Raw genomic sequence first — 50,693 nt, 5'->3', positions numbered from 1 at the left:
TCTACCTCTACTAACTTATATGTTCCTATGGATAAACCTGAAACGGTTGCTTTTCCATCCTTGTCTGTCGTTACTTTCGTTACTACTTTTCCTTGCTCATCTTGCACTTCGAAGACTACGCCTTCTAATGCTTTTTGACTGTCTTTATCCACTTTTGTAACTTCTACATTACCCTTGTCTAACATTTCATTTTCGACTGTTAAAGCAAGAGATTTTGTCATGCCTTTTTCAATTTGGAAAGTAATCGGATCTACTAATTGCTTATATCCTTTTGGTGCTTTCACTTCTACTAACTTATATGTTCCAACTGATAAATTAGTAACTTTTGCTTGTCCTTTTTTATCTGTCGTTATTTTAGCGACTACTTGTCCTGCTTCATCTTGAATATCAAATACTGCATCAGCTAAAGCATCTTTATTTTCTTTGTCTACTTTTGTAATTTCTACATTTCCTGTATCCACTAATTCATTTTCGACTGTTAGCTTTAACGCTGTTACTCTACCCTTTTCAATTTCGAATAAAATTGGTTTTTCAAGTGGTTTGTATCCTGCTGGTGTTCCTACCTCCACCAACTCATACTTCCCAATAGATAAATCTGAAACATTTGCTTTTCCTTCTTTATCCGTTGTTACTTTTGCAACTACTTTACCTTTTAAATCACGTACTTCAAATACAACATTTTCTAATGGTGCTTTACTATCTTTATCTATTTTTGTTATCTCTACATTCCCTGTATCCACCATTTCATTTTCTACTTTTAATGATAGAACTTCGGTCATGCCTTTTTTGATTTCAAATGATACTGGTTTTTCTAGCTTTTTATAACCTGGTAAACTTTCTACCTCTACTAATTCATACTTTCCTACTGATAAATCTGAAACATTTGCTTTTCCTTCTTTATCTGTCGTTACTTTTTTAACTTCGTTACCTTTCTCATCTTGGACAACGAACGTTACTCCCACCAACGGTGCTTTATTATCTTTATCTATCTTTGTTATCTCTATATTTCCCGTATCTACCATTTCATTTTCTATTTTTAATGATAAGACCTCGGTCATGCCTTTTGTAATTTCAAACGATACCGGCTCTATTAATTTCTTATAACCTGGTAAACTTTCTTTTTCTACTAATTTATACTTTCCTACTGATAAATCATCAATTGTTGCTTTTCCATCTTTATCTGTTGTTACTTCTTTTACTACTTTATCTTTTTCATCTCGTACTTCGAAGACTACGCCTTTTAATGCTTTCTGGCTGTCTTTATCTACTTTTGTGATTTCTACTGAACCTTTATCTAACTGTTCATTCTCTACTTTTAATAATAGGACTTTCGTCATACCTTTTGTAATTTCAAATGACACTGGCTCTGTTAGTTTCTTATAACCTGGTAAGCTTTTCGTCTCTACTAATTTGTACTTTCCTACTGAAAGATCTGAAACGTTTGCTTTTCCTTCTTTATCTGTTGTTACCTCTTTGACTACTTTATCTTTTTCATCTCGTACTTCGAAAACTACGCCTTTTAATGCTTTCTGGCTATCTTTATCTACTTTTGTAATTTCTACTGAACCGTTTTCTAACTGTTCATTCTCTACTTTTAATGATAGGACTTTCGTCATACCTTTTGTAATTTCAAACGATACTGGCTCTGTTAGTTTCTTGTAACCTGGTAAGCTTTTCGTCTCTACTAATTTGTACTTTCCTACTGAAAGATCTGAAACGTTTGCCTTTCCTTCTTTATCCGTCGTTACTTTTCTTACTACTTCACCTTTCTCATCTTGGACTTCAAATTCGACACCCGCTAATACTGAACCGTTTTCTTTGTCCACCTTTGTAATTTCTACATTACCTTTGTCTGTCATTGCATTTTCTACTGTTATCGGGAATATACCGTCCCCTGTTACATTTACTTCGAATTCTGTTTCTTTTAATTGGTATCCTTCAGGCGCTTTCGTTTCTTTTAAAATATATTTTCCTGGCGCTAACGGTTTAGAAATTGCCTTACCATCTTTATCTGTAATAATATGCTCAACTACTACACCGTCTTTTACTATATCAAACTCTGCATTTGCTAATGGTTTTTCACCATTTTCTGAATCAATTTTCTTTAATTCAATTTGACCCTTTTGCAAAGTATTTTTAATTTCAATTGCTTTTGTTTCTCCAGCTTGAAGTGTAACCTCTACCGGACTTGTTAATTTTTGATATCCCTCAGGTGCTACTTTTTCATAAACTTTATACGTCCCAGGAGCTAAAGTTTGAGGTACTGAAAAGCCGTTTTCGTCCGTTATCAGTTTTGCAACAACTTCATTTGCACTATTTCGAACTTCAAATTCGGCACCTTTTAACCCTTTGTTCGGATTCTCAGCATCTATTTTATGAATCGATACTGTACCTTCTTTTGGAGCTTCAGGCGGTGTAACATTTACTTCTTTCGATGTTAATGTTTTATCATCAAAATGTAATTCTGCCTTATTAGGAACCTTCTTATCTACGTAAGAAGATAAGTCTGCATTAGCTTTAATTTTCGCCTTAATACTAAGGTTAATTATCTGGTCTTCATATGACTTATAGTCAAAACTCTCACCGAACGTAAATGTTACTTCACTTTTTTGTTTATCTATCTTTAGTGTTCCTTTAGAAGTAATATCTTGGCCATTTTGATCATACACTTTTGCCTCTAATACTTCTAATACATCTTCTAAATCATCACTAATTACCATAGATGTGTATTTAGGAGGATCGTTTGGTATATGTGTACCAACTTGATATTGAATAGGTTGATCCATTTGCGCTAACTGCTGATTCTCTACAAGCTTACCACTCTCATCAACTATATTCTTTTCAATACTAGGTGGATGATCGTCGCCTGAACCAGTTCCTCCCCCACCACTTACGAATACTTCTCCTACTTTTTCTTCAGTTTTAATATTTTTGCCTTCTAATTTCACTGTATTTTTATGAGGCTTTGCAGCGGGATTGGTAATCTTTGTTTTATATCTTAAAATATAACCTTTTGAGCTGTCTGGAAATTCAATTGTAAATCCAGTTTTCGTTGCATTAATTTTAATTTTAGATAAATCTGCTGGCTTAATATTTGTTGGTGCATAGCCATCTTCAAATACAGCCTCTTCTAATACTAAGCTATTTGTAATTAATTCATGCCCAGGTCCTAATGTGTCTGTTAATTTAAGATCTTGCATTTCTGTTCCAGTTGCATTTACATATACCATCCAGTCTGCAATTGAAGGATCTTCCTGATTATAAGAACCCCATTTCAATAGATTATCTGTATTGGGCTGTGGCTTCGGTCTCTCTGTCGTATTATTTACACTTACTTCTTTATTAACGATTTGACCATCAACGTTAAATTCTAATGGAATTTCTTTGACACCATCATATGCTTCTAGCCCAAAGTAGAATTCTACGAATAAAGAACCTTTAACGTTATTCTTTCCTTCTACGTAATCACCCATAGTACATGTCAATAGACCCTTTTTCATCTCACATGTACCAACTGTTTTTCCTTCAGCATCTTTTAAAGGAAAACTCATATTCATAAGATCTTTTCTGAATTCTTTTGGCATATCAATTGTGAATTGATCTCCACTTTTTATTTTTTCTTTAGCTGACCACTTCACTTCTACTTTCATGCCATCTGAGGCTTGATATGGTTCAGACGTTGTACCATCAGTACGGGAAATATTAATCTCGTCCACTGGATTTTTTATCACAGCGGCTTGAATAACTGGAGCCCACACATTTAGCACTGAAAATAATACTAGAAAAACTAATGAAACCATCGAAATATGCCTTTTAGTACTTTTCATTTGCATAATTCCCTCCTATTTTTTATATTTATATAACAAAAAAAGACCGTCCGGTTGCATCAAAAATGTGCAACCAGACGATCTTAGTAACCAATATGTATTACCGTAGACTCTAAGCTTTGCGGCCTATCCTTTCGAATAGTGTGCTAAAAATATTTTTTATTCTTTTTTTGTTTCATTTTCCTCTTAAACCAAATATTACTATACCGTCTGGACGGTTATAATTCAATACTCTATAAAATTGTTCTATTTTTCTAATAAAAAAAATAATTCACCAGTGCATTAAATAAGCAATGGTGAATTATTTTACATTATATAGTTAATATATTCTATTTATACGAACTACAAATAAGAGCTTGAATCACTTTTTCTCTTAATTCGGGGCTTAGTCTTCCAACCCCTAAATATTCCGAATACCATAATCCATCTGCCGCTAATCTAATAATTGTGGCACAAACTGAATCTATCTCATCATTTTCTATTTTATTTTGCAGTTGCTGAAATGATTGTTGTAACGGTTCAAGTAATTCAGGCTTTAGCATTAATGCTGCCATCATACTACTACCCAGCTCTTCTACTCTTCCCTCATTACTTAATCTTTCCTCTACAAAAGAACGTACCCACCTTCCTTTCTTCTCTAAGTCCTCCGCTACTTTATTGTGAATAGCGTCTTGATACTCCTCCGTCCCTTTGAGTATCATACCCTCTATTAAAGCTTCTTTAGTTGAATAGTGATACAGCAATCCACCTTTACTTATCCCCGCCTCTTTTGCTACCGCTTCTAAAGTTAACTTAGCAACCCCTTTACATTGCACAATTTGAGAAGCGGCTGCTAAAATTTTCTGCCTTGTTATACTTATACTCATTCCTTTTTAAAACCCCCATTTCTACTAAATTTATATAAATACGTATCTTATTTTTAATATCGCTGAGTAATAATAAATATTTTCTTTATACAACAAAGGCTTCATTACCTTTGAATTGTTCGTTGCTTCTTCTATTAAAAATTTCCATATCATTCAATATGATAACATCAAACACTCACAATTGACTATACATCTATACATTTATATTCGTTGAAAATATATCCATAAACATGAAATGCATACAAATTGATTATCCTTATATATTTAATCTATAATTCAAAGAGGTTTATATGTTCATAAAAATAAAGTGAACTTTTATAAGGATGATTCCATTGAAAAAATTTTCTATTAGTTATTTAATATGCTTACTGGTTTTTTCTGTCATTGTGAACGTTTTACAGTATACACTAGTTCCAAATTATGCTGACTCCTGGGGACCGATTTGGGTATCTATTATTATGTTTTCAATTTTTGGAAGCATTCCTGTTCTTATCGGTTGTTTATTAGGTGAATTTTGTTATAGAAAAATAAAAGGAAGTCACGAATTAAAAATTGGAATCCCTTTATTTATATTGTTGGGTATTTCTTACAATCATTTACTCTTTATGTGGTTTAACAAAAGAGATTTTCTATCCTTTTATTTAGAAGCTTTTCTGGATACTGGCCTTCCTATTACTATATCATCTTTAATCTTTTATCTTATAAGACGACGTTAATTCTTTCATCATTGCATAAAAAAATGTTATTACTCCTGATAAATTGAGTAATAACATTTTACTTACTAAATTTGCTTCCAACTAGCGTCCTTCACATCTTCACTATTTGGCTTTCTAACTGATTGCACAAAACATTCCTCGCAAGCACCCAATGTAATGAAATTTTTCTGTGCTTGTCTTAACGAGACCTCATTCGCCCCGCCTTCAAAGTCAGGATCGTTAAACTGAACCTCATCATCTTCCCAATAACATATATTACAAATTTCATATGTACCTGGTGGTTCTTCTTCTATTGTTCTATACCCGCAGCACGGACAAGTGTATTTCATTCTGTCACTCCATTATTAACTTGTTTTTTCCGATATATTCCGGCCCACAAAGAATGTAACAGCGCAAATCATAGTTATTCCCATGAAAAAAATATTAGAATCTTCATATGTAGTTGGAATCCCAACTGTTACTGAAACAATACTACAAGCTAAAAGTAAATATAATAATAAAGATATAATATAGCTTAGTTTAAATCGTAAAATGATACCTCTAAACAATAATTCCCCAAGTAGACAGCCACCTAAAATGATAGGTACTCCGAAATATAATGTAAGGACTCCCATTTGCGCAGTAGATTGAATTATCTTTCCAATTATGTTTGGCGAAGTCATCTCATCATTTTTTCCTATCCTATCATATAAATCAAGTGCCGTTACTGAAATAAAGAAACTTAATATAGAAAATGAATACGGAATTAAAAACTTGCTCACTCTCATTCACCTCGCTTTTTTGTTTCACATATATTATTCATTATTTTCACATGAAAAAATAGCCCTCTATCCTAAAACATAGAGGGCAGAATTTTTATATAAAAACCGATACCTTATCCTGAAGTGCTCCCCATAAACAGAACATCTAAACTATCTGTGCCCTATATTCTTTAGGGGATAGGTGGTTATTAGAAAGTAGTGTCTTCTTTTTTATAATATTCTTTTGAAATCTCTTCATAAAATGCAGCTGATGTCGTGTAGAAATAAGGTACTAACCATAAGAAACCGATTCCTAAAGTAAGAATACTTAAAATGAACCAACCTAAGAAACTTAAGCATAGTAAAAAGTAATCCATTTTATGTCCATTCATCATACGACGGCTTTCAGTAATCGCTTGATTCGCTGTATATTCTGGATGATCATTCAAAATAAAATATGTCATAGAATAAGAAAATGATTTAATAATACCTGGAATAATAAGAAGTAATGTCCATAGAACCAAGTACACATTCATTAGTAAATATGTTGAAAACGATTTCATAAACTTACTTCCATCGTTAAACCATCTAAATATATGACCAATACGAGCATTAGTCCCGCGAATTACATTTAAAACAAAATAAGAAGCACCTACTGTTAACGGCCCGATAATAAACATTGCAATAATAGTTACTGTAAGTGACTCATTTGCTTCTTCCCAACCCCAAAATATCGAGAAAATACCTGTAGTTAAAATTTCAACAGCTCCAATAAGGATTCCGACTAATAAGGTTGCCCCTACCGCTAATCCCCATTTTCCTTTTAATGCATCAAGTGCTTCTCTTTTTAACTGACTTATCATATATAGCCTCCTAATACTTTTTCTATATTAGTATACCATTTATATCAAAAATTCCACAGATTTTCCTGAAATAGAAGCATACTACCTTTTTTTGATATGTATTGATATATGTGCGCTGTAGCTTTACTAATATATGAATTAAGTCACTCATTTTCCTATAATAAAAAAAGCCTGCCTTTCATAATAGGCAAGCTTTTTCAAGTTAATTCTCACTCATTCTCTTCTTATACCAATCCTGCATTCTCTCCGCATCTTCTACTCTCGTATGCTCTAATTTATAATTCGATGATGCGTTAGAGAATTTGTACGTACATAGATTTGCACGGCGCTGGAAATAGGATTGTGTCTTTTCCATTGATTGGACGTGCCTTCTTCTAACAAGCCCTGTATATTTGCCGACGCTGCGATATACAAGCGTAATTTGCTCTCCGTTTACACTGTAACCATTTGTTTTAAATGTTGCGTATCCAAGTGTAAAGATGAGAATCGCGAGCGGAATTAATGCCCACATGATGAAGTGCTTTTCAAAGTATATACTTATTCCAATAAGCGGGATTGCTAGCATTGCGAAAAAGATGAAACTATCAATGAGATAGCGGCGTAATGCTGCTTTTGGTAGTGAAATAATGTTTGTATTCAGTTCATATGGTAGTTGTAAATGTGCGAGTAACTGTTGTACGCGATCTTTTCGAATGATAGGATGCAGTGTAACTTTTTCTTTCTCGTCACCCAGTCCTTTACTTTGAATCACTTCTACTTGTACAGCACAATAACCGAATGGCTGACGTAAAATACTTTCTTTTATCGTAATACCTTGAATGCGGTGCAATTTTAGGACGAGTTCTTTTTTCTCAAGTAATCCTTGCGAAATGCGGACTTCATCATTTCTTCGATTCACTGTGAAATCTCCATGTTTTAGCGCATAACCGATTGTCGATATAATCCATGAAAGGACAATCAAAATAGCTATCATGAAAATCCAGCCATATATATCATGTTCCATTACATACGACTTGACGCCATTCTCTATCCATTTCGGGATGTACTCATCTACTTGGTGATACACGAAAAAGATTAATGAGAATAATAGTCCAAACTGACCAGATGTAACAGACGCTAGCAAAATTTCTTTCCAAGTTAATTTATATTCAGTCGCTTGTTTTTCTTCTGTTACGATTTCTTTTTCTACTACTTCTTCTGATGTTTCTTCTGCTTTCACTTCTGGAGTTGGATCATTTAGCATTGCAATAAGCTCTGTTGCTTCTTCTACTGTAATACCAGCTAAGCTTACTTCTGCATCGTCGCCTCCCCCTGCTGTTTCGATTTGAATCTTTTTTAAGCCAAGCATTTGATATAGCACGTTAGAACTTGTATTAATCGTTTGAACACGCTCTTTATTTAAGTAGCTCTCCTTCTTCACAAAGAGCCCTTGTTTTACGTGTAATACGTTATTTTCGACCCAATATGTTGTGTAATACCATTTTTCAAATGCTGAAAAAACGGTGAGTAAACCGAATGCAGCGGGGATTAAATACCAAAACGGGAATTTTCCATTTAAACTAAACATGAAAATAATGAGTGGTATAAAATCTGTTATTTTTAATTCTAATAACATCGTGATCGGATGCTGCCTCTTATACATCCTCATCACTCACTTTCGCTAATTGTGCGATTTTCGTTTTCAACATTTCTGCTTCATACATCGTTAAGCCTGGGATGCTGTGAGAAGTTGCCGCTGTTGAAATGTGTAATTCTGCTAATCCATATTTTCTCATAATTGGACCTTGTTCAATCGTCACGTGCTGTACACGAATCATCGGTACTAATACGCGCTTTACGACGAAAAGACCGTGCTGAATTTCAAGTTCTTCTTCATTTAATTGATAACTGTAATAACGTTGACGTAGTTTCGGGAATAAAAAGTACGAAAATGGTGCGAACACAACTGTTAGCCCAATCATTACATACAAAATCCACGCCCACCAATCAAACTTTATCATGAGGAAAAGGTAAGCTAAAATGACGAGAATACCGATTCCTTCTTCAATTACAGCACGAACTTTCCACACCTTGACCATGTCAGGGTTAATTTCATTTTTCAATGGATCCATGTAACCACTCCAAATCTAGTAATCTAATATACGAATACTCTCAATCTATATTTTACATAACTTTACATAAAATTGAAATTCAATCTTCTTTCTTCTCAGGAATAAAATATCCGAACCAAAGTAGCCAAATGAAGCCAATTAACTTCATCCAACTTCCATCTGCTTGAAAAGCTTCAATCATACCTGGAATTTTATAAATCCCAATAAATCCGAGAAAACCGAGCCACCAGTTTTTTTGCATTTTCACTTTTATTCCTCCTTCAAGACGTTTTTCACATTTCGAATCCAAATTTCTTTATACTTTAACTGGAACCCCATTAACATGTAATTACTCATATTATCGATTACGAGCGCTAACGTATGAGCATTTTCTTCCGTTGCCTGTTGTGACACAACGTCAAGTTCTACACCTTTCTTCAATAAATCGTGGAAACCATTTAAGAAATCTTCTTGTATTTCAAATAAGCGTTTCTGATACTTTTCATTTCGCGATGCAGTTACGATAAATTCATTTATAACGCGTAATATTCCTTCTTGCCCTTCATACTCAGAGAGCATATGTAAACCATCAGCAATTAACTTTTCTGCAAAGTTTTCTTTCTTATATTGTTCTTTATCGAAATAACTCACGAAATGATACCCAGAGAAAATTTCTTCAAATAAAAAATCGACTAACGCTTCTTTAGAAGAAAAATGATAATAAATAGCCGGTTTTGAAATACCTACCTCTTTCGCAATCATGGAAAGGCTCATCTTCTCAATGCCGTGCTCTGCCATGAGTTTAAATGATGCCTCTACAATGTTTTGCGATGTTTGTAAATTCTTTGTCATACTGTACCTCACTTATTTTTACTTACCGGTCGGTAAATAAATTGTAAAATAAAAAATCATCGTTTGCAAGTTTGATTCAAAACTGTATATTACTTTTCAATCTACATTATGGATCTAGGATCATATTCCTTAATAATGACTACAATAACCTTTAATCCAGTTAAACTACAAAAAGCACCTTTGTGAGTGCTTCTTGTAATTTAATATTTAGGCCCCATGTAATCATAACTTTGATCTAACGCTTTTAATAAATCAATCGCACCCTTTAACTCTCTTTTATCAGACTCTAATTCTTCCATCCTTCTTTCGATATCTTTTTTAAAAGATTCTAAATCGCTAATAGCCTTCTTCCCCACTCCAAGTTGCGACCAGCTTGATAAGAGTAAATTATGTACATTACTTACAACTCTTTTATTATGATTTAAGTCTTGAATCATATGGTCAAATTGTTGTAAAGCTTGGTTCAATGCTTCTTCATTTAAGTAAATTCTCGGCATCCTAATCTTCTCCCTTAATATTGTTGATCCGTCTTCTTATAATCATCGGCTTTCTTCTCAATAAAATCTGAAATTTCCGTTGCTGTTCGTATGTACCAAAAACTTAAATGCTCTACATGTGCACGTATATTATTTACTTTAGCTTCTACTCGTCTACTTTCAGCCGTTTCTAATAGTGTCATCATATTAGAAATTAACCTCGGTACTCTATCTTGAAATTCTTGTGCGTTTCGCTTCATATCTCTTACGGCTTGTTCTAAATTCTCTACCACTACACGAATTTCTCCCCCGCCTAATAACGCGCCTGGTGAATCATAAACTCTTTCATTCGTGTCTACATTTAACAAGTATTTATTGGATAAAGACCCATTCTCTCCAAACCGGAAGTTCTGATCTGTTTGATAATGATAACCAGGGCCACTTATCGAATTCAAAAATCGAGTAACATCCATCCCAAGCTTTTGCTGTAATGATAGCTTTGACATTTCTTCTTTCGAAATTGGTGGGGTTACCGCATAAGTAGAGCCTATATGACTTTCATATGCACCAAATGGTCCATAGCCAATTGAATCATTTCCGTGAACAACACTTACAATTCTATTATTAAACTCACCATTATTTGCTCTTTCTTGTAAATCAGGCGGTAACAAATGTTTTGCACTCGGCGCATTCCATGACATACATCTTACATTATCATTAGATGCCGCTGCATATTCCGCTAAAGCTCCCCCTAACGAATGACCCGTCGTATATATCTCCACATCATCCCTGTCCTTGTATGTATCCGTTACTTGTTTCATGACCCTTTCAGCTTGTTCGAATTGATTATGTGTTTCCCAGCGCTGATTCTCTTCATTCCAATATTTCTTTGAACCTTCATTCTCAGTCCCTGCTACAGGAGGTGCTGCTGGTTCATGAACACCTTCTCGTAATACAAAATGATTAGTATCCGTTTTTAAATCCTTCATACCTTCCCCTGGCTTCATCGGAATGCCTAAAGAGTTTTTCTCTATAATTTTGTCCCCTTCTGTTCCTCGGAAAGCTACCATAACTTGCTTTTTCCCATCGACATCTCGTTCAAAGGCTACTGCATCCATTCCGGTTTGTTTGTCGTGGAACGTCTCGCTTACTTCCCATTTTTGTAAAGGATTACCTTTGTTGTCGGTGACCTCAATACTGTTTCCTAACTTCTCATCACCACGATAAGCAAACCTTGACATTTGATAATAACTAGAATCTAAAACTTTATCATTTTCATTCAAAACATTTCCCCTCCCAGATAATTTAATATATTCTAAATATAGAATAACATTAATGGAGGGATTTTGATTGAAAAAATATGGTATAAGATTATTCATTATCCTTACACTTATACTTTTAGGGGGATGCAGTATGAATAATAAAACAAATGAAGAAAAAGAAATAGTAGCAAAGGCAGAAGAGATAACCATTAAATATTTTAAAGAAAGAGAGGAGCTAGATGTAGTAATTACAGGACATGAGTTCTCCCCCAATGATTTTCAAACTGTTTTTATAGATGGACATGTTAAAGGAGATGAAAGCAAAACGTTTGGAGTAGGTGTAGAATATGGGGGTGGAGAGTATAATATAAGTTCTAGATCATACTCTAAAAATCTAAAATTAAAAGAATAATTATTAGACACTCACTAGAGTGTCTTTTTTACGTAAAATATTTTAGCATATAAATTTTTTTATTAACAAAATGATTTGTATCTGTTTTTAAATCCCTCATACCTTCCCTAGCTTCATCGGAACGCCTAAAGAGTTTTTCTTTATAATTTTATCCCCTTCTGTTCCTCGGAAAGCTACCATAACTTGCTTTTCCCCATTCACATCTAATAAAAAGACTACTGCGCCCATTCCGGTTTATCGTGGAATGTTTCTCCTACTTTTCATGTCTGTAAAACTTTTTTTGATCTATATAATCCTTTATCTCATAATTTTCACCTAAATTATTCCTACAAGCTCCCTTTGCCAAATCATAATAAGTTTGATCTAAAACTGCACTTTCTTTCATTCTTTTACCCCTATAATAAATAGTTTATTATTAGAAGAGGGTGATTTTTTTTAAAAAAAAGGGATTTTTGTTAATAGTAATTATAATAATACTTTTTATTGGAGGGTTGATGTATATGAACAAACAAAAAAATGATGAAGAAATAGCATTAAAAGAAAAAGCAACAAAGATCGCAATCCAACATTTTAAAGAGGATAAAAAACTAGATGTTACAGTGACAAAAGTCGAATTCGGCCCTGCAGATTTTGGAGTAATTTTTGTATCGGGTCATGTAACCAATAATCCAAATCGTAAAATAGCTGCAGATATAAATTATAAAGATAAATATAAGGTTGAAAGTATTAGTTATGATGAGTGAAATTAATATAAAAATACAATATATTTTTGTTGGGAATTTATATTAATTCTAATTATTTCATATGTATATAAAGGATGAGATCAATATTCAATAAGCTCAACTTCTAACGTTAAAAATTTAGAAGCAATGTATCAAACTTTTGGGCACCTAACAATAAGGTGTCTATTTTTATTTTCAAAAGGAGCCCCTCAAATAATTCTTAAAAACCTAGATTGATTTGAACCTATTAAAACATTTTAAAGTTTCTCTTCTGCAACATTTGATATATCCCTAATTTAGGAACCAATGATTGGAGGAGAATTATGTTGCATAAAAGATTGTTTTTTTATTTAGTTTTCATTTTCATTATTACTACCTTAGGAGGCTGTAATAATGAAAATAATACCGAGGAAGAAATCATTAATAAAGCAACAGAAGAAACCATTCAATATTTCAAAAAGACAGAGGGCTTAGATGTATCAATTACTGATCATGAATTTGGACCAAAAGACTTTCAAACTATCTCTATATCAGGCTATGTGACTAATGATAAAACTAAAGAATTTACTGCTTCAGTTGGATACGCAAATAATTATCATATCGGCGCTATTTCAACCACCAAAAATTTAGAGCTTAAAAACTAATAACCTTTTTACTTTAGAGTCCCGTTTCTTTATACCCAGCCACACCATATTCTGTGGATATACAATTTAGTTAAGAGGAATATAACGCAAAATTCATGGAGTGATTATTCGTGAAAAAATATGCTATAAGATTATTCTTTACTTTCACACTTATCCTTTTAGGAGGATGTACGATAGATCAAAAAAATACTGAACAACAAATAGTTGAAAAGGCACAAGAAAGGACAATCCAATACTTCAAAGAAAAACAAGACTTAGATGTAGTAATCACTGATTATAGATTTGCTCCAAGTGATTTACAAGGTATCTTTATCTCCGGCTATATAAAAAATGATGCAAGCAAAACATTTAATATTACAATAGAATACGGTGGAGATGAATATACAATAGGTTCTATCTCTACAAGTGAAAATTTACATTTAAAATAATAAAGAAAAGGCACTCTTTTAAAGACCCCTTTCTTTATCCCCCACCACACAATGTTCTGTGGATATAAAATTTAGTGAAGAGAAATATAACGCAACATTTATGGAGTGATTATTCATGAAAAAATACGGTATAAGATTATTCTTTATTTTTACACTTATCCTTTTAGGAGGATGCACTATAGATCAAAAAAATGAGGAACAACAAATCGTTAATAGAGCAGAAGAAACAACCATTCAATATTTTAAAGAAAAACATAATTTAGATGTAGTAATTACAGGGCATAGCTTTCCTCCAAATGATTTTCAAACTGTATTTATAGATGGTTATGTTAAAGATGATAAAAGTAAAGAATTCTCAGTAGATGTAGAATTTGGTGATGGGGAATATAGGGTCGGTTCTATATCTCGTTCTGAAAACTTTAAATTAAATTATTAATAATAAATCTAAAAAAATTTAATAATATTTAAGATTAATATAATATATAGAGTTTGGTTACCAAGTCTATTGAAGACACCTTAAGGTGTCTTTTTTGCGTAAAATACTTTAGCATATGAATTTCTTTCTTAACAAAATAATTTGTATCTGTTTTTAAATCCTTCATACCTTCCCTGGCTTCATCGAAATGCCTAAAGAGTTTTTCTCTATAATTTTATCCCCTTCTGTTCCTCGGAAATCTACCATAACTTGCTTTTACCCATTTATATCTCGTTCAAAGACCGCTGCGTCCATTCCGATTTATCGTGGAATGTTCCTCCTTTTTCCTATACTTGTAAACTTCGACCATCTTTATTGGTAATAACAACTTCTTCAATATATTTATCAGATTCCTACGTAGTGTCTGCTAATTGATAAAAAGTAGAATCTAAAACTTCATTTTTATTACTCAAAACATTTTTCTCCTACAACATTTGATATATTCTTATAATTAAGATAACATTTACGGAGGATAAATATGGATATTACTATTAAAAAATTTAGCTTTTGTTTATTATTTATATTTATTTTAAGTACTTTAGGGGGATGTACGATGGATCAAAAAAACAAAGAAGAACAAGTAGTAAAAGAAGCAAAAGCGACAACCATTACATACTTTAAGGAAAAGCAAGATTTGGACGTAGTAATTACTGGACATGAGTTTGGTCCTAAAGACTTACAATCCATTTATATTTCTGGTCATGTCAAAGATGATAGAGACAAAACATTTAATATAACTATTCAATATAGCCGAGATAAATACACGATAGGTTCAATTTCTAAAAGTAAAAGTTTAAAATTAAAATACTAACACTCCCAATGATTTTCAAACAGTTTTTATAAATGGACATGTTAAAGATGACAAAAGTAAAACTTTTTCTGCGGATGTAGAATATGGTGGCGGAGAATATCATATAAGCTCCATGTCTCATTCAAAAAATTTAGAGCTTAAAAACTAAGTACCCGGGTAATTTAGAATGCTTTTCTTTATAACCCTACCCCACAATGTTCAGTGAATATAAAATTTAGTGAAAAGGAATATAACGCACTATTAATGGAGTGATTATTCGTGAAAAAATATAGTATAAGATTATTCATTATTCTTACACTTATGCTTTTAGGAGGATGCAGTATGAATAATAAAACAAATGAAGAAAAAGAAATAGTAACAAAGGCAGAAGAGGTAACTATTAAATATTTTAAAGAAACAGAGGGCTTAGATGTAACAATCACTGATCATAAATTTGGACAAAAAGATTTTCAAACTATCCTTATCTCAGGTTATGTAACAAATGACAAAAGTAAAAAGTTTACCGCTTCAGTCCAATACGCTAATGATTATCATATTGGTTCTATTTCAGCGTCTAATAATTTGAATTTTAAACACTAAATTTAATAGTTTCACGTCAACATAATTATTTAAGTTTTTTCTTTAATTCAAGAATGTTCTTTATAAGAAATAAAAAGCACCGGTTATCAGAAAAAGTGAGTGCTTTTTTCACTAAAAACATTCCTTCTATCACGATATTTTATATAATCAAGATGCCATCATTGGAGGATAAATATGGATATTAAAATAATAAAATAAGGAACAACAAATCGTTAATAAGGCTAAAGAAGAAACTCTTAAATACTTCAAGGAGGAGGAAAACGTAGATGTAACTATTACTAAACATAAATTCACTCCAAATGATCTTCAAACAATTTTTATATCTGGTTATGTAACGGATGACAAAAACAAAGAATTTAGTGTTGCAGTTGAATACGCTAATAACTATCATATCAGTACCATTTCAACCACCAAAAATTTCGAACTAAAATACGATTAGTTCACGATTTGTTTTATATTATTTCTTTATAAAAAATAATATAAAGAAATTTCAGGAGATACATATGGATCAATCAAAAAAGAAAAGGATTATAATTTTAATCATTGTAACAGTTATAATTTTTGCCATAGGCTGTACTGCATCCTTTATTCACGATAGAAATATAACAAAAGAAAGAGCTGCTGAAGCTGCTATACAACATATAAAAACAAAAGAAAATATAGATGTTATAGTAACTAAAGTCGATATTAAATCCGCTTTTCAAGGGGGGGTTATTGAGGTTAGAGGATATGCGGAAAATGATAAAAAAAGAAAGTTTTATGTCACAGTAAGCAAAAAACAAAATTATTCTATCATGGGTTGGAATTTAGATGATTCTCAATAAGAAACAAAATATTTTCATATTATTATCCGTAATAATTATGATGTTAATCATAGGTTATATAGCAAAGTTTATTCATGACCAAAATGCTGCAAAAGAAAAGGCTGCTGAAGTTGCAATAGAAACTATGAAAAAAGAAAAAAATAGATTTTGTGGTAACCGATGTAAAAATTCAACAATTAGAACTTGCGGGCTTTATTAGAGTTAGAGGGTATGATAAAAACAATAACCAAAAAAAACTTTACGTTGTAATAAATAAATCCCAAAATTATGAAGTTGCATATTGGGGCGACGAATAAAGTAAAATTTTTATCAGTGGGGGTTTTGTTCGTCCCCACCTAACTTCTGTGCTCCAGACGAATTTGGGGCGAGATAAGATTATAATGAACGCCTAAATAAACCCATACCACCAAAAACACTCATAGATTGTATCTATAAGTGTTTTTTGCATCCCTTAAGTACAGTCGAGAAACATACAAACTATTAAAAAACGTAAGGACACCTAGTACATCAAATGTGTCCGCATCATAAAGCAAACTCCGAAAAGCAATAACAATTTATTTTGATGCAACTATTTATAAAATTATGTAATGATACAGAACTAGGTATTTCAATAGCTTCCCAAGTTTCTTTATGATTCCAAACTTATTCTTGATAAACGAACAAGAAATTCACCACTAACCGTATTACTTATATTTCCCTCTCCTTAAAAATAATTTATAGTATTAATTACAAGATAATTCCAGGAGGGATTGTATGAGGGAATTAAAAAAGAAAAACATCATAATTTTAATCATGATCACAATTATAACTTTAACTATAGGATGTACACTAAAAATTATGCATGATAGAAATATAGAAAAAGAAAAAGCTGCTACAGCTGCCATAGAACATATGAAGAAAAAAGAAAATATTGATGTTATAGTGACTAAAGTTGATATTAAACCTGCCGCTAGTGGTGGTATGATTCGAGTTTCTGGTCATGTAAAAGACCAGAAAAACAGAAATTTCTTTGTTTCAATTATTAAACGTTAAAATTATTCAGTTGTTGGATGGGAATTAGATCATCTAGAGTCATAATTACCTTATTACATGTCAACTACCTCCACTACTAATTTCAGCCTAAAACACTGAAAAGACAATCTGAATTATACCTTCTTCTTTTGATGCATTAATCATTAAAACAAAAAAGCATCCTAAATCACACATTTAGGATGCTTTCTTTTTAATTCCTATTCAGCAATCGCATACGATAACAATTCATCGTTACTTCCCCAAGTCTTTGCAGTAATTGATAGTTCGCATACGCGCCGACCGGGGCACCGATTATTGGTACGAGCTGAAGCATTTTTGCTAAATCGATATAGTCTCGGTACTCTGTTTGGAACTTTTCCCAGTCCATATGGTTTTCTTCTTCTGTATCCCACGTTTCGATGGCTTTCCATATTTCTTTTCGGTGGTCGTCACTTGAAAAGGCAAGTTGGAAAACGTGAAGGATAAAAAGGCGCTCTTCTTTGTCGCTCGTATCAAATCCGTACAATGTTGCTGCATCGAATAAAAATTTAATTTTAATGCCGAGTAAAAGCGGAAAGTCAGCAAGGCCAAGGAGAATACCGCCTGCTCCCGTCCCCGCTCCTTCTGCCGCTGCTATTTTTTTGTACTCATCCATTTTTTTACGTACTTCGTCGTCTCTTCTTTGCAATGACCAGTTCGTCTCTTTTAATTTCGGCTTTATAAAGTTTGATCCGGCACTAATCGTTTGCACCATCATCCGAATCGTTTCTGTTAATACTTTTTGCACTTTCGCCGGAATAAGCTGTTGTACTTTCGTCTGCACTTTCTTAGAGAACCGTGTCATCATAGAAGAATCTTTCATGAATGTAGCTTTCCACTGCTCCAATTCTTTTATAACCTTCTCTTCGTATGTAATCATAGGTTCATTCCCTTCAATTTAAACGCTCAATACGTTTCGCCCCGTATTGATAAACGAAACCGATACTAAATACTATGCTTACGACTAATAAAATGCCCGTCATCATGAAATCTTTCGTCGCAAGGGCGAATATAACTGTAAATATCACGCTACCGATAATAAGGATTGCATTTAATAAAGTAAGAAAATCTTTCTTCTTCTCTTCTCCCCCGACCGGATACAAATCAAGCCAAATCTTCATGCGGTGATGCTTCCATAAAGTTAAGAGCTGATAACCGATTAAGTATAGGAAGATAAGGCTTACGATAAATCGTCCATATAAAAACGGAATGAAGTAAAGAATAACTCCTCCAAGAGCGAGCAGGCGCACATACAAGCCGAAATAGTTACCAGATCGTAAAAACGTTCTCGTATATAAGTATAAATAGGTACGTTTTTCACCAATCATCGAAAGAATGAAATCGAGCCATTTTCTCCGTGCTACTCTTTCTTTTAATGCCGGTACATCAACGAACATATTCGCTATGCGATACAGCAGCATCATCTTCTTACCTTCTTCAGAAATTAAATACTCCCAGTTTAGCGGCTTTCCCTTCACCATTTGATGCAGTACTACAAGGTATAACATCATGAGAAGGACGATTCCGCCAATAAACATAACGGAAGTACGCTCTACAAGGCAGTACACAAATAAGCCGTTTAAAATAAAACGAATGAACCAATCTGCTCTTTGTATATTTTGATCTGTTAAAAATGACTTTTCCCACGCTACAAATAAGTTCCACGCTTTTACAATGACAAACGCGAGTACAATCCATATGTAAGCCGCTCCTGTTTGTTTCATTTGCTGGAAGTATAACGGGGCAAGCGCTGCCGCTACGATTGCGATTATGTATAACTGAATCATAAACGTAAAGAGAAATGCCTTTGTGAAGTAAGGTTTTAACTTTTCTTCAACTGGCAGCAAGTAAACGAGATCTGCTTCTTTTAATAACGTTTGAATAGATCCGGCCGTTAATACGAGACCAAGCAACACTGCCATAACGAGCGCCGCCGGAAATGAAGGTGTTAACGTTTGTAACCATTGCTGGTAATAGTACGCTCCTGCGCCGATAATGAATACGAAAATAAATTTTAAATGATCGTTAAATACGTATTTACTATATGTACGAACTTCTTTTAGAAAGTGACGAAATCGTTCTTTCCATAATGCTGTGCTATTCATAATCTTCTTCCTTTGTTAATGCAATATAAATATCATCTAACGTTGCACCCGGCATATTAAACTGTGATTGTAGTTCAGCTAATGTTCCCTTCGCTCTTACTTCACCTTGATGCAGAATAATGAACGAATCACAATAACGCTCTGCTGTCGCTAAAATATGTGTACTCATTAAAATGCCCGCGCCGCTCTTTTTCATTTGATCCATCATTTGAAGGAGTGATTGAATCGCTAACGGATCAAGCCCAACGAAAGGTTCGTCCACAATGTAAAGAGATGGCTCCACTAAAAACGCACTCATAATCATTACCTTTTGTTTCATCCCTTTTGAGAAATGAGACGGAAACCATTTTAAACGATTTTTCATACGAAATTCTTGTAATAGTTGTCCTACACGTTCTTCATATTGTTTTTCATCGACACCGTACGCCATCGCTGTTAGCTTCAAATGTTCTTCTAGCGTTAGCTCATCATATAATACTGGTGTTTCTGGGATGAACGAAAAACTAGAACGGTACGCTGTCATATCGTCACGAATTGTTTTCCCATTAATTGTGACAGTTCCTTTTTTCGGTTCCATTAAACCGATAATATGTTTAATCGTCGTACTTTTACCCGCTCCATTTAAACCGATTAAGCCGACAAGTTCGCCTTTATTAACAGAGAACGAAACATCTTTTAGTACAGGTCGTTTCGTATATCCTCCTGTAACATTTTCTACACGCAATAACTCGCTCATACGACACCACTTTCTTCATTAGTATTCATTCTATATTCATCTTACCAAAAATGGCGCTGTACTACATAGTATCGATGTCTTAAAAAAATTTTAAATTTGTTAGCATATATTTTTACGAAAGCGGACATCATAATTAGTGAAGAAGGAACACATTGAAAAAGCGACCACCAATTGATGAGTACAACAACATAGTTAAGTCATCATGAAATGGGGTGTCCATGTTGGACAAAGAAATTTACACATAACCAGATCATTTGTTTCATTTTCGAAACGGGGTGTCTCCGAAAGAGCATATACTGTTTTAAAAAATAAACAATTTCCTTTTATAAAGATTGCAATTCATTTCACTTGAAAATGGGGTGTCTACGGCAGAAACTTTAGCCGATTTACCGTGCATTTCTTAAATAAATGAGGTGTCTGCGAAACGTAAATTACGATAATGCTTTTTCAATCCCTCTTCAGAAAACAGGAAGCTGAGTCAGCTTCCTGTTTTTCGTGTTTGTTCTCTTATATAATTATGGTAAAATACGGCTAAGGCTACTTGAAAGGATGAGATCAATGAATCATACAGCAGATAATTGTATTTTTTGTAAAATTATTGACGGGCAAATCCCTTGCTCAAAAGTATACGAAGATGAACATGTGCTTGCATTTTTAGATATTAGTCAAGTAACAAAAGGACATACCCTTGTTATTCCAAAAGTTCACAAACAAGACATTTTTGCATTAACGCCAGAAATCGCATCACACATTTTTTCTGTCGTTCCGAAAATCGCAAATGCGATTAAAGCAGAGTTTAACCCAGTTGGCTTTAACCTACTTAACAATAACGGTGAAAAAGCTGGACAAACTGTGTTCCACTTCCACCTTCATTTAATTCCACGCTACGGTGAAAACGATGGTTTCGGTGCTGTTTGGAAATCACATCAAAATGAATACACAATGGAAAATTTACAGAACATCGCAAGTACAATTGCAAATAGTGTGAAATAGTGACACTATAATAAGAAGTAATACATAACAAGCCACTTTCCTAACGTGATTAAATATTGCAAGGCTTGTTTCTTCACTCAAGATGCCAGGGAACGTGCACCGCACAATTTTCTTTCCCTTATCTTAAAGATATGCATATTTTTTCACATCATGAATACGAACAAAAAATAAGGAGGTTTCCTTTTATGTCAAAAGCTAAATCCTTTATTACAGGTGTCATTTGCGGCGGAGCAGTTGCTGGACTAGCCGTTCTTTTCTCTACTCCTTCTTCTGGCAAAGCTATGCGCGGTAAGTTAAAAGAAAAAGGAAATGATATTAAAAAGACTTTAGCTGATATTACAGCTGATACAAAATTATTAAAACGTCAAATCGTTGAAACTGCTTCAGAAGGTAAAGAAGTGTTTCAAGAATTAAAAGACGATATGCACGATACGATTTCTAACTGGAAGCAAGACATTTCTCAAAACAAACGCCATATTGAGAAAGAGATTTTGGACATTCAAAAATCAATTGAGAAACTACAAGAAGCTGTTCCGGAAAAGGCGTAAACAAATTCCTGCTTAGTTTTTTGCATATAACAAATATTTTTTATATAAATCGACCTTAACACGGCATATCACACAGATATGCCGTGTTTTTATGCATTTACAATATATGTTATCACTTAACATGTAAGGACAACACATGTATTCACGACTCATAAAACGCTTCCATAGTTATGCATGATTTGTATAGAATGTCATTTTTCCGAAAAATTTTCACAATTCTCACAAAAAGACTTTATTAATTTTTACTTTACTGGCATAATAGATAGTAATGAAAAAGAATGTTAAAGTGGGTGAGTAAATGAAAAGTGGAGAAAAAGATTACTCGGTAAAAGAAGCGATGATTTTCAGCCAACGCATTGCTCAATTATCGAAAGCGTTATGGAAATGTGTAGAGAAAGATTGGCAACAGTGGATTAAGCCTTACGATTTAAACATTAATGAGCATCATATTTTGTCAATCGCTTATCATTTAAAAGGGGCTTCTATTTCTGAGATTGCTAAGTTTGGAGTTATGCACGTATCAACGGCGTTTAACTTCTCGAAAAAGCTGGAAGAACGCGGCTATCTTGTATTCTCAAAAAAAGAAGATGATAAACGAAATACGTACATTGAGATTACAGACAAAGGGGAAGAATTACTACTTCGCTTAATGGAGGAGTATGATCCTGAAAATAACTCTGTATTTAATGGGGCTCTTGCACTTCGTAATTTCTATGGTAAGTTCCCAGAAAATATCGAACTTATCGCTATCTTGCGCAACATTTACGGACAAGACTTCATCGATATTTTTGAGAAATCATTAGAGAATATTGAGGAGAATTTTACGGAATCCGATCAGAAGTTAGTTAAGAAGTAATCTATTTATTGTTTCGCAATCATGCTTAAGAATTCATTCATAAGCGGCTTAAATAAACCTTGTTTTGCTAGCGCTTCCGCAGTTTCGTGTACTTCGAGCTGATGTGGAAGCGCTTTTTCAAATTGATCTAACAGCGCATCGAACAAAAGAAGCCCTTCTGCTTTCTCCACTACATATTGCTCGTTCAATATTTCACAAAGATTTAGTATACGTTCAATATCTTTTTTACGAGCTTTTTTCTTTATGATCAAAGAATAAAATGGACACTTTTCTTCATCAATCATTTTAAATAGTAGGTCTACGTAGTATTCAGCTTGTTCTAATCTTCTAACAACGTCCATTTTCTCCCTCTCTTTCTAACACAAAGTCTTCTATTTCTGAATTTTATAACACGAACAAAATATCGTATGATACAATATATAAAGTATATGTATTTTACCAAAAGGAGGTCTCGCCTCATGACACTTATAACAGTTGTTTTTGTCGCATTCGCACTTCTTGTTATATTTTACACGAATTTCATGACACATACACTGTGTGAACGAAAACAAATAGCTGCGAGCCGCCAACCCGGTGTCTTTCGGGTTATTAATGTATGTATAACAATTTTATTAATTTCTAGTTATATAGAAATTATATTTCATGGAAAGTGAGGAAGGAAGCCCCTTCCTCACTTTTTTCCTCTATAAGCAAATTATACCTACTATAACCAATAAAATAAACAGTACAAGTAATAAAATAAGTTGAGAATTCATCCCCATCCCCTCCTCTTTTCTGTATATGCGGCATGCGCCCAATATGGAACACCTTCAAAATCTGACACGCACTGGTTAAATTTTCTTTATCAATATGAAATCGAGTCGAAATATGATATATTAAATTTTGTACATATTGCTTATACTATGAAATAAATGACACGCATCTTAACTTTATCCTCAGCCTCGGTAAGCCCTGTTAAGCGCGCTTTACCAATATACAAAGCAAAAGTATCAGTGAGACTTAATCGGGCTCTTATGAACTAAAATTCATTGGTGTAGGATAAATTAAAAATACATAATAGTAGGAGTGTTTATCGAATGAAGAAAGCTATGCTTGCCTTAGCCGCAACAAGTGTAATCGCATTATCAGCATGTGGAACAGGATCATCATCAGACAAAATCGTTACATCTAAAGCTGGTGACATTACAAAAGACGAGTTCTACAATCAAATGAAGACACAAGCTGGTAAACAAGTACTAAACAACATGGTTATGGAAAAAGTACTTATTAAAAACTACAAAGTTGAAGACAAAGAAGTAGACAAAAAGTTCGATGAAATGAAAAAACAATACGGTGATCAATTCGATACACTATTAAAACAACAAGGTATTAAAGAAGAAACTTTAAAAACTGGTGTGCGTGCTCAATTAGCTCAAGAAAAAGCTATCGAGAAAACAATCACTGATAAAGAATTAAAAGATAACTACAAGCCTGAAGTTAAAGCAAGCCACATTCTTGTAAAAGATGAAGCGACTGCGAAAAAGGTTAAAGAGGAACTTGGACAAGGTAAATCTTTCGAAGAGTTAGCGAAACAATACTCTGAAGATACTGGTTCAAAAGAAAAAGGTGGCGACTTAGGATTCTTCGAACATGGTAAAATGGTTAAAGAATTCGAAGATGCTGCTTATAAACTGAAAAAAGATGAAGTAAGCGAACCTGTAAAAACACAATTCGGTTACCACATCATTAAAGTTACAGACATTAAAGAGCCAGAAAAATCATTCGAGCAATCAAAAGCTGACCTGAAAAAAGAGTTAGTTGCGAAGAAAGCACAAGACGCTGAATTCATGAACGATCTTATGATGAAAGAAATCAAAAAAGCTGACGTAAAAGTTGAAGATAAAGATTTAAAAGATCTTTTCAAAGAGCAAAAAGCTGACGCTAAGAAAGACGAAAAGAAATAATGAAAAGCTCGGGATTAGCCCGAGCTTTTTTATGTATCCTCTTCATTAACGAAAGTTGATTTTGTCATTCATTTAACTAAAACCATCTTTTATGCATTTCACTTAAAAACGTTTCTTTTATTTTAAATCCAGAACTTTCTCCGATAATAGAATCAATCCCGCAATGCGGACAAACTGCTGTGTTATCATCATCCCACCACTCTGTAATTTTTTCTGGATGGAAAATTTCTAAACAATAGAAACAACCACATATAACATCCTTTTCTAAGTGCTTTCTATTACAAGAACAAAAACGATGTGCTTCCTCAAAATATTTTTCCATCAGTATCCCCCTATTCCCGATTTTCTCCTTTGGTTTACTTACATTCTTCTCAATAAAATTACAATTCTCCCTTAAAGAAAAACACAAAAAAACCTCGATTCACGCCACACGGAACCAAGGTTTATCTTATTATCATTGATTAAATTAAGAAACTATGTTAAATTAGTACAGAAACACGTTTTCAAAAATACACAGAACGTATTTATCCGTATCTTAATTGTACACCAAAACACATCTTCAGTCAACCTCTATTTTTCACTTTTAAAGGAGTGCTTACGTATGAACAAAAAACTTGATTTAGAGCAAAAACGATTGGATACCGTAATAGAAACGATTACGGAGCAAATTGATAAACTGGAAAACGAAACTGGCAGACGTCGGGCAGAAGTAATCAATATTCGTAAACACTTTTGGGATGACGTGAAAGTGAATACTGATACTTTCGATGATTATCTTGAAACAGTTATCAACTTGAGACAACAAGCTCAGTCACTAGCTGTCACACAAATTACCCATAAGCACACCTTTAATCGACTTGCCGCATTAAGACGTATGCATAAAGCACCTTATTTCGGACGAATTGATTTTAAAGAAGAAGGAGAATCTGCTGCGGAGAAAATTTATATCGGCGTAGCTACACTTACTGATGCAAGCGGAGAAAACTTTCTTATATATGACTGGCGCGCACCTATTTCGAGTGTGTACTACGATTATCCACCAGGACCGGCTGAATACAGTACACCAGGAGGCGTAATCCACGGTAATGTGGAGAAAAAATTACAATACATTATTCAAAATGGCGAGATTGATTCTATGTTCGATACGAGCCTTACAATTGGTGATGAAATCTTGCAACAAGCGCTTGGAAAAGGTACGAATAAACATATGCAAAGCATCGTCGCTACGATTCAGCGCGAGCAAAATGAAATTATTCGTCACGATGAAGGCCGACTCCTTATCGTGCAAGGAGCTGCTGGTAGCGGTAAAACGTCAGCTGCCCTGCAACGAATCGCTTACTTACTATATAAATATCGCGAATGGTTAAAAGCTGATCAAATTATTCTCTTCTCCCCTAACTCTATGTTCAACAGCTACGTATCTAACGTACTACCTGAACTCGGTGAAGAAAATATGCAGCAAGTGACATTCCAAGAATATTTAAACCATAGACTCAGTAAGTCATTTGATGTTGAAGACCCTTATGAACAATTAGAATATATGTTAACTGAAACGAATAGCCCTACCTATAAAACGAGAAATGCGAGCATTCGATTTAAAGCATCTACTCAATTTTTCGAGATGATTAGAGCGTACAGACAATCTCTTGAATCTTCAGGCATGCTATTTAGAGGAATGAAATTTAGAGGAAAGTTAATTGCTTCTGCTAAAGAAATTACAGAGCAGTTTTACAATACTGACTCCTCCCTCCGCTTCCATAATCGAATTGAAAAGTTAACGGATTGGCTAAATAAACAAATAGATGCAATTGAAAAAACAGAACTGAAAAAGCCTTGGGTAGAAGAGGAAATTGAATTACTTAGTAAAGATGAATACCAAAAGGCTTATAAATATTTACAGAAAAAAGGCGAGTTTGACGACAACTCCTTTAATGATTTTGAGAAAGAAACGAAAGTACTTGGACGTATGATTGTCCGTAAAAAATTGAAGCCGCTTCGTAAAGGTGTTCAAACATTGCGCTTCATCAACTTCACAGGCATATATAAACAACTCTTCACAGATGCATCATGGGTTGCTGGGGAAAAACCGAAAGAGTGGGACGATATTTGCTCCTTAACAGTAAACATGCTTGATGAAGGAAAGCTATATTACGAGGATGCGACTCCATTTTTACTGTTAAAAGAATTAATTGAAGGCTTCCAAACGAATAGATCGATTAAACATGTACTCGTAGACGAAGCACAAGATTATTCACCGTTTCAATTTGAGTTTTTAAAACGTCTCTTCCCTGCTGCAAGAATGACTGTACTCGGAGACTTTAACCAAGCGATATTTGCCCATGCGAGTGAAGCAGTGAATTTCAACACACTTACTAGCTTATACGGACCAGATGAAACGAACGGCATCAACTTAACTCGTAGCTATCGCTCAACAAAACCGATTATTGAATTTACACGTGCTCTCGTACCGGAAGGAGAGAACATTCACGCCTTTGAACGTGACGGTGAGAAACCTACAGTGACGAAAGTATTGAATGACAGCGAACTGCACGAGCATATTACTGCCAAAGTTGCTGAACTACAAAAAGAGCAGCACAATACGATCGCAATTATATGTAAATCTGCAGCTGAAAGCGCCGCTGCCTACGAAGCACTTCGTCATATCGACAATATTAAACTTGTGAAAAGTAACTCAGCCGAGTATGAGCAAGGCATTGTCGTGATCCCTGCTTACTTAGCGAAAGGTATCGAATTTGATGCTGTTATTATTTACAATACTTCTAAAGATGTATACAGCGACGAGAGCGTTCGTAGATTGTTCTACACTGCTTGCACGCGCGCAATGCATGAACTGCAACTTTATAGCGTTGGCGAGGTTAGTCCTTTTATACTTGGGGCTAATTCGGAGAGTTTTGAGCTTATAACGAAAACACCTTGATGATTCAAGGTGTTTCTTTTTTTATGCAGGATTTACACCTTAAAAATAGAATATATCAGTTTAGAAAAAGCTAAGGAGTGACAAGATGAACCATTATTTTATTGCTATTTATGACGGCGTGTTTCCTACCGAAAAATTACATACCATTTTACAATCTAATCCTACTTTTACTGACCTAAACATCCGCCCTCTCTCAATCTCATCACCAAGACCTATCACATTATTAGTTGGCGCAGAACACGATGCACTCACAACTGGTCTTACAGATACATACCATTTATTAACGAAAGAGTTACAAAAACTAGAAGAACAAGAAAAGTACTATTACGTATACGATTATAAAATTAGAAAGACTATCGAGAACCCTAGCGAAAAATGTCTTCCACTAGCCACAATCCATATAAGTATTACGCAATTCCATAAAATGATTCAAAAAGTAAAAGACTTAAAACGCCCTGTATTTGCAGGTTATCACATCATTTCTCATGACGCAGACATACTTACACTTGATGTACTTCTATCTTCACCTTTATTAGATCCTAACACTTCCGAAAAAAATGCGGAAGAATACTCCTATTTACAACAACTAGCTGAATCAATCTCTCGTTCTGAATTATGTATTTCTATTAAAGAGAGTGCACTTATTTAAACACGAAAAGAGGGTTATTTATCATAACCCTCTTCTACTATCTATTTACATTTGTACTTGATCATAATAATGAATACTTTTATAGACAACTTATATAAATATTAAGGTGTTTTTCTCATTCTAAATGAAATATCCTTACGCCGATATAAACTCAGCACGATCCCCATTATAAGCGCATGAAATACAGTCGGCGTTAATCCGTAACTAATAAAAGGTAAGGATATAGCAGCAATCGGCAATAATCCTAGTATCATTCCAACATTATAAATGAACTGGAATACAAAAAGAGTCACTCCACCAACAAGCAGCAATTTACCATACCGATCATTTATTTTATAAGAGATGACTATTAATCTTACTACAAAAAGCGAAAGAACGAAGACAAGAATGAGCGCAAGCCAATACCCATAATAGTAAGTCAAACTTGCAAATACAAAATCAGTATCCGGAGCAGGGATGAATTTTATATCTCCATATGTACCAAACCAACCTGCTGACGACACCGCCTCTTTTAAACGTATATACATAAACCCTGCGCCACGTGCATCACGCTCTGGATTTATATATGCTAAAAAGGTAGGCCAGTAGTAATTTTTCACTGAATGTAAGGAAAAGGACATCCTAATAACAAATAAGCAAATGGGCACAGCTGTAATAATCACTGCCGTTTTCTTTCCTAATTTACTCCACCAAAGCATAACGAAGACCATCGTGATATAAATAAACATCGTTGAAAAAGCGGCTCCAATTAAGAATAAATACAGAGAAAATAAATATAGGGCGACAAGATACCTAACTTTCAACCTACTATTATTGAAAAAAGAAGCCCAAGCTAGAAAAAAGAACGGCACTGCCATTAAACGACTAATTGCAACGGGACCAATTTTTATTAACGGTTCTCCAGCCACCAAAACGTTCGGAAAATAATTTAATATTAACAAGATAAGTGCCCCAATTGTATAAAACAGCCACCCGAATCTTTCTAACTTCCGATAATCAGTCAGCATCATAACTACAACTGTTGCAATACCGAGAATAACAGATATCACTTTATTCATTAGTAAATCATTCATATATCCAAAAGCTATAACCGGTAAAAACCCTAACCCCATAGCAGTCACTAATAAAATAAGTAAAAACCAATCCACCTTTGGCTTATGCAGTTTGTTAAGTTCTCGCCCTAATTTACTCGGACTTCCCATTTGTTCCACAGCTTTATTTTCAGCAACTTCCTCACTTAATCCTTTTTCTATCCATGTGTTCTTTGCCTGTTTTAAGTGAAACTCTAGTTCAGTTGCTACAAAATCTTTCGCTTCTTTTGATTTAATATGATTCGTAACCTCGCTTACAAAACGCTCCCCTTTTTTATTCAATTTCTCCTCACTCCTGTACTAAGCCTTTTAATATAAATTGTACCTTCGTAACATTTTTTTCTGCCTTTCGCAGCATCTTTCTTCCTTTATCATTTAATTGATAATATTTTGCTCCTGCATGATCCCAGCTAGATTGAATAAAACGATTCTGTTCTAGACGATGTAATACGGTATATAAAAAACCTTCATTTCCTTCGAATTTTCGAATCCCTCTCCCTCGTAACAGCTGTGACAATTCGTATCCTGTTTTTTCATTACTGAGGAGTTGTAAAATGGCTAAAGAGATGTCCTCTTCCTTTTCGTGTGATGCATTGATTTTTTCGCGCACCCGCTTTCGGTGTTGATCAGAAAAACTCAAATGTTTAAACGTTGTATTCTCCATTGATTTTCGCAGGCCTTTTAATCGATCTTCCATTTGATTATTCCTCCAATCCTTTCTTCAAAAGCTCCTTCGCTTTTTTCAGTCTCGTTTTTATCGTGTTTTCTTTCACGTCTATTACAATAGCAATCTCTTTAATTGATAATTCTTCATAATAAAATAGATAAATAACTTCTCGATATTTTATCGGTAAATTCATTACTGCAGAAGCGAGCTCACGGTCCTCCGCATTTTGAATGACAATTTGTTCGACACTATCATTTTGAACCCCAATATAAGCAGATTCATCCTCTGCCACGATCACCTTTTTGTTATACCAACTCTTTATATAGTCCTTACATTGATTAATCGCAATTCTCCATAACCACGTTTTCACATTCGACTTCCCTTTGTATGTATGAAGAGATTTATAACATTTCACAAATATATCTTGCGTTACATCCTCAGCAACCTCTTTATTATTTACATATGAATACACAAGTTGTAAGACTTCTTGTCCATACTTGTTCATGATTTCATCGATAAGGAGTTCCTTATCTTCTATTTCAAACGCTTCTACCGTTAATTCATCCACATCATTTCCTCCTTCCCATATATTAGACGACGTACTGTATGGAAAAGTTTTATAAATTTATAAAAAAAATCCGTTTGGCAATAATGTTTTTTATAAATCACTTCCTCAGCAACTTACATATAATAAACCGAATAGTCGTTACAATACATTCACATAAAGAGCGCCTCTCTCCCAAGGCGCTTTTTAAGTTTGCAATAAGGATTTTGTGTTAGTTTTCTATCGTCAAGATTCCCCTCATCGCTAAATGAAAAAGAGAACCCATTCAATCGAGTCCTCTTCCCTCCTAACACTCACTTAAAGAATCTAATATTTCATGGTCATACAAAGATGGCTTGATAATATCAAAACCAATAAATTCTTCATACTTCTTATCTGCAAAATAAAATACAACGTTTTGAAATAACACTTTTTGCAAATGAATATCCTGAGAAATTCTAAATGAGTATATGTATTTATTATCATTTGAAGCTTTCTTTTTATATATTTTACTTCTATTTGTTAATCCTTTTAATTTACGAGCATTTTCTCCAAAAAACTCAATCCCCACTATACGATCAAATTGATCTATATCTACATTCAGTTTTGGATTTTCTTCCAACTCTTCAGTCGATTCAATCTCAATTTCTGAAGTGAATGGAATTACATACAGATATGCCATCTGGATTTCAGGGTCATAAGTAATTAATTTTTTCATGCTGCACCTCATATCCGTATTCATTTGTCTTGTTCCCTATTTTAAAACATAATACAATTGAAATGTAACTTAATAAGCTATAACTAGTAGGTGTGATAATCATCTCTTCCATTTTGAAAAAAGGGGGGAGGTGATAGAATGATCGCGATGTTTGTAATTAAATTAGTGTATGGTATCCTAACCGGAGCTGGCGTTGTCATCGGTAGAAGATACGTCGGTCCGTGGCTAATTTCTGTATACAAAAAAGCGAGAACCACCCTGCTTCGTGGAAAAGGTAAGGGCGGTTCTCGGCTAAAACGTTAATGTAATTGTCTTATAACCGCATCTACTACCACCACAATAGTAAGTTAGGTTACACAAGGCAGAAGTTTCTCAGGCTTCTGTCTTCTTTATTTTATGCAAAATTCATACTATATACTCTATCATCATTGTAACACATTTTATTTATTTTTAGTCAAGGTCAACAAATGATGATTATTATCCAATTTCGTTATCTTAAGATATATTCCCTCCTTATCTAAGGGCAGATTGTATCGTAAGACAAAAAAACAAAAGAGTTCAGACTACCTTCTGACGGCAATTCATCTCCACCTGAATTGTTGGGTTTCACCCGTAACACAAATCAGATGGAGCCTTCTTGCCGAAAAGGATAAAAAACACCTGAAGAGGTTCTCTTCAGGTGTTTCTCTATTTTACGCTAATGCAGCTGCTTGTTCTTGTTGATCTACAGGAATGACAGCGTCTGTTAATGCTTTTTCTAATTCAGCTGTGTATTTCATTTGCTCTTCTTTGCTCCAGCCTAGTTTCGCAGCCATGTAGTTGATTACTGCTTCTTTCCACTCGTATACCCAGTGGATGTTGAAGAACACAGCGCCTCTGCGGCGTACGAAGAAGTCAACTGGTTTTGCTGTCATTTCGTAATCCATTGCGTATACAAGTGGGATTAGAACGTCTAGCGGCATGTTGTATTCTTTCGCTTCGTCTTTATGTTTTTTCGCTAAGTCGAACAGTACGTCAACGTTAGAGCCATAGAATTTCGCAAATTCTTCTGCTTGTGCTTTCGTTAAACCAGATTTCGTACCCTCATCTGCTTTTTTCGCAACGAATGCTGGGAATCCGTGTGAACCACTTACATGTCCACCAGAGATTGGCATATGTTTCGTATCGCTCTTCGGATATGCACTATGACCTTCTTTTTGTAGTAGGTTCGTTACGTAGTCTACTACCATTTCAGCCATTTTACGGTATCCTGTTAATTTACCACCTGCGATTGTAATTAAACCAGATTCAGAAGTCCAAATTTCATCTTTACGAGAAATTTCAGATGCATTCTTACCTTCTTCATAAATTAACGGACGTACACCAGCCCAGCTTGACTCCACATCTTTTTCTGTAATTTTCACACTTGGGAACATGTAGTTAATCGCGTTAATGATATATGTGCGATCTTCTGTTGTCATGTGCGGTACAGCTGCGTCTTTATCATAGAACGTATCTGTTGTACCTACGTATGTTTTTCCGCCGCGAGGAATCGCGAACACCATACGTTTATCTGGTGTATCGAAGTAAATAGCTTGCCCTAGTGGGAAACGTTTTTGGTCAATTACTAAATGCACACCTTTTGATAACTGAAGTACTTTTCCTTTTTTTGAGTTATCTTTTTCACGAAGTGTATCTACCCAAGGACCAGCTGCGTTTACAATTTTCTTACCATACACTTCATACACTTCGCCATCTAGTAAATCGATTACACGTACACCGCATACTTTTCCATCTTTATATAAGAAACCGTCTACTTTTGCGTAGTTAACAGCTTTCGCACCGTGTTCAATTGCTTCTTTCATTACTTCAATTGTAAGACGCGCATCGTCTGTACGATATTCTACGTAGTAACCGCCGCCTTTTAATCCTTCTTTTTTTACAAGAGGCTCTTTGTTTAATGTTTCTTCACGGTTAAACATTTTTCTGCGCTCGCTTCGTTTTACGCCTGCTAAGAAGTCATATACACGAAGACCAATTGATGTACTGAATGATCCGAACGTACCGCCTGTATGGAACGGAAGTAACATCCACTCTGGTGTTGTTACATGGGGACCGTTCTCATATACGATCGCACGCTCTTTCCCCACCTCTGCTACCATTTTCACTTCAAGTTGTTTTAAATAACGTAGACCACCGTGTACAAGCTTCGTTGAACGACTTGATGTACCTGCTGCAAAGTCCTGCATTTCAAACACAATTGTTGATAACCCGCGTGTTGCTCCATCTAATGCAATACCAGAACCAGTAATACCTCCACCAATTACGATCACATCTAACTCTTGTTTATTTACTCCGTTTAATACGTCTTTACGTTGTTTACTTGAAAATTTCATGGTAATTCCTCCCTTTGATAACGAAAAAAGAGACCACGAACTCCGCTATAGATTTCGCCTCTATAGCGTGTTGTGGTCTCTCCAAATCTCCTACCGAATTATTAACTTGTCACCATTATAACACTGTTTATGATTATTTGAAAGCTTTTGTTGCTTCAATCGCTTTTTTCCATCCAGCATATAGCTCTTCGCTTGTTTTCGCTTCCATCGTTGGTTCAAAGCGTTTGTCCATATGCCACTGTTCTTTAATTTCATCTTGGTTTTTCCAATATCCAACCGCAAGACCAGCTAAGTATGCTGCACCTAAAGCTGTCGTTTCATTGATTACTGGACGCTCTACAGGAACATCTAAAATATCACTTTGGAACTTCATTAAGAAGTTATTTTTAACTGCTCCGCCATCAACGCGTAATGTTTTCAGTTCAATGCCTGAATCTGCTTCCATTGCACATAATACATCTTTCGTTTGGTACGCTAAAGATTCTAGTGTTGCACGAATGAAATGCTCTTTCGTCGTACCGCGCGTTACACCAAACATAGCGCCGCGTACTTCACTATCCCAGTACGGTGTACCTAATCCTACGAATGCTGGTACCACGTATACACCGTCAGTTGATTCAACGCGAGAAGCATATACTTCACTCTCACTTGCATCTTTAAACATGCGCATTCCGTCACGTAACCACTGAATTGCAGAACCTGCTACGAAAATACTTCCTTCTAATGCATAGTTTACTTTACCATCTATACCCCATGCAATTGTTGTTAATAGGCCATGCTCAGAAGCTACTGCTTTTTCTCCTGTGTTCATTAACATGAAGCAACCAGTTCCGTAAGTGTTCTTCGCCATACCTTCACCGAAACAAGCTTGTCCAAATAATGCTGCTTGCTGGTCACCAGCTACACCTGCAATCGGTATATTTTGACCGAAGAAGTGATAATCAATTGTTTCTCCATATATTTCAGATGATGGACGTACTTCTGGAAGCATGCTCTTTGGCACTGTTAACATGTCTAGAAGCTCATCATCCCACTGTAAGTCGTGAATGTTAAACATTAATGTACGTGATGCATTTGAGTAATCCGTTACGTGCGCTTTGCCGCCGGACAATTTCCATACAAGCCACGTATCAATTGTTCCGAATAATAGATCGCCGTTTTCTGCTTTTTCTCTTGCACCTTCAACATTATCTAAAATCCATTTTACTTTCGTACCAGAGAAGTATGCGTCAATTAAAAGACCTGTTTTTTCGCGAACCATTTCGCTATAACCTTTTTCTTTTAGCTCATCACAAATTTCAACTGTTTGACGAGATTGCCATACGATTGCGTTGTAAATTGGTTTTCCAGTCGTTTTATCCCATACAACCGCTGTTTCACGTTGGTTCGTAATACCGATACCAGCGATTTGTTCTGGTTTTACATCTGCTTCACTTAAGCAAGTTGCGATAACTGCTAAAATAGATCCCCAAATTTCTTGTGCGTTATGCTCTACCCAGCCTGGCTTTGGAAAATGTTGTGTAAACTCTTTTTGAGCTGAATGAACAATTTCACCTTTTTTATTGAAAAGAATTGCGCGTGAGCTAGTTGTTCCTTGGTCTAAAGAAAGAATATATTTTTTCATAATGGTTTCCCCCTATGCTACTTTTCTACTATTTGTAGTGCTTTCACTTTTTTTACTTGTCATATAAGAGATTGCTAGTACAATCACAGTTGCAATAATCACATAAATAAGTGCTGCATTTTGTTTTCCTTCAAATACAACTTGATGGAATAATCCTGCAAGTGATCCACCTAGAATTGGACCAACTACTGGAATCCATGCATACTTCCAGTTCGACCCGCCTTTTCCTGCAATCGGAAGGAAGAAGTGTGCGATACGCGGACCTAAATCACGAGCCGGGTTAATCGCGTATCCTGTCGTTCCACCTAATGATAAACCAATACTTACAATTAAGAAACCTACGATAAATGGATTTAAACCATCTGCAAATTTATTTGCTCCAATTGCTAATATACCAAATACTAAAACGAATGTTCCAATCATTTCACTTAAAAGGTTTGCAAATGTGTTCGGAATTGCTGGACCTGTTGCAAATACGCCTAACTTTGTTCCTGGATCTTCTGTTTCTTTCCAGTGTGGTAAGTAATGTAAATATACGATAACTGCCCCGATAATTGCCCCAATCATTTGTGCTGCGATATAACCTGGTACGTCACTCCATGGGAACGCTCCCTTAAATGCTAGTCCTATCGTTAAAGCCGGATTCAAATGTGCCCCACTAATTGATCCAACTGCATACGCTGCCATAGCAACTGCTAAGCCCCAGCCCATTGTAATAACAATCCATCCAGAATCTTTCGCAAACGATTTCTTTAAACTTACACCAGCACAAACGCCGCCACCAAGTACGATTAACAACGCTGTCCCTATTAATTCCCCTAAAAATGCTGACATAAAATCCCTCCACAATCAATTTAAATGCGTTCAAATGTGATAGAGGTAAAATGAATGGCCATTCGTTTTTTCAAAAGAAAAAGATCCACAGCTTACATGCTTCTATATAAAAATATATAGAAACAATAAAATGTGGATCTCTTCTTTTCTCCGTCACGTTTATTAACTTGTCTATAATGTTAACCTTTCATGAAAGCGGTGTCAACAGAATTTTTTCACATTTTCGTCACTTTTTTTGGTAATGTTTCCATAGTTCTTTTTTTGATGTCGTAATTGCTGTCGCACCAGCACTTAAAGCTCTTTCAACATCTTGCACAGTACGAATGAAACCACCCGCTAAAATCGGGACACCAGTACGCTCTTTCACTTCAGCAATCACATCCGTTAGCGCACCAGGAAGCACCTCTATATAATCCGGCTTCGTCTTTTCTAGCAAATTACAGCTCTTTTCCATCGCGCTAGAATCAATTAAAAAGATGCGTTGAATTGAGACGACACCCTTTTGCTTCGCCTTCATAATCACGCTCGCCTTTGTCGACAGTAACCCGTACGGTTTATATTCTTGGCATAAAAACTCCGTCGCATGCCCATCACTTTGTAATCCATGGATCAAATCAACATGTAAAAACACCTTTTTACTATGCTGCTTCGCAAGTGACACAACACTCTTCAATTGACCAACATGAATATCTAAAATAACAATATACTCATATGAACTATGTAATAGCTTTTCCAAATCTTTAATTTGCCTCACTGCCGGCAAAATCTTCTGTTCATGAAATTCCATTCTAAATGTCCCCTTCTTTATGTCATCCTATCCTTTATAGTACACAATTTGAGTAGAAAGAACAGCTAGTGCGGAGAAATTATTTCCTCTATCTATATATTTTCTTCAACTTATCAGAAGCCGTGCCACTTATAACCATTAATATGAGGGGTAAAAAATTCATTACATACGGTGCATCTGCTACAAGTGTAATGCTCGCTCCGGCAAACTTATTTAGCGTCCATACAACGATTTTTGTAAGAAATAAAAATACGCCCATCATAAATAAACTATCGAAAAACACCTTCCATTTTGGATATGCTAATTGTTTGCTATCGTTAATTACTTTTTGCGTCAACTCTTCATCACTCCTTAGCAACTCATCAATCGTAATACCGAACAGATCACTTAAATGAATAATAATTTCAATGCTCGGATAGTTCTTTCCCGTCTCCCATTTCGAAATAGATTGTCTACTTACATGAATTTTTTCAGCCAAATCATGTTGCGACCAATTTCGTTTTTCTCGTTCTCGTTTCAAGCGTTCACTAAAAATCATACTGTGTTTATCACCTCTCTACGTCTAGTATGGGCAAATAACTGATGAAGAGTAAAGCGAGTTGTCGTTGCGTAGGTGGTGCAACTTTTGCGTTACATAGTAAAATGGCGCTATTTCATACTTTATATCACGCTGGTTTTATATACTTTTCTTCTATAATAATTTCCCGAACAATAATACAACTAATGAACACTAGTAAATACAGGAGGAGACATAAAAAATACGCTATTCCTTCTTATCATTCTCCAAAAAGAAAATCGTTTTGTTGATTTCTCAACTTATACTAATATGGATAGCGCCAGGGAAATTAATGAAGAAATACAATTAGAACGAACAAAAAAACCCTGTAAAATTTATTACAGAGTTTTTTGCCAACTATTTATTGTTTTGCATAACGAATACGAACGTTATCATCCATATGATAAATTTGTAATGTGTTTCCATCATAGTTTTGTAATTTATACATCATACTATCATTTGTTAACTTTACTTCTTGACCGTCTTTAACTGCTTTTGTTACTTTTAAGGACAACTGGAATGACGGAACATCTACCGCATATGTTCCTGTTGAGTAGTTATCTTTATTCGGATAAGAACCATTCGCATAGGACTCAAATGTTTTATCACCTTTTAGTACTAACGTAGTTTTTATGCCACTACCGTAATCAATACCCCAGTTACCAATAATCTCAGTCCCATCTTTGATGTTCTTCTCCATGTTTCCATAATTAATTCCTAACTCTTCACTTGTACCAACTGTACCTACAAATACCCCCGTTTTAGCTTGGCTTTTGTCTGTTTGAGCCTGAATACCAGTAGTTGGGTTTGTCGGTGTAGAAGTACTTGTTGTACTAGTAGATTTTTCTGTGGCTGTATCACCTTTTATTTCGGATCTTAACTTATCGAATGTAGGTTTCCAAATACGTTTTGCTTCCTCTAATTTTGTATTTGCTTTATTTAAGATTTCCGTATCGGTCTCTAAGCTGAAGCCTTTATCGTTGAATAACTTCTCTATTTCACCGAATGTCTCTCTTAGTTTACCTGTCGCTCTTTCAATCTCTTTTTGGTCTTCTTTATGTTTTTGCGGTGCGTAAATCTTCTCTATCTTATCAAATACTTTATAGATGTCTTTAATACTATCTAATACCTCAGCTTTTGATTTACTTCCATTTCTCAAATCTCTTACAGAAGCGTCATAGTAATCAAATCGTCTTAACATATCCTGTTCAATATCTAATAAATATTGTGCATAATCTTCATCTAAAACTCCAACCTTTTGAACATCTTTACTTTCTTCTTTCGAATTAGTTGATTTTTCTTTCGTTTCAGCAGCCTTAGATTTACTCGTTTCTTCTGTCTTTTCTTCTTTATTTGCCGAATCTTTTACTGTAACACAACCACTTAATAATATGGCAACTGGAACTGCAGCAGCTATTAGTTTTTTCACTTTTATACCTCATACCCCTTTAAGTAATTTATTCTTAGTTAGTTTTGCTACCGATACTCTTCGCTGCTTCTTCAAACAGTTTTGAACCTTCTTGTGCTTTACTTAATGATTGATGCATTTTACTCTCGTCTTCTTGGTCTAATGCATCAAAGAGAAGTTGAAAACAACCCGCATACAGTTCCATCGATTGCTTTATCTTCGCTTGTTCTCCCTGTAATTCAGGAGGCGCTTGTAGATTCTTCAGTTTCGTTGCAGTTGCCTTTGCTCCACCTAAACTCAGTTGTACTTCACTTTTCTTTTGCTTGTATGATTTTACGTCTGAATCTGCTATTCCTTCAATTAATTTCATTGTATCTTCAATTTGAGTGGCACTGTTTATAATATCTGCCTTGTATCTTTCAACATCTGAACCAGTTACCTTACCAGTTGAAGAATTAGAAGAAGTAGAATTATTTGAAGAAGAACTTTGTTGACTACTTGATGAACTACTGTTTGTATCTTCACCTTTCGCTACAGATAAGCTATCCTCTTTCTTTCTATCAGTTGACTTACTCTCTTTCTCTACCTTTTGCGTTTCTTCTTTCTTTGGTTCAGCTTTCTTACCATCAGTTTCAATTGTAATACAACCACTCAATAACATAACTGGTAACACTAAACTTACTAATTTCTTTGCTTTCATGATTACTCATACCCCTTTATTTGTAAAATTCAGTGCAAACAAGTTAATATACTTAACTAATAAATTCCCCCCGAACAATTTATTAGAATCTAATATCAATAGATTTCCTGTATATTCATAATCTTTCCATATATATCATTTTACAGAGAATTACATATTTGGTCAAAGGGATTTATGAAGTCTTCACAGGGAAATTTACTAAACGAAAAGAAATTTTATTCACAAAGAAAAGAAGCTAACAATAAATTGTTAACTTCTCAGCTGAAAGTAAAATAGTATCTTTCTTTATCTTCTAATATCTAGGTTGTGATTGAATATTTGTAAGGTGAACATCATACATATCAATGATTTCAAGAAATCTATCAGCTTCACGGAAAACATGGTCTGCTAATAATGGATGAATGATACTCTTTATTTTACATTGCTCAATTAAATCACGTGCTGTTTTCTTAAAATCCCGAAGAGATGCAACCGACACACGATTTTGATCTAAAAATTGATCTAAAAGTGGGACTGTTTGAGATTGTGGTTTCATAGATTCTAAGTCAATTGCTTGATACATCAATTCATCAAAATCATTGCTAAAATTCCTCGCTGTGTCTACAAGCTTTCTTTCCGATGGATCAAGAAGATGACCAATAAATTTAGCATGGTCTGCCATAATCCTTAAAAAGAAAACATTTTCTTTAATAATAGCATCAGGAAGAGCATCTAATTTACCTTCATTTAATTGTATTAAACGTTTTCTAAAATAATCAGCTTCCCTACTTGTATGATCAACTAACAATGGAAAGTTATTTTGTCCTGGCAATTTACATGTGAGAATTAATCCTAAAATTTTTCGTTTAAATCCCCAAATATTAGTTGCGGCTTGTTGTACTTCTGCATTAAATCTTTTTATTTGCTCAGGATCTGTTTCATTTGTATAGGAATGCGCTATTTGTTCGATATGTTCAAACAATCGATAAAATTGATTAGCCTCTTCGATTAGTTGCGTATCTTCACATCTAAACCCTAAGCGAAGAAAAAAAGAATGCTCCTTCATGATTCTAGACCAAAAACGAATTTCATTTAATGAACGCTCAACAAACATTACAGATGTAACACCTGTATCAGGATGTAATGATGTTTCATCCCTATGCATTGTTAATCCCCCCCAGTAAATACTGCACTAGTTCCATTCTTATGAGTAAAAAAATATATAAATACCATCAATAAAAGTTCATGATGAATATTGTATACAGGTAAATTCAACTTGTATAAGCTTAGCTTGATGAACATATACTGCTCCTCCAGCAAAAAAAGGCTACCAGCTAGATGTAAAGTTCTACTAGTTGGTAGCCTTTCAAAATTTCTATTAAAGCAATACCGAATCCTTATCAGTATCCTGATTCCGTTTCTCTCGCTCTTCTTCTAAACGCTTCATATACACTTCGCCTTCTTTTTCGATAAACTCATTATCCATCTCTTGCTCTTTTTTTGAAGTATATAAAACCATGTAGCCACTTAATACGATCCCGACGATTACAAGATACACCCACCATGGTAAAGTTTCCACGCAACTTCATTCCTTTCCTTAGACAAGCCTTATTAGTTTCACTGTATGAGGAAAGAAGTGGATTTATGCTTAAAATTTATTGCGGATTCTTCGCGAAGAACGCTTGTACATATTCCATAAATTCTATTGGTTCCTGGCGAAACGGTGCATGGTATCCTTTTTCAATGATATGGAACGTACTATTCGCAAATAGCTCATGATACAGTTCACCATTTTTCCAAGAAACGCTCTTATCGTGTCGTCCCCATATAATTAAAGTCGGCACCTTAATTTTATCGGCCTCCATCGCGATGCGGCGCTCTCTCATTTTCGTCAGTTGATCATAATGCTCTTTATCATCGCGACTATTTTTCACTGCATTTTTATTATAATCTGTAATCTCTGTTACAGTTTGTAAGTCCGTTGATAGCGGCGGCACTTCATAGCTTTCTTTTTGCTGGAAAGACTCGATCCCTGTAGAATCCGCTAAAACGAGATGCGTTACTGCATCCGGATATAAATACGCTAAATTTAGAGACATCTCTCCGCCCATCGAATGACCAAGTACTGCGAATTGATCGTATCCGAGTTTCTTCATTAACTTATAATATAAATTCACTTGCGCAGGAAACGAATACTGAAAATCAACCGGCTTCGAAGAACGTCCAAATCCTAAAATATCAACCGCGATAATCGTGTGATCTCGTGCAAGTTCCGGATAAATATCACTAAACCCATCTGAAGAACCACCAAACCCGTGAAGCATAAGTAAAGGCGGCTTGCCCTCACCAATTTGCTTAAAGTAAATCGTCTGTCCATCAATTTGCGCCATACTCTCTTTCGTATTCAGCTTCATCATAACAGTATTTTTCACTTCTCCAACCTTTGCAATCGGCTTATCAACGAAGTTACATACGATTAACAAAACGAGCACAATACCGCTAATAAAATAAAATTTAAACCGTTTCAAAATTCCCGTCTCCTTTCTCTTGTTGCTATTTAAAGTTTTTACATTATTTGGTTGTTTTATGATTATTTTTAATTGTAACTACGTTAGTTACAATTATACTAAAAAAATATTACTTACTTCTATTAATGATGGTCGTTTTGTAACTATTATAGTTACACATTTAAAGTAAGTCAATTCTTTTCTCTACATACCCTAATGATAAAGAAAGGGACTTCATGTTGAAGTCCCTTTCTTTATCATTATAGTTGGCTTACTCCGCCGCCATCGCCTTTATTGAAGTTAGCTGGTGCTCCTCCCGTGTCTCCTATATTAAAACTAGCATAGTCTGGTTTTGCTGGCGCTCCACCAGTATCCCCCTTATTAAAGCTAACATAGTCTGGTCTTGCTGGTGCTCCTCCTGTGTCTCCCTTATTAAGAGCAACAGCATTAAAATTGTGGGAACCTAAAACTGAAAAAGTAAATGCAAATCCAATTACTGTTAACACAATTTTTCTCATTATTTTAACGCCCCTTTTGCCACCTGTTTTTTCCTTGATTCGTTACTCATACGATAGTATTTACTAGCCTTTTCATGATTGTTTACATTATAAAATTTATCTGCTAAGCGTTCTGTATATTCCTGAATACAGTCAAACAACTCTTCTCTTTCAAAGTAAGAAGCTCCCGCTATAACAGCCTCCTCTAATGCATCAACATTTGTATTCATTTCACTTAAAACCATAAATCGGTATTGATATTCTTGATTCTTCAACTGGTTACAAATATGTAATCCTTTACTTATTATGACACTCGCTTTTTCAAATTCATTTATTTTTAAATATTCATCAGCTTCCAAGTAAAGTGCTCTAAAATGATTAGGAGCTTTCTTTGTTACTTCGGATAAATGCCGAATTGCTAATTCTGATAAATTCTGATTTGCATATAGCAATCCTAAGTTATTTCTAACCATTAAAATATATTTTTCATGATCAATTTGCTGAAAAATATTTAGGGAGTGATTAAATATCTCCTCTGCTAACTCAAATTGATTTAAATCAACATAGCATAACCCTAAAATATTCTCACATAAAGCAAAATTAATCTCATATCCTTGTTGCTTCGTAAAATCTTCTTTTGCTTTTTTCAAATAATCAATCGCATTGATTTGTTGATAGGAATGATAATAGAAATTCCCCATCCGATAATGAAACTCCGCATGTTCTATCGGATCTGCAATATATTTCAATAACTTCTCCGCTTGTTCATACTGTTCTTTCGCTTCGTTATAATTTGAAATTAATGTGCAATGAAATCCTTTGAAAAAGTGATAATAATAAGCTAAAAATCCTTCTGTTGGAATTTCGAAAGATTCCACTTTATCAAAGCTATCTTCTCTAACTGAAATCCAATCAACTAATGCATCATATCTAAAATTTAATAATGTATGATAAAGCAATACATCTTGATCCACGTCCAAACCACTAATCTTACTATCAATCTCTTCCTTCATCTCCGTAGCTTTCTCTATATTTTGCTGCAACATTACACGATACCAATCATCTAAAGAATGTTTCATTTGCTCCCTTGTTACTACATCTGCTCCCATACACTCGCATCCCCTTTTCTCCAAAATTGCAAAATTAGGATTTTTATACAATTATCAAAATTGTATATTACCACTCCTTTTCTATGCATTGAAAAATAATTATCAGAAAATTTAATATTTTAATTAATTATACCAAAGTTTCCCTTTTTAATAACTTGAGAAACAATTGTCAGAAAACTTACTGGGATAAATAAAAAAGCAAGCAGTTCCAGCACTCCGCTAAAACTACTTGCTCTCCTACTTACTATCTCTATTTTTACTCTTTAATAAATTCCTTCGTACTTCTCACTGTATCAATTGGACGAACTAATTTTTCAATTTCTTCACGTTTTGGCTCTAGAAATGGAGGTAAAGATAATTTTTCGCCAAGTGTTTCGTATGGCTCATCTCCCATAAATCCTGGGCCATCTGTTGCAAATTCAAATAAAATTTGTGGTGCAACTCTTGCGTATAATGACTCGAAGAAGTGACGATTTACATAGCCAGATGACGGAAGTCCAACGCTACCGATTCTCTCAATCCACTCTTCTAATACAGCACGATCTTCTACGCGGAATGCAGCATGGTGCACTGTACCAAAACCTTGTTGTGCTTCAGGAAGAACCGTATTATGTTCTACAATGACAGAAGCACCGTTTCCACCTTCGTTTACTTCAAATAAATAGAATTCTCCTTCTTGAGCAATCTCTTTAAATAATAGAACTTTTTCTAACACTTCTTTAAAGAAACTAAAGTTTGAAATGCGGATAAATACAGGGCCTAAGCCAGTAATTGCATATTCTAATGGAACTGGACCGTTTTGCCATGGTGTACCTGATTCTATCCCGTTATCTAATTCATCTGAGATTAATTGATAGTGTTGATCATCAAAATCAACGAAAGAAAGAGTTTTCTTACCAAATTGCTCTTTAATGCCTGTATGTTCTACTTCAAGACGGTCAAAACGTTTCACCCAATACGCTAGTGCTGCATCAGTTGGAACGCGGAATGAAGTTTTTGAAATTTCATTTGTACCGTGTACTCCTTTTGGAACACCTGGGAAGTCAAAGAATGTCATATCTGTTCCTGCACTACCTTTATCATCTGCAAAGAATAAATGGTACGTTTGAATATCATCTTGGTTTACTGTTTTTTTAACTAAACGCATTCCTAAAACGTGAGTGAAAAATTCATAGTTCTTTTCTGCACTACTTGTAATTGCTGTAACGTGGTGAATTCCTTTTAATTGGTTCATTTTATATTCCTCCAATGGTTTTTAAATTTATCCCGCATTAACGGGCAGTAAGATCCTCACCTCAAAATTCAGAGAAAACAAAGAAGTTCGGTTGGGATCAACTGCCCGTAAAAGCCCGATTGGTTCAACTAATAATCATTGGAGATAAAGCCCCCAATGATTAAAGTTTCACTTTATATTTTCTCTTCTATTACTTCTCTTCAATAGGTGCTAATTTCGCTTCAATTTCTGCTCGCTGATCTTCTAAGAACGGCGGTAAATCAAGTTTTTCTCCTAAATGCTCTACATCGCCATCAACTGTAAATCCTGGTCCATCTGTCGCAATTTCAAATAGGATTCCGTTTGATTCACGGAAGTATAAGCTTTTAAAGTAGAAACGGTCGATAATGCCTGAAGAATGGAAACCTTTTTGTATTACCTGTTCTTCCCAATAAGCAAGCTCTGCATCGTTCTTTACACGAATTGCTAAATGATGAATGCTACCGCGGCCTGGCTTTTCAGTAGGACCATCTAAATATTTCACAACGATTTCTCCGAAGGCTTCTCCTTTAATAGACTGGAAAATCGCTTCTTCGTCGCTTCGGCTAACTTCTGTATAACCAAATATATCTGTTAATGTATTCGCCAGTTTATCAAGTCTACGCACTGTCATTTCTACAGAACCCATTCCTTGAATTTGATGTTCGGCAGGAACTTCTGATTTCTCCCAAGTTTCCCAGTGCTCCACTTTTTCTCCGTTTGAAACGAGTAGCACGAGGCGAAGACCTTCAGCATCCTCAAATTGTAAAGCAGGACGATTTGCATATGTTGTCATTTCACTATGTTTCACATCAAATTTCTCAAATCGTTCTTTCCAGTAATGTAAGCTTTCCTCTGACGGAACGAGTAATCCGATTCGCGTAATTGCATTCGTACCACGGTACGTTTTTCCTACTAAAGGCATTTCAAAAAACGATAGTTCTGTACCTGGACTTCCTGTTTTATCTCCGTAAAATAAGTGATACATGGACGGATCATCTTGGTTTACCGTCATTTTCACACGGCGTAAACCAAGCACGTTTTTATAAAAATGGTTATTCTCACTCGCGTTTTTTGTAACCATTGAAATGTGATGATGCCCTTTAATTTCATACATTGATAATTCCTCCGTTTCATTTTACTAGTCAAGTGATATCTAAAAAATAATATGCTTCTTAGCTTTTCAATTTATTCTCATTATGTTTTTGTAAATTCATCTTAGTTTTTACTAAATAAGTTACTTCGTTTTTTTAATCGAAAGCAAGTGAGTGTATGTTTTTCATATGACTCAATCGCTTTCGTTACTATCACTTTACAACTCAAGTGATTAAAAAGCAAGTTATTTATCTCAAATTCGAGATATTTTTTTATTGGATAACATTTTGAACTGGAGAATGATAAAGTGAAGGCTAATAATCAGTGGGGGTTTTACTGTCCATTAACGCGGGATAAAGTATTCATACGAAGAGTAGACAACTTCTCCCCTTTAAAAAGGTTTATTACATGGTGAAAAGGAATATTATCCATAAAAGAAAGGGGTTAATTTATGAATAAAAATATATCATTACTGACCTTATCATTATTCCTATATCTATCCGCTTGTTCCACTGAGACAAACACTGGTAGTACATCTACTACTGAACAACCAAAAGTAAAAACTGCCTCAATACAACAAGAGGAAAATCATAAACCTATTTTCTTTCAAGGAAAGGAAATAAAGAAAATTGAGCTTATATCCGCTAAGGTAAAAAATAAAAAAGCAGTTATAAATCTAGAGTTTGATCAAATTATTAAATCCATGGAACATACAGGAATAGATAAGGATCGAGAAAGAGTTATTCCTCTTTTGCTAGATGATGAGGCCAAAGCAAATATTGATTATCAAATGAATGTAAATTACCAAGATGGTTCCAATGAAACATATTTAATTTGGCTAGAGGATAAAAAAGTTGTAATTGCTCGTCAAGATCATGAAGAACAAAAAAATCTAGAACATTACATAATAAGGGATACAGATGCTCAACAAATATTACGTTTATTTAAGAACAATGTAGAATAACAATAAGCTGCCCATATGGACAGCTTATTGTATTTTTTGCTTAACATATTTTTTCTGAAATGCTGGCGGTACTCAATTTAAAAGTTGATATGCCCCCATTCTAGTGGCAAGATATGTTTTATTAGTTCTTCGTTACACCCATGCGTACTTCTTAACTATTTTATTTCATTTTTAATAAAGTGAAACTTTAATCAGTGGGGGTTTTCTTCACCCCCCACTGATTATCAGCCCTCACCAATCGGACTTTTATGGGCAGCCCGACCCCCACCTAACTTCTTTGCTTTCGCTGAATTTTGAGTTGGGGGTCTTACTGCCCATTAAAGCGGGATAAATTGAAATTTAATGACTTAACATTATGCTTATCTTGGGAGCAAGGTATTTTATCGGTGAGTGTATACAAACCATGTAATGCTTGCTGTTAATAATGCTGACGAAATCAAAGCTGTAAGAATACTATATGTTCGCCACATAAGTATTGTTGACCAATCGAAAGCACAGCACAGTATACCCAGGGCAATCGTAGCGGTCAGGAAAATAACTGTTACGGTTATTCTCTTTTTTGTCATTGGCTGCCGCTCATTCGTTCTCCTTCTGCGTAATCCTAAGAGAAATAGCAAAACGGCCAATAGGCAAAGAATAATTGTGATAGACGACAAAATGATATCCAAAAGCTGTGTGCCGCTTATTTCATATGACTGAGTTAGATTGCCTTCTAATATATCTTTAACTTTTAGTACCATGTTTGTATTGGTATTTGCGCCGTTGCTCAGCAAGGAGACGGCTGTTCGTTCATTTGGCAATATGACTACTTCGGTTCTGAAATTTGGATTGCCCCCAGTGTGTTCTATAATCGTTTGTTCGGCGTTTACGGACCAGCCTGCCGCATAATACATACCGTTGACAGCCGAAACAGACATATCACCCCTATGTGATTTTTCGATAACCATGTGAAATATTTCGGGTATGTCCTGCACGATCCCCATCTGTATGCCCATCCAACGCGCCATATCTTTTGTATTAGAAATGATGTAGCCTGCGGGTTTATTCCCAGCATAATCCGGAGCTTTAAATGGAGTTGTCATAAAAAAGGAAGAACGGTAGCCCTGTGCCAACTGTCCAGTGGCTTGAGCAGCTTCTTTATAAACATACGTCTGGTGAAGACCTAACGGCTGAAATACCTGTTCCTTCATAAAGTCTTCATAGCTCTGTCGCGACACAATCTCAATAACCAAACCCAATACGTCATAATTAACGGTTCCATAGTTATACTGTTCACCGGGAGGGAACGCCAATTCAGCATCCACGAGCATTTCCACAGTCTTTTGCAACATATCCGGTGTATTGCCTTGTGGAATATTTTGAAGATGCCTAATATTTGTTAGACCACTGGTATGGTGAAGAAAGTTATTTAGTGTAAGACTTTGCATATCAACAGGTTTCCCTTGATATTTTAATGTAAACCAAGGTAAATATTTTTGGACAGGGTCAGTCATTGAAAGCAGCCCTTGCTCTTCCAATAGCATAATACCCATACCGGTAAAAGCTTTACTGACCGAGGCTAACTCATAGAGTGTATTTTCACTTGCAGACAACCCCTTTTCACGGTCTGCATACCCTGAAGAAAAGTAGAACACTTCATCATCAGCAAGTATTGAGATTGACATTCCCGGCACACCTGATATACGACAGGCATCATCTAGCAACGCTTGTATTGCCGCAGATTGCGAATCTGACAACGCATAACTTTGTGTTGCAAATCCTGAGAATAATATAAATATTGTTAATACAAAAACAATAATCTTTTTCATAAACTCTCCTTTTTGGAAAATTATAAGAGAATAATATAAAGTGAACCTATAATCAGCCCTCACCAATCGGACGTTTACGGGCAGCCCGCCCCCCCACCTAACTTCTTTGCTCCAGCCAAATTTTGAGGTGGGAGTTTTACTGCCCGTTAATGTTGGATAAATAACCTCCTTTTACAACTACAAAACTAAATTTTAATGTATCTTTCTATTCACCTGTATAATATCAAATAATTGCGAATAGTTACACTTGAACGAACAGATGGATGTAATTTGAAACAACTTTAAAGAGCCTTGCTACGTAGAATGTAGTAAGGCTCTTAGCTTTTTAATAATCAAAATTCAATAACTTTATTATCATTATACAACAGCCCCACTAAGCTTATTAACACTTAATGAGGCCATTTGATTCACATTATTAATTATGGAACGTCGGTTTATAGAACGAACGATTATCAAGTGCAAAGACACGCTCTGTGTATTCACCTGGTTTTGTGCGTCCTAATGCACGGTCCATCATGTTCATTTTTGCATCTAAGTTATCGATGTAGTGCAGAATTTCTGCTTCTTTTACTAATGGTGGTTTTGGGCTACCCCATTCTGCTTTTCCGTGGTGAGAAAGGACGATGTGTTGAAGAATTAATACTTCTTCTGCATCGATTTGTAGCTCGTCTGCTGCTTTACCAATTTCGTTCACCATAATAGAAATGTGGCCTAATAAATTTCCTTCTAACGTGTATGTTGTAGAAATTGGGCCAGATAATTCGATTACTTTACCAAGGTCATGTAAAATAACGCCTGCATATAGTAAGTCTTTATCTAACGATGGGTATAAAGCCGCAATAGCTTTCGCTAAATCAAGCATCGATACAACGTGATAAGCTAGTCCAGATACGAACTCGTGATGGTTCTTTGTAGCTGCTGGATATTCTAAAAATTCGTTTTGATGCTTATTTAACAAATGTCTTGTTAGACGCTGAATGTTCGGGTTTCTCATTTCAAATATGTATTGCGTAATTTTTTCAACCATATCTTCTTTTTTCACTGGGGCTTTTTCTACGAAATCCGAGATATCTGTTACTTCATTTTCATTCGCAACACGGATTTGTTTCACACGTAATTGAATACGTCCTTTGTAGTTTAAAATATCACCAGCTACTTTAACGATTGTTTCTGCTACATATTGTTTCTCAACTTCTGGCGATACGTCCCATAGCTTCGCTTCAATATCTCCACTTGGATCTTGTAAGATTACTGTTAAAAATGGTTTCCCATTGCTTGCTAAACCTTTTGTCGCTGTTTTAATTAACAAGAAAACATCGACTTGTTCACCAACTTCATATTCTGCAATTTTCTTTTTCATTCGAATTCCTCCACCATATCAATTACTTTTAGTATAGCATACTACAACTCATTTTCTTTACGCTTATGCGTTAATTTTATAATCTGTTTTTCTGTAAAATACGTTAATAAATGCGCATGGCATGTAAAGAAGATGACTTGTCTATCTTTCGCAATTTCCTTTATTAGTTCAATTGTACGATTCGTCCTTACCGCATCAAAATGCACGAAACTATCATCAATAATGAACGGATAATCATGCTCAAATGTTTTCGCTAATGCAAATCGTAACGATAAATATAACTGCTCTGCTGTCGCTTGACTTAGTTCATGACTGTAAAAACGCATACCGTCGTTACGCTCAACGATGAACGGTTCTGCCTCTGACGGTGAAAAGATTTTACTATATCGTCCGCCTGTTAAATAGACGAAATA

58 protein-coding genes, 4 pseudogenes and 1 riboswitch (1 of these 63 only partly in view) are annotated in these 50,693 nt (G+C 34.9%); of the genes and pseudogenes, 21 read left to right on the top strand and 41 right to left on the bottom strand.

Features of this window, described 5'->3' with window-relative positions; all coding sequences use genetic code 11:
- Positions 1-3,833: SpaA isopeptide-forming pilin-related protein (locus JDS99_RS12525; protein ID WP_199695149.1), on the bottom strand; the 3,833-nt coding region annotated here is incomplete at its 3' end.
- Between the two features lie 59 nt (positions 3,834-3,892).
- Positions 3,893-3,985, bottom strand: a riboswitch (cyclic di-GMP riboswitch).
- Between the two features lie 171 nt (positions 3,986-4,156).
- Positions 4,157-4,693: a TetR/AcrR family transcriptional regulator gene (locus tag JDS99_RS12520; protein WP_199695148.1), complete on the bottom strand. Its 537-nt coding sequence runs from the start codon at positions 4,691-4,693 to the stop codon at positions 4,157-4,159.
- Between the two features lie 332 nt (positions 4,694-5,025).
- Here JDS99_RS12520 and JDS99_RS12515 point away from each other — a divergent pair, with 332 nt between their 5' ends.
- The gene (locus tag JDS99_RS12515) at positions 5,026-5,409 is read left to right on the top strand and encodes a hypothetical protein (protein ID WP_199695147.1); all 384 of its coding nucleotides are present in this window, start codon (positions 5,026-5,028) and stop codon (positions 5,407-5,409) included.
- Positions 5,410-5,474: 65 nt separating this feature from the next.
- On the opposite strand, the gene JDS99_RS12510 is transcribed toward JDS99_RS12515, so the two are convergent.
- The 9 genes and pseudogenes from JDS99_RS12510 to JDS99_RS12470 form a co-directional block, all read right to left on the bottom strand.
- The gene (locus tag JDS99_RS12510; protein WP_199695146.1) at positions 5,475-5,738 is read right to left on the bottom strand and encodes a CPCC family cysteine-rich protein; all 264 of its coding nucleotides are present in this window, start codon (positions 5,736-5,738) and stop codon (positions 5,475-5,477) included.
- Positions 5,735-6,176 (bottom strand): annotated as a pseudogene (locus JDS99_RS12505) (hypothetical protein). Before JDS99_RS12505 ends, JDS99_RS12510 begins: the two are co-directional and overlap by 4 nt.
- Before the next feature lie 182 nt (positions 6,177-6,358).
- Complete coding sequence (locus JDS99_RS12500) at positions 6,359-7,012, bottom strand: DUF975 family protein (protein WP_088610413.1); 654 nt, start codon at positions 7,010-7,012, stop codon at positions 6,359-6,361.
- 202 nt (positions 7,013-7,214) lie between these two features.
- Positions 7,215-8,654 (bottom strand): PH domain-containing protein, encoded by a 1,440-nt coding sequence (locus tag JDS99_RS12495; RefSeq protein ID WP_088610597.1) that lies wholly within the window; start codon positions 8,652-8,654, stop codon positions 7,215-7,217.
- Complete coding sequence (locus JDS99_RS12490; RefSeq protein WP_088610598.1) at positions 8,647-9,123, bottom strand: PH domain-containing protein; 477 nt, start codon at positions 9,121-9,123, stop codon at positions 8,647-8,649. The genes JDS99_RS12495 and JDS99_RS12490 overlap by 8 nt, the downstream gene beginning before the upstream one ends.
- Positions 9,124-9,202: 79 nt before the next feature.
- A complete protein-coding gene (locus JDS99_RS12485; RefSeq protein WP_000783808.1) occupies positions 9,203-9,370 on the bottom strand; it encodes a hypothetical protein in 168 nt (55 codons plus the stop codon).
- Positions 9,371-9,372: 2 nt separating this feature from the next.
- Positions 9,373-9,954, bottom strand: coding sequence for a TetR/AcrR family transcriptional regulator (locus JDS99_RS12480; protein ID WP_088610599.1), 582 nt, complete (start codon positions 9,952-9,954; stop codon positions 9,373-9,375).
- A 200-nt stretch (positions 9,955-10,154) separates the two neighbouring features.
- On the bottom strand, positions 10,155-10,451 hold the full coding sequence (locus JDS99_RS12475; protein WP_001137435.1) for a hypothetical protein: 297 nt from the start codon (positions 10,449-10,451) through the stop codon (positions 10,155-10,157).
- Between the two features lie 14 nt (positions 10,452-10,465).
- Positions 10,466-11,713, bottom strand: a complete 1,248-nt coding sequence (locus JDS99_RS12470) for a lipase family protein (RefSeq protein WP_199695145.1) — start codon at positions 11,711-11,713, stop codon at positions 10,466-10,468.
- 67 nt (positions 11,714-11,780) lie between these two features.
- On the opposite strand from JDS99_RS12470, the gene JDS99_RS12465 reads away from it, so the two are divergent.
- A complete protein-coding gene (locus JDS99_RS12465) occupies positions 11,781-12,104 on the top strand; it encodes a hypothetical protein (RefSeq protein WP_176546175.1) in 324 nt (107 codons plus the stop codon).
- A gap of 64 nt (positions 12,105-12,168) precedes the next feature.
- On the opposite strand, the pseudogene JDS99_RS32010 reads toward JDS99_RS12465, so the two are convergent.
- Both JDS99_RS32010 and JDS99_RS32370 read right to left on the bottom strand, forming a co-directional pair.
- Positions 12,169-12,361, bottom strand: a pseudogene (locus JDS99_RS32010) (lipase family protein); the annotation flags it as partial.
- A complete protein-coding gene (locus JDS99_RS32370) occupies positions 12,358-12,489 on the bottom strand; it encodes a hypothetical protein (protein ID WP_255543204.1) in 132 nt (43 codons plus the stop codon). The gene JDS99_RS32370 and the pseudogene JDS99_RS32010, both read right to left, overlap by 4 nt.
- 115 nt (positions 12,490-12,604) lie before the next feature.
- Between JDS99_RS32370 and JDS99_RS12455 the strand changes: the two genes are divergently transcribed.
- The 4 genes from JDS99_RS12455 to JDS99_RS12440 all read left to right on the top strand — a co-directional run bounded on the left by JDS99_RS12455 (position 12,605) and on the right by JDS99_RS12440 (position 14,334).
- Complete coding sequence (locus JDS99_RS12455) at positions 12,605-12,847, top strand: hypothetical protein (RefSeq protein ID WP_242475729.1); 243 nt, start codon at positions 12,605-12,607, stop codon at positions 12,845-12,847.
- Between the two features lie 302 nt (positions 12,848-13,149).
- On the top strand, positions 13,150-13,470 hold the full coding sequence (locus JDS99_RS12450; protein WP_199695143.1) for a DUF1433 domain-containing protein: 321 nt from the start codon (positions 13,150-13,152) through the stop codon (positions 13,468-13,470).
- A gap of 110 nt (positions 13,471-13,580) precedes the next feature.
- The gene (locus tag JDS99_RS12445) at positions 13,581-13,898 is read left to right on the top strand and encodes a hypothetical protein (protein WP_199695142.1); all 318 of its coding nucleotides are present in this window, start codon (positions 13,581-13,583) and stop codon (positions 13,896-13,898) included.
- Positions 13,899-14,013: 115 nt separating this feature from the next.
- A complete protein-coding gene (locus JDS99_RS12440; protein ID WP_097890518.1) occupies positions 14,014-14,334 on the top strand; it encodes a hypothetical protein in 321 nt (106 codons plus the stop codon).
- A 121-nt stretch (positions 14,335-14,455) separates the two neighbouring features.
- On the opposite strand, the pseudogene JDS99_RS32760 reads toward JDS99_RS12440, so the two are convergent.
- Positions 14,456-14,651, bottom strand: a pseudogene (locus tag JDS99_RS32760) (lipase family protein); the annotation flags it as partial.
- A 275-nt stretch (positions 14,652-14,926) separates the two neighbouring features.
- Here JDS99_RS32760 and JDS99_RS12435 point away from each other — a divergent pair.
- The 6 genes and pseudogenes from JDS99_RS12435 to JDS99_RS12415 all read left to right on the top strand — a co-directional run bounded on the left by JDS99_RS12435 (position 14,927) and on the right by JDS99_RS12415 (position 17,619).
- Positions 14,927-15,184: a hypothetical protein gene (locus JDS99_RS12435; RefSeq protein WP_097890520.1), complete on the top strand. Its 258-nt coding sequence runs from the start codon at positions 14,927-14,929 to the stop codon at positions 15,182-15,184.
- Positions 15,185-15,442: 258 nt separating this feature from the next.
- On the top strand, positions 15,443-15,763 hold the full coding sequence (locus JDS99_RS12430) for a DUF1433 domain-containing protein (RefSeq protein WP_345943228.1): 321 nt from the start codon (positions 15,443-15,445) through the stop codon (positions 15,761-15,763).
- Between the two features lie 193 nt (positions 15,764-15,956).
- A pseudogene (locus JDS99_RS32000) lies at positions 15,957-16,202 on the top strand (DUF1433 domain-containing protein); the annotation flags it as partial.
- Between the two features lie 64 nt (positions 16,203-16,266).
- On the top strand, positions 16,267-16,587 hold the full coding sequence (locus tag JDS99_RS12425) for a hypothetical protein (RefSeq protein WP_088062333.1): 321 nt from the start codon (positions 16,267-16,269) through the stop codon (positions 16,585-16,587).
- A complete protein-coding gene (locus tag JDS99_RS12420; RefSeq protein WP_223270639.1) occupies positions 16,574-16,786 on the top strand; it encodes a hypothetical protein in 213 nt (70 codons plus the stop codon). The genes JDS99_RS12425 and JDS99_RS12420 overlap by 14 nt, the downstream gene beginning before the upstream one ends.
- Positions 16,787-17,340: 554 nt before the next feature.
- Positions 17,341-17,619 (top strand): hypothetical protein, encoded by a 279-nt coding sequence (locus tag JDS99_RS12415; RefSeq protein WP_088062331.1) that lies wholly within the window; start codon positions 17,341-17,343, stop codon positions 17,617-17,619.
- Between the two features lie 190 nt (positions 17,620-17,809).
- Here the strand turns inward: JDS99_RS12415 and ecsC are convergent, their stop codons facing one another.
- From ecsC to ecsA, 3 genes are read right to left on the bottom strand one after another with little or no spacing between them, the layout of a single operon-like run.
- Complete coding sequence (ecsC, locus tag JDS99_RS12410) at positions 17,810-18,517, bottom strand: ecs operon protein EcsC (protein ID WP_000634127.1); 708 nt, start codon at positions 18,515-18,517, stop codon at positions 17,810-17,812.
- A 13-nt stretch (positions 18,518-18,530) separates the two neighbouring features.
- Positions 18,531-19,742 (bottom strand): ABC transporter permease EcsB, encoded by a 1,212-nt coding sequence (gene ecsB / locus JDS99_RS12405; protein ID WP_098133217.1) that lies wholly within the window; start codon positions 19,740-19,742, stop codon positions 18,531-18,533.
- Positions 19,735-20,478 carry an ABC transporter ATP-binding protein EcsA gene (gene ecsA / locus JDS99_RS12400; protein WP_053565078.1) on the bottom strand — a complete coding sequence of 248 codons (744 nt, stop codon included), beginning with the start codon at positions 20,476-20,478 and terminating at the stop codon, positions 19,735-19,737. Before ecsA ends, ecsB begins: the two co-directional genes overlap by 8 nt.
- Before the next feature lie 558 nt (positions 20,479-21,036).
- Here ecsA and JDS99_RS12395 point away from each other — a divergent pair.
- The 3 genes from JDS99_RS12395 (at position 21,037) to JDS99_RS12385 (ending at position 22,875) form a co-directional block, all read left to right on the top strand.
- Positions 21,037-21,471, top strand: coding sequence for an HIT family protein (locus JDS99_RS12395; protein ID WP_001016840.1), 435 nt, complete (start codon positions 21,037-21,039; stop codon positions 21,469-21,471).
- A gap of 185 nt (positions 21,472-21,656) precedes the next feature.
- A complete protein-coding gene (locus JDS99_RS12390) occupies positions 21,657-22,019 on the top strand; it encodes a YtxH domain-containing protein (RefSeq protein ID WP_087985644.1) in 363 nt (120 codons plus the stop codon).
- A gap of 298 nt (positions 22,020-22,317) precedes the next feature.
- Entirely contained in the window at positions 22,318-22,875 is a 558-nt protein-coding gene (locus tag JDS99_RS12385; protein ID WP_000834920.1) for an HTH-type transcriptional regulator Hpr, read from the top strand.
- A gap of 5 nt (positions 22,876-22,880) precedes the next feature.
- Here the strand turns inward: JDS99_RS12385 and JDS99_RS12380 are convergent, their stop codons facing one another.
- On the bottom strand, positions 22,881-23,216 hold the full coding sequence (locus JDS99_RS12380) for a DUF1878 family protein (protein WP_000383652.1): 336 nt from the start codon (positions 23,214-23,216) through the stop codon (positions 22,881-22,883).
- Between the two features lie 117 nt (positions 23,217-23,333).
- On the opposite strand from JDS99_RS12380, the gene JDS99_RS12375 reads away from it, so the two are divergent.
- A complete protein-coding gene (locus JDS99_RS12375) occupies positions 23,334-23,528 on the top strand; it encodes a hypothetical protein (protein ID WP_000172690.1) in 195 nt (64 codons plus the stop codon).
- Between the two features lie 30 nt (positions 23,529-23,558).
- On the opposite strand, the gene JDS99_RS32580 is transcribed toward JDS99_RS12375, so the two are convergent.
- Positions 23,559-23,672 (bottom strand): hypothetical protein, encoded by a 114-nt coding sequence (locus JDS99_RS32580; protein WP_002007073.1) that lies wholly within the window; start codon positions 23,670-23,672, stop codon positions 23,559-23,561.
- Positions 23,673-23,951: 279 nt separating this feature from the next.
- On the opposite strand from JDS99_RS32580, the gene prsA reads away from it, so the two are divergent.
- Positions 23,952-24,818 (top strand): peptidylprolyl isomerase PrsA, encoded by an 867-nt coding sequence (gene prsA, locus JDS99_RS12370; protein WP_088062326.1) that lies wholly within the window; start codon positions 23,952-23,954, stop codon positions 24,816-24,818.
- Positions 24,819-24,894: 76 nt separating this feature from the next.
- Here prsA and JDS99_RS12365 read toward each other — a convergent pair whose 3' ends face one another.
- Positions 24,895-25,140, bottom strand: a complete 246-nt coding sequence (locus JDS99_RS12365; protein ID WP_087985646.1) for a cytoplasmic protein — start codon at positions 25,138-25,140, stop codon at positions 24,895-24,897.
- 279 nt (positions 25,141-25,419) lie between these two features.
- Here JDS99_RS12365 and helD point away from each other — a divergent pair, with 279 nt between their 5' ends.
- Positions 25,420-27,756 (top strand): RNA polymerase recycling motor HelD, encoded by a 2,337-nt coding sequence (helD, locus tag JDS99_RS12360; protein WP_199695141.1) that lies wholly within the window; start codon positions 25,420-25,422, stop codon positions 27,754-27,756.
- A gap of 85 nt (positions 27,757-27,841) precedes the next feature.
- Positions 27,842-28,405 (top strand): hypothetical protein, encoded by a 564-nt coding sequence (locus tag JDS99_RS12355; protein ID WP_098133219.1) that lies wholly within the window; start codon positions 27,842-27,844, stop codon positions 28,403-28,405.
- A 101-nt stretch (positions 28,406-28,506) separates the two neighbouring features.
- Here the strand turns inward: JDS99_RS12355 and JDS99_RS12350 are convergent, their stop codons facing one another.
- The 4 genes from JDS99_RS12350 to JDS99_RS12335 all read right to left on the bottom strand — a co-directional run bounded on the left by JDS99_RS12350 (position 28,507) and on the right by JDS99_RS12335 (position 31,425).
- Positions 28,507-29,778: an FtsW/RodA/SpoVE family cell cycle protein gene (locus JDS99_RS12350; protein ID WP_199695140.1), complete on the bottom strand. Its 1,272-nt coding sequence runs from the start codon at positions 29,776-29,778 to the stop codon at positions 28,507-28,509.
- A gap of 7 nt (positions 29,779-29,785) precedes the next feature.
- Entirely contained in the window at positions 29,786-30,193 is a 408-nt protein-coding gene (locus JDS99_RS12345; RefSeq protein WP_088062319.1) for a PadR family transcriptional regulator, read from the bottom strand.
- Positions 30,194-30,197: 4 nt separating this feature from the next.
- Positions 30,198-30,731: a sigma-70 family RNA polymerase sigma factor gene (locus JDS99_RS12340; RefSeq protein ID WP_060489197.1), complete on the bottom strand. Its 534-nt coding sequence runs from the start codon at positions 30,729-30,731 to the stop codon at positions 30,198-30,200.
- Between the two features lie 283 nt (positions 30,732-31,014).
- Positions 31,015-31,425 (bottom strand): DUF2283 domain-containing protein, encoded by a 411-nt coding sequence (locus JDS99_RS12335; protein WP_088062315.1) that lies wholly within the window; start codon positions 31,423-31,425, stop codon positions 31,015-31,017.
- Positions 31,426-31,563: 138 nt separating this feature from the next.
- Here JDS99_RS12335 and JDS99_RS12330 point away from each other — a divergent pair, with 138 nt between their 5' ends.
- Entirely contained in the window at positions 31,564-31,728 is a 165-nt protein-coding gene (locus tag JDS99_RS12330) for a hypothetical protein (RefSeq protein ID WP_000561154.1), read from the top strand.
- Between the two features lie 389 nt (positions 31,729-32,117).
- Here JDS99_RS12330 and glpD read toward each other — a convergent pair whose 3' ends face one another.
- From glpD to JDS99_RS12260, 14 genes are all read right to left on the bottom strand, one after another.
- Positions 32,118-33,800, bottom strand: a complete 1,683-nt coding sequence (glpD, locus tag JDS99_RS12325; RefSeq protein WP_064473814.1) for an aerobic glycerol-3-phosphate dehydrogenase — start codon at positions 33,798-33,800, stop codon at positions 32,118-32,120.
- 133 nt (positions 33,801-33,933) lie between these two features.
- Positions 33,934-35,424: a glycerol kinase GlpK gene (gene glpK, locus JDS99_RS12320; RefSeq protein WP_088062314.1), complete on the bottom strand. Its 1,491-nt coding sequence runs from the start codon at positions 35,422-35,424 to the stop codon at positions 33,934-33,936.
- Positions 35,425-35,436: 12 nt separating this feature from the next.
- On the bottom strand, positions 35,437-36,258 hold the full coding sequence (gene glpF / locus JDS99_RS12315) for a glycerol uptake facilitator protein GlpF (protein ID WP_088062312.1): 822 nt from the start codon (positions 36,256-36,258) through the stop codon (positions 35,437-35,439).
- Positions 36,259-36,484: 226 nt separating this feature from the next.
- Positions 36,485-37,045, bottom strand: a complete 561-nt coding sequence (gene glpP / locus JDS99_RS12310) for a glycerol uptake operon antiterminator GlpP (protein ID WP_000394296.1) — start codon at positions 37,043-37,045, stop codon at positions 36,485-36,487.
- A gap of 88 nt (positions 37,046-37,133) precedes the next feature.
- On the bottom strand, positions 37,134-37,583 hold the full coding sequence (locus JDS99_RS12305) for a helix-turn-helix domain-containing protein (protein ID WP_097906864.1): 450 nt from the start codon (positions 37,581-37,583) through the stop codon (positions 37,134-37,136).
- 379 nt (positions 37,584-37,962) lie between these two features.
- The gene (locus tag JDS99_RS12300) at positions 37,963-39,036 is read right to left on the bottom strand and encodes a DUF3994 domain-containing protein (protein ID WP_097906865.1); all 1,074 of its coding nucleotides are present in this window, start codon (positions 39,034-39,036) and stop codon (positions 37,963-37,965) included.
- A 28-nt stretch (positions 39,037-39,064) separates the two neighbouring features.
- Positions 39,065-39,709, bottom strand: a complete 645-nt coding sequence (locus tag JDS99_RS12295) for a DUF7018 domain-containing (lipo)protein (RefSeq protein ID WP_199695139.1) — start codon at positions 39,707-39,709, stop codon at positions 39,065-39,067.
- A gap of 292 nt (positions 39,710-40,001) precedes the next feature.
- Complete coding sequence (locus JDS99_RS12290; protein ID WP_087985653.1) at positions 40,002-40,853, bottom strand: DUF2935 domain-containing protein; 852 nt, start codon at positions 40,851-40,853, stop codon at positions 40,002-40,004.
- A gap of 213 nt (positions 40,854-41,066) precedes the next feature.
- Positions 41,067-41,267, bottom strand: coding sequence for a sporulation YhaL family protein (locus JDS99_RS12285; protein ID WP_088062310.1), 201 nt, complete (start codon positions 41,265-41,267; stop codon positions 41,067-41,069).
- 76 nt (positions 41,268-41,343) lie between these two features.
- Complete coding sequence (locus tag JDS99_RS12280) at positions 41,344-42,216, bottom strand: alpha/beta fold hydrolase (protein WP_000819463.1); 873 nt, start codon at positions 42,214-42,216, stop codon at positions 41,344-41,346.
- 239 nt (positions 42,217-42,455) lie between these two features.
- Positions 42,456-42,713 (bottom strand): hypothetical protein, encoded by a 258-nt coding sequence (locus tag JDS99_RS12275; protein WP_199695138.1) that lies wholly within the window; start codon positions 42,711-42,713, stop codon positions 42,456-42,458.
- Complete coding sequence (locus JDS99_RS12270; protein WP_097906868.1) at positions 42,713-43,801, bottom strand: response regulator aspartate phosphatase; 1,089 nt, start codon at positions 43,799-43,801, stop codon at positions 42,713-42,715. The genes JDS99_RS12275 and JDS99_RS12270 overlap by 1 nt, the downstream gene beginning before the upstream one ends.
- Positions 43,802-44,057: 256 nt before the next feature.
- A complete protein-coding gene (locus JDS99_RS12265; protein WP_088080549.1) occupies positions 44,058-45,035 on the bottom strand; it encodes a ring-cleaving dioxygenase in 978 nt (325 codons plus the stop codon).
- Positions 45,036-45,225: 190 nt separating this feature from the next.
- Positions 45,226-46,170: a ring-cleaving dioxygenase gene (locus JDS99_RS12260; protein ID WP_088121561.1), complete on the bottom strand. Its 945-nt coding sequence runs from the start codon at positions 46,168-46,170 to the stop codon at positions 45,226-45,228.
- Between the two features lie 429 nt (positions 46,171-46,599).
- Between JDS99_RS12260 and JDS99_RS12255 the strand changes: the two genes are divergently transcribed.
- Positions 46,600-47,112 (top strand): hypothetical protein, encoded by a 513-nt coding sequence (locus JDS99_RS12255; protein ID WP_088121560.1) that lies wholly within the window; start codon positions 46,600-46,602, stop codon positions 47,110-47,112.
- Positions 47,113-47,492: 380 nt separating this feature from the next.
- On the opposite strand, the gene JDS99_RS12250 is transcribed toward JDS99_RS12255, so the two are convergent.
- The 3 genes from JDS99_RS12250 to JDS99_RS12240 all read right to left on the bottom strand — a co-directional run.
- Positions 47,493-48,920, bottom strand: coding sequence for a serine hydrolase domain-containing protein (locus tag JDS99_RS12250; RefSeq protein WP_097890548.1), 1,428 nt, complete (start codon positions 48,918-48,920; stop codon positions 47,493-47,495).
- 415 nt (positions 48,921-49,335) lie between these two features.
- Complete coding sequence (yhaM, locus tag JDS99_RS12245; RefSeq protein WP_000726645.1) at positions 49,336-50,280, bottom strand: 3'-5' exoribonuclease YhaM; 945 nt, start codon at positions 50,278-50,280, stop codon at positions 49,336-49,338.
- Between the two features lie 41 nt (positions 50,281-50,321).
- A protein-coding gene (locus tag JDS99_RS12240) for an ATP-binding protein (RefSeq protein ID WP_199695137.1) crosses the window boundary here: on the bottom strand, positions 50,322-50,693 show its final stretch. The gene runs 2,553 nt beyond the window's last position; 372 of the gene's 2,925 nt are visible here — the last part of the coding sequence; the start codon falls outside the window, past its right edge — the gene reads right to left on this strand; its stop codon occupies positions 50,322-50,324.

The organism is Bacillus cereus group sp. N6 (genome assembly GCF_016483705.1).
GTDB classification, from domain to species: Bacteria; Bacillota; Bacilli; order Bacillales; family Bacillaceae_G; genus Bacillus_A; species Bacillus_A wiedmannii.
This window is presented reverse-complemented; position numbering and strand designations above follow the sequence as displayed.

Coding starts and splice junctions, on each gene's coding strand:
- JDS99_RS12475 (WP_001137435.1), bottom strand. CDS start 10,451: ATGCCGAGAATTTACTTAAATGAAGAAGCATTGAACCAAGCTTTACAA.
- JDS99_RS12270 (WP_097906868.1), bottom strand. CDS start 43,801: ATGGGAGCAGATGTAGTAACAAGGGAGCAAATGAAACATTCTTTAGAT.
- JDS99_RS12290 (WP_087985653.1), bottom strand. CDS start 40,853: ATGCATAGGGATGAAACATCATTACATCCTGATACAGGTGTTACATCT.
- ecsC (WP_000634127.1), bottom strand. CDS start 18,517: ATGATTACATACGAAGAGAAGGTTATAAAAGAATTGGAGCAGTGGAAA.
- glpD (WP_064473814.1), bottom strand. CDS start 33,800: ATGAAATTTTCAAGTAAACAACGTAAAGACGTATTAAACGGAGTAAAT.
- prsA (WP_088062326.1), top strand. CDS start 23,952: ATGAAGAAAGCTATGCTTGCCTTAGCCGCAACAAGTGTAATCGCATTA.
- JDS99_RS12255 (WP_088121560.1), top strand. CDS start 46,600: ATGAATAAAAATATATCATTACTGACCTTATCATTATTCCTATATCTA.
- JDS99_RS12480 (WP_088610599.1), bottom strand. CDS start 9,954: ATGACAAAGAATTTACAAACATCGCAAAACATTGTAGAGGCATCATTT.
- glpF (WP_088062312.1), bottom strand. CDS start 36,258: ATGTCAGCATTTTTAGGGGAATTAATAGGGACAGCGTTGTTAATCGTA.
- JDS99_RS12380 (WP_000383652.1), bottom strand. CDS start 23,216: ATGGACGTTGTTAGAAGATTAGAACAAGCTGAATACTACGTAGACCTA.
- glpP (WP_000394296.1), bottom strand. CDS start 37,045: ATGGAATTTCATGAACAGAAGATTTTGCCGGCAGTGAGGCAAATTAAA.
- JDS99_RS12330 (WP_000561154.1), top strand. CDS start 31,564: ATGATCGCGATGTTTGTAATTAAATTAGTGTATGGTATCCTAACCGGA.
- JDS99_RS12500 (WP_088610413.1), bottom strand. CDS start 7,012: ATGATAAGTCAGTTAAAAAGAGAAGCACTTGATGCATTAAAAGGAAAA.
- JDS99_RS12375 (WP_000172690.1), top strand. CDS start 23,334: ATGACACTTATAACAGTTGTTTTTGTCGCATTCGCACTTCTTGTTATA.
- JDS99_RS12385 (WP_000834920.1), top strand. CDS start 22,318: ATGAAAAGTGGAGAAAAAGATTACTCGGTAAAAGAAGCGATGATTTTC.
- JDS99_RS12305 (WP_097906864.1), bottom strand. CDS start 37,583: ATGATTTTTAGTGAACGCTTGAAACGAGAACGAGAAAAACGAAATTGG.
- JDS99_RS12250 (WP_097890548.1), bottom strand. CDS start 48,920: ATGAAAAAGATTATTGTTTTTGTATTAACAATATTTATATTATTCTCA.
- JDS99_RS12390 (WP_087985644.1), top strand. CDS start 21,657: ATGTCAAAAGCTAAATCCTTTATTACAGGTGTCATTTGCGGCGGAGCA.
- yhaM (WP_000726645.1), bottom strand. CDS start 50,280: ATGAAAAAGAAAATTGCAGAATATGAAGTTGGTGAACAAGTCGATGTT.
- JDS99_RS12365 (WP_087985646.1), bottom strand. CDS start 25,140: ATGGAAAAATATTTTGAGGAAGCACATCGTTTTTGTTCTTGTAATAGA.
- JDS99_RS12355 (WP_098133219.1), top strand. CDS start 27,842: ATGAACCATTATTTTATTGCTATTTATGACGGCGTGTTTCCTACCGAA.
- glpK (WP_088062314.1), bottom strand. CDS start 35,424: ATGAAAAAATATATTCTTTCTTTAGACCAAGGAACAACTAGCTCACGC.
- JDS99_RS12435 (WP_097890520.1), top strand. CDS start 14,927: ATGGATCAAAAAAACAAAGAAGAACAAGTAGTAAAAGAAGCAAAAGCG.
- JDS99_RS12520 (WP_199695148.1), bottom strand. CDS start 4,693: ATGAGTATAAGTATAACAAGGCAGAAAATTTTAGCAGCCGCTTCTCAA.
- JDS99_RS12420 (WP_223270639.1), top strand. CDS start 16,574: ATGATTCTCAATAAGAAACAAAATATTTTCATATTATTATCCGTAATA.
- JDS99_RS12490 (WP_088610598.1), bottom strand. CDS start 9,123: ATGGATCCATTGAAAAATGAAATTAACCCTGACATGGTCAAGGTGTGG.
- JDS99_RS12265 (WP_088080549.1), bottom strand. CDS start 45,035: ATGAACCAATTAAAAGGAATTCACCACGTTACAGCAATTACAAGTAGT.
- JDS99_RS12395 (WP_001016840.1), top strand. CDS start 21,037: ATGAATCATACAGCAGATAATTGTATTTTTTGTAAAATTATTGACGGG.
- JDS99_RS12510 (WP_199695146.1), bottom strand. CDS start 5,738: ATGAAATACACTTGTCCGTGCTGCGGGTATAGAACAATAGAAGAAGAA.
- helD (WP_199695141.1), top strand. CDS start 25,420: ATGAACAAAAAACTTGATTTAGAGCAAAAACGATTGGATACCGTAATA.
- JDS99_RS12275 (WP_199695138.1), bottom strand. CDS start 42,713: ATGAGAAAAATTGTGTTAACAGTAATTGGATTTGCATTTACTTTTTCA.
- ecsB (WP_098133217.1), bottom strand. CDS start 19,742: ATGAATAGCACAGCATTATGGAAAGAACGATTTCGTCACTTTCTAAAA.
- JDS99_RS12335 (WP_088062315.1), bottom strand. CDS start 31,425: ATGAAAAAATTAATTACTTATGACCCTGAAATCCAGATGGCATATCTG.
- JDS99_RS32370 (WP_255543204.1), bottom strand. CDS start 12,489: ATGAAAGAAAGTGCAGTTTTAGATCAAACTTATTATGATTTGGCAAAG.
- JDS99_RS12455 (WP_242475729.1), top strand. CDS start 12,605: ATGAACAAACAAAAAAATGATGAAGAAATAGCATTAAAAGAAAAAGCA.
- JDS99_RS12260 (WP_088121561.1), bottom strand. CDS start 46,170: ATGTATGAAATTAAAGGGCATCATCACATTTCAATGGTTACAAAAAAC.
- JDS99_RS12415 (WP_088062331.1), top strand. CDS start 17,341: ATGAGGGAATTAAAAAAGAAAAACATCATAATTTTAATCATGATCACA.
- JDS99_RS12495 (WP_088610597.1), bottom strand. CDS start 8,654: ATGTATAAGAGGCAGCATCCGATCACGATGTTATTAGAATTAAAAATA.
- JDS99_RS12425 (WP_088062333.1), top strand. CDS start 16,267: ATGGATCAATCAAAAAAGAAAAGGATTATAATTTTAATCATTGTAACA.
- ecsA (WP_053565078.1), bottom strand. CDS start 20,478: ATGAGCGAGTTATTGCGTGTAGAAAATGTTACAGGAGGATATACGAAA.
- JDS99_RS12295 (WP_199695139.1), bottom strand. CDS start 39,709: ATGAAAGCAAAGAAATTAGTAAGTTTAGTGTTACCAGTTATGTTATTG.
- JDS99_RS12345 (WP_088062319.1), bottom strand. CDS start 30,193: ATGGAAGATCGATTAAAAGGCCTGCGAAAATCAATGGAGAATACAACG.
- JDS99_RS12450 (WP_199695143.1), top strand. CDS start 13,150: ATGTTGCATAAAAGATTGTTTTTTTATTTAGTTTTCATTTTCATTATT.
- JDS99_RS12440 (WP_097890518.1), top strand. CDS start 14,014: ATGAAAAAATACGGTATAAGATTATTCTTTATTTTTACACTTATCCTT.